Here is a 56,153-nt window from a genome sequence, read left to right on the forward strand (position 1 = left end):
AGCTTTGGCACGCCGCACACCGACCCCACGACCACAGGCCCTACGCACATCTTCAACCTGGGCCACGGCATCAGCCAGTTCACCCCGCCTGAGCATGTCACGGCGCTGGTCGAGGCGGTGCACAGCCATTCGCGGGCCCTGCGCCAAAAATGAGCAGGCCGCTTAGACCAGGGACGGCTCACCCTCAGGGGGGCTGACCGCAAGGCCGTGGCGATCAGGGCCCCGAAATGAACAGCACCACGCCTTGCACGCCCGTCTTCACGCCGGGCAATTCCACCTGCCAATCGTCCTCTTGCTTTTGTGCCGATCCGGTTTTGGAGATGCGGGCCACCAGGCGCACCTGTGCCAGCGATGACAACAAGGGTGGCGCACCCATGCCCATGCTGTCGCTCAAAGCAAAAGAAACTGGCCAGGATGTGGGCGTGCCGCGCCAGATGGCCACCGGACGGCGCGAACCTTCTTCGGCCAAGGCGTAAACGAACAAGGTCGCGCCTGCAGCGATGTGTTGTTGTAGCGCGGGCGAGACACGGACTTCGCCCTGAATGACCGGCCTGGCATCACCCGCCACAGTGGCCCCCGGCGCCTGAACACCCTCTGCACTCCCCTTGGCATCTTTGGGCAAGGTGAGCGCCAGGGCCTGCTGCAAGCCTTGCGCCGCCTCACTGTCGGCAGGCACCAACACCAAGGCACGCTGCCAAAACCCTTGCGCGTCCGCAAGCCGTTTTTCGGACAAGGCCGCGCTGCCCGCCAACACCAGGGCATTGAGGTGTTGCGGCTGCGTGCGCAACACGTCTTGAATCCACTGCCAAGGCTCTCCGGCGTAGACACCGCCTGCGGCCAAGGCTTTCATCTGGGCACGCTCGATCCACAAATCGGGCTCCGGCGACAAGGCCAACACACGCGCCAGGGCTTGCTCGGCCAAGCCGTGCGCGTTTTGGGCGGCGTGCAAACGCGCCAGAGTCAACCAAGCCTCGGCATCTTCGGGTCGGGCTTGCGTGGCTTGTTGCCAAACGCGGGTTTGCTCGGCCCATTGATCGGGCGTGTTGGCGCTGATTTGCACCCGTTGACTCAATGGCACGGGCCACCAGGTCTGCTGCGCGCCCAATTGCAGATAGCTCAAACCGCTGAGCGCCACGAGACCCAAGGCGATCCAAACCCAGCGCACAGGATCTGTCGCAGCCAGCGTGCCCGGCATGCGCGCGGCATCGGCCAGCACATGGCGCATCACTTCGTCGCGCGCAGCGGCATGCTGAGCCGCATTCAAACGGCCCTCGGCCCAGGCACTGTCCAGATCGGCCAGGTGCTGCTGATGGATGCGCCGAAGACTGGCGCTCTGGACATCTTTGCCGGAAGTCTCCTGGACACCGGCTGCGGTGTCCGTTTGCTTTTTCAGACCGCGCTGCAGGACCCAAGCGCCCAGCCCACCCAACAGCAGCAACACCCACAACAAACCCAGCCAGGGCGGCAACATCGACATCAGGACTCCAGCAATTGGCGAACGCGCTCGCGCTCGCTGTCGGTCAAGGGTGCCGGCCCGACGGGGTCGCGGCGCATCAAGCGCAGCGCCACAAGCAAAGCCAATAGCAACAGCACAAAGGGACCAAACCACAACAGCCAAGTCACGGGTTTGACCTCGGGCTTGTACAGCACAAAGTCGCCATAACGGGTGACCAAAAAGCTTCGGATGGCCTCGTCGCTTTGGCCTTGCTCAATCAGACTGCGCACTTCACGGCGCAGGTCCACCGCCAACTCGGCATTGGACGAGGCCAGCGACTCGTTTTGGCACACCAGACAGCGCAACTCGGCGGCGATGTGGTCCCAGCGCGCCTGGATTGGGGGCGACATGGGCGCATCGGTCTGCAACACCACGGGCACGGCGACACCGGGCAAAGCCGCCTGCCCGCTCGGCACGGCTGCGGCCCCACCTGCACAGCAGAGCCACAGGCTGCCCAACAAGCAATGCAGCATCCGACGCATCACCGCAAACTCCTCATCAGGGGCAGCAACTTGTGTTGCACCACGTCGGGCGTCAGGGCGCCTGCATGCTTGAAGCGGACCACACCCTCTCGGTCCACCAGATAAGTCTCGGGCAAGCCATACACGCCAAAATCCATACTCACCCGCCCATCCATGTCGAGCAGGTTCACAGCAAAAGCCTGACCGTGTTTTTGCAACCAGGCCTGGCTGCGGTCGGTGGCTTTTTGCACCGATGCTTGACTTTGAGGGTCTTGGCCTGACAACTCCGAAGCTTGCAACTCTTTGTAGTTGATGCCCAACATCTGCAGCCCAGGCTGGCGGGCCAAAGCCATCAACAAGGGGTGCTCTTCTTGACAACCTGCGCACCAAGTGGCCCACAGGTTGACCAAGGTCACTTGCCCCTGAAACTGGGCCGTGCTGAACACGCCTGGCCCGCCGACCACCGGCAGTTCGAAAGCGGGGGCAGGCCGCCCAATGAGCGGCGAGGGAATTTCTTGTGGGTTGCGCGTCAGGCCCACGGCCAAAAAGACCACCATGCCCAAAAACAGCACGAGAGGCGCATACACCCAGCGTGGCATGCGCGGGCTTGGCGCTTTGGGCCTGACCGGTGTGCTCATGAGGGGGCACCTGCCATCATTGGGGTTGGAACTTTGGGCACATGGGCTTGTCGGTAACGCCGATCCCAAGTCGCCAAAACACCCCCCAACACCATGAACACTGCACCCAACCAGATCCACGACACAAAAGGCTTGTGGTAAATCCTGAAGCTCCACTGCGGCGGCTCACCTGCCAAGGGTTCGCCCAAAGACACATAGCGGTCGCGCCACAGGTTGCGGTCAATCGCCGCCTCCGTCATGGGCATGGCGCTCGACACATAGCGGCGTTTTTCAGGGCTCAACGTGCCGACTTGCTGCTCTTGACCTGACGCTCCTTCGAAGAGCTTGAATTGGGCGCGCAAGGCCAGGTAGTTCGGCCCCAAATGGTTGTCCACACTGACCAGTTGGTAGCGCACACCCGCCACGGTGACCGCCTCACCCAGACCCAGGCGCACATCGCGCTCCACCTGAAATGATTTGACACCCGTGATGCCCAGCACCAACACGGCCACGCCCAAGTGCGCCACATGCATGCCCCACCAAGCCAAAGCCGGTGACCCAGGCAAGCGCAGGCGCTGCGCGATTTGCCAAAACCCCGACAGCGCGATCCAGCCGCCCAGCGTGCCGCCCATGACCGTGAGCCAACCACCCGCGTTGGTGGTGTTGACGCTGCCCTCCACCCCGGGTGCGCCGCCCCAAGTGGCCCAAGCACTGGCCAGCAAAAGCGCCATGGCCCCCGGCACCAGCAGCGCGCGCAGCGCCGCCCAACGCGCCACATGCCAAGGCACCACGGTCCCCGGCACCATGGCCAAAAGCAGCGGCACCATCAGGGGCACAAACACGCGGTCAAAATAGGGGGGGCCGACCGAGAGCTTGCCCAGGTTCAGCGCGTCGATGATGAGCGGGTACAAAGTGCCCAGCAACACCGCCGCCATGGCCACCACCAAGAGCACGCTGTTGAGCAGCAAGAAGGATTCACGCGAACCTGCCACCGGCTGCGAGGCATTGGCCCACTGTGGTGCGCGCCATGCAAACAAGGCCAGCGATACGCCCACCACCACGACCAAAAACAACAAGATGAAAACACCCCGACCCGGGTCGGTGGCGAAGGCGTGCACCGAGGTCAGCACACCTGAGCGCACCAGGAACGTCCCGAGCAAGCTGAGCGAAAACGCGCCAATGGCCAGCAGCACCGTCCAGGCTTTGAACTGCCCGCGCTTGTCGGTGACCATCAGCGAGTGAATGAGTGCCGTGGCCACCAGCCAGGGCATGAGCGAAGCGTTTTCCACAGGGTCCCAAAACCACCAACCGCCCCAGCCCAGCTCGTAGTACGCCCACCAGGAACCGAGTGCAATGCCCAGCGTCAGAAAGCCCCAGGCCGCCACCGTCCAAGGCCGCGCCCAACGCGCCCAAGCGGCGTCCAGCCGCCCCGACATCAGTGCCGCCATGGCAAAAGCAAAGGCCACCGACAAACCCACATAGCCCATGTACAGCATGGGCGGGTGAATGACCAAACCCGGGTCTTGCAGCAAAGGCGTCAAATCTCGCCCCTCAGCCGGGGCCGGGAACTGCCGCGCAAACGGGTTGGACAGCGTGAGGATGAAGACCAAAAAGCCCACCGACACCGCGCCCATCACGCCCAGCACCTGCGCCACCATCGCCTGCGGCAAGCGCTTGGAAAACAAAGCCACCGCCACCGACCACAGCGCCAGCATCAGCACCCACAGCAGCAGCGAGCCTTCGTGCCCCGCCCAAATGGCCGACAAACGGTAAGGTGTGGGCAGCAAGGTGTTGGAGTGGTGGGCCACGTATTTCACGCTGAAATCGTGCACATAAAACGCGTGCCACAAAGCCCCAAAGGCCAGCACGATCAGCACCAACTGGAAAACTGCCAATGGCCGGGCCAGCGCTTGCCAGCCCGATCGACGCGAGGACAAACTGCCCCACAGCGGCAGCACCGCCTGGGCCAAAGCCACCCAAGCCGCCATGATCAAGGCCAGGTGTCCTGCTTCAGGCCACATGCGATGGCTCCTGAAAAAATGCGCGTTTCATCGCATGACCGCCGCGCCCATGCGGGCCTTGGCCGCCTCGTCCAGCGCGTGCTGGGCTTCGGGTGGCATGTAGTTTTCGTCGTGCTTGGCCAGCACTTCACTGGCCACGAACAGACGGCCCGCGTCCAAGCGGCCTTGCGCCACCACGCCCTTGCCCTCTTTGAACAAATCGGGCAACAGGCCCACATAGCGCACCGGTACCTCGCGCTGCGTGTCGGTCACCACAAAGGCCACCGCCATGCCGTCGCGCTGGATGCTGCCCACCTTGACCAAGCCCCCGACCCTGAAATGGCCGTCCTTGGGTGCTTCGCCCGCTGCAACCTGCGTGGGCGTGAAAAAAAACACCAGGTTGCTCTGAAAAGCGTTGAGCACGAAATAGGCTGCGCCACACAAGAGCAACACACCCATCCCGATCCCGAGCATTCGCTTGTGGCGGCTTTTCATGTGACAGCTCCTGTCTGACCATCTTCGGCAGCGTCGGTGGCCTCGCACACCGCCTCCAGCGCCTGCTGTCGGCCCATGCGCGCGAGCCACACTTCCAACGCCAGAAGGGCTGCACTCCCGCCCAAGCTGCCCCACACATAGACGCCGTAGCCGCCCATGGCCCAAAATTCGTTCGCGCTCGACCAGATCATGCGGCACCTCTCAGAGTGCGGTGCGCCAGCACCTCAGGCAGTTGTTGAACCCAGACCGCATGGCTGTCGCGCTCCAAAATCAAGCTGCGCACACGCCACAAGGCGATGGCCATCGCGTACAACCAAACCGCCAGACTCATCAAGAGCATGCCGGTCAGCATGATGCTGGCCATGCGCGGCGACTGCGTGAGCGAAACCGAAGCCCCCTGGTGCAAGGTGTTCCACCACTTGACCGAAAAGTAAATGATGGGCACGTTGACGGCGCCCACCAGCGCCACCAAGGCGCCTGCCCGGTCGGAGCGGCGCGGGTCTTCGATGGCCGAGGTCAATGCGATGTAGCCCAAATACAAAAACAGCAAAATCAGCATCGAGGTCAGCCGCGCGTCCCACACCCAATAGGTTCCCCACATCGGCTTGCCCCACAAGGCTCCGGTCCACAGCGATAAAAACGCCAGCAAAGCACCGGTGGGCGCGAGCGCCCGCGTCATCAGGCCGGACAAACGCGTGTTGAACACCAGGCCCAACACACTCCAAAACGCCATGGCCAAGTAAATGACCATGGCCATCCAGGACACGGGCACGTGGATGTAAATGATGCGGTAGGCCTGGCCCTGCTGCGCATCGGGCGGTGCGAGCATGAAGCCCACCCACAAACCCGCGATTGCCAAGGCACTGGCCAAGAGCGCCAGCCAAGGCCACAAGCGACCGGCCAAGGGGTAAAAATGCTGCGGCGCGGCGTAGTGAAAGAGCTTCATGGATCGGTTCTCTTCATTCCAGCGCCAGACGCAAAGCGGCCGCACATGCCCAGGGACTGAAAGCGGCGCAGCCCAACAACAGCGCCAGCAAGACCGAGACATGGGCCTCTGCACCCAAGCCGCGCATCTGCGCATCGACCGCTCCCGTACCAAACACCAAGACTGGAACATACAAGGGCAGGAGCAACAGCGACTGCAGCACCCCGCCACCGCGCACGCCCAAAGTGAGGGCGGCACCGATTGCGCCCAGCAAAGACAGCACAGGCGTGCCAATCAACAGCGTCAGGGCCAGCATGGCCAAGGCTTCAGACCCCAAGCCAAACTGCACACCCAATAGGGGCGACAACAAGACCAAAGGCAGACCGGAAACCAACCAATGCGCCAACAACTTGGCCACCACCACCCATGACAACGGTGCGGCCGACAAAGCCAACTGCTCCAGGCTGCCGTCCTGGTGGTCGGCATCGAATAGGCGGCCCAAACTGAGCATGCTGGCCAGCAAGGCCGCAACCCACAGCACGCCGGGTCCAATCAAGTGCAGCGTGGCAGGCTCGGGGCCAATGGCCAGCGGAAACAAGGCGGCCACCACCACGAGAAAAAACACCGCCCCCAACCACTCCGATTTGCGCCGCAAAGCCAAGCGCAGATCGCGCCGAATCACCCCCTGAAGGGCGATCCAAGGGCTGGGCAGTACCGGCGGCAAGGCCGGGGAGAGGACAGCCTGGGCGTTCATGGCCGCTTCACCTCACGGCTCAACTGCAGCCGCGCGCCGGGGCCTTGCAGCTGCACATCGTGGTGGCTGGTCATGACCAGCGCGCCGCCTGCGTCCACATGAGACTGCAGCAAGGCGCGGGCCGTGGCCGTGGCTTGGGCGTCCAGGCCGACCAGCGGTTCGTCCAAGACCCACAGCCGCGCCGCGCTGGTGCGCAGGCGTGCCAGCGCGACGCCCTGGCGCTGGCCTTGCGACAACACGCGCACAGGCAAATGCGCACGGCTTTGCAGGCCCTGCGCGGCCAGCGACTGCATGGCTTGATCGCGGCTCAATGGCAAGCCACCCACTTGGGCGTCGAAGCAGAGGTTGTCACACGCACTCAGATCGGGCTTGAGGCCCAAGGCATGTCCGATGTAATGCAATACCGACCGATCAGGTCGCGGGTTGGACGATGCGGTGGGGCGCGTGGGGTCGGATGTGGGCCAGATCACCTGACCGCGTGCTGCCGGAGAAAGTCCGCACAGGATGCGCAACAGACTGGATTTACCGCAGCCATTACCGCCTTCGATGTGCAACCAGCTGCCTGCCGGAACGGAAAAGCTGACGCCCTCGAACAGTGTTCGGTGGGCCTTTTGGCAGGCCAGGTCCATCGCTGTGAGCACCCAAGAGGCCATGAAGGGCTTTCCGGTCGGTTGAAGACAAAGCAAAGTGTAATGTCAGATTGACACTTTGTGTAGCCAAAGACCGGACGAAGGCGGGGAAATCAGGGTAAACCTTAACTTCACAATACCCAAGGGCCGCAAAATAACCGCCCAAGGGCGGTTTTGCGGTTTGGGCAAGGCGTTGCTTGCCCAGAAAGAGCTGTAAAGATCAGCCTTTTTTGGCCCAAGCCGAGCACCAGGCTTTGGCAGACACTTGCTTGCCTGCAAACAGAGGGCAACCACCGGCTGCAGCACCCGCCTTGGCTTGGTACAAAGCACAATTGGCGCAGTTGTTGCCCGCGGCGTACTTGGGATTCTTGGCCTTGTCCACTTTGGTGGCATCGGCTTTGTAAGCCAAGCCCACAGCCTGAGGGTCTTTTTCATCCACCATGGCTTGGGCGGAAGCTTCGCTGACGGCCAAAACTGCGGTGGCGGCCGTTGCCACCTGCATCATGAATACGCGGCGGGTCGAAGTGGAATGGGCAAAACGTGGCATGGACAGCTCCAGAAAGAGATAGCCAGAAAATACTGGACAGTTCATTGTGCGCCACATCAGTCACCCTGTCACCCCAAACCCGATACCTGAGCAAATCACACAGGAAATCCCTGTGATTAAAATGTCAATCACGATGGACACAGCCGTGTCAGAATGCATTGCACTCTCGCTCTGTCTTGCAAAGGTATTGACATGTGGCAACTCATCATCGGTCTGGCCCTGTTTTTGGGCATCCACTCCCTGCAAAGCATCGCCCCCAACATGCGGCAAAGCGCCATCAAGCGCTGGGGCCCTTTGGGTTTCAAGGGCATCTACACCGCCATTTCTTTGTTGGGTCTGTATCTGCTGGTGCAAGGCTATGGCCAAGCGCGCCTAGACCCCTTGGTGCTGTGGACGCCGCCCCGCGGCATGCAGCACGCCACCTTGTTGCTGATGTGGGTGGCCATGGTGTTGCTGGCGGCCAGTTATGTGCCCGGCAACCAGATCAAGGCCAAACTGCGCCACCCCATGACCTTGTCCGTCAAAGTCTGGGCACTGGGGCATTTACTGGCGAATGGCAACCTGGCCGATGTGCTCTTGTTTGGTGCCTTCCTGGCCTGGTCGGTGCTGGTTTTTCGCGCAGCGCGCCAACGCGATCGCCTGAGTCTGCTCAGCGCACCTGAGGGCAAACCACTGGGCACGCTGTTGGCGGTGTTGGTGGGCACGGGCATTTGGGCCGCGTTCCTCATGGGCGGGTTGCACCTGTGGTTGGTGGGCGTCATGCCCTTCACACGCGCTGGCTGAGCATGGCGCGGCGCTGCCAGAAATGCCCAGCGGAGAAAGCCCTGGCAGCCCCGACAAACCGGACGCATTCGCAGCCCAAATCTGAGGTCATGTGTAAATTTAACTTGACACTTTGGCGTGTCTTTTGGATGATGGGCTGAGAACAGCTTTGCGGAACGCCCTTTATGGCATTGACCTTCCCTTTCGCGGCCATCGTTGGTCAAGATGAAATGACCCTCGCCATCCAGGTGGTGGCGGTCGACCCCTCCATTGGTGGGGTGTTGGTGCTGGGTGACCGGGGCACCGGCAAATCCACGGCCGTGCGCGCCTTGGCCGACTTGCTGCCGCCCCTCCATGTGGTCAAGGGCTGCCCCTACCGATGTGATCCTGCCAAACCTGCAGGTGCCTGCCCGGTGTGCCAAGCCCGGGACCCGAAAAGCAAAGTCGTGGCTGAGCGCCAACCGGTGGCCGTGGTCGACCTGCCTTTGGGCGCCACAGAAGACCGGGTGGTTGGCGCGCTTGACCTGGAAAAAGCCCTCTCACAAGGCGTCAAATCCTTCGCCCCCGGGTTGCTGGCCCAGGCGCACCGCGGATTTTTGTACATCGACGAGGTCAACCTGCTGGACGACCACCTGGTGGACCTCTTGATCGACGTGGCCGCCTCGGGCGAAAACCTGGTCGAACGCGAGGGCCTGAGCGTGCGCCACCCCGCCCGCTTTGTGCTGGTGGGCAGTGGCAACCCCGAAGAAGGCGAGTTGCGCCCCCAATTGCTGGACCGTTTTGGTCTCTCGGTCCAAGTGCGCACGCCGCAAGACCTGGCCCTGCGCGTGAGCATCATCAAACGCCGCGACGCCTTCGACAAAGACCCTGCCGCCTTCAAGGCGCTGTGGCACAAGGACAACCAAAAGCTGCAAAAGCGCATCCTCAAAGCGCGTGAGCTGCTCGACCAAGTGCAGGTGAGCGACGAGATGCTCATGCTGTGCGCACGCCTATGTCAACAGCTGGGCACCGACGGGCTGCGCGCTGAGCTCACCTTACTGCGCGCCACCCGCGCCTATGCCGCGCTGCAAGGCCACAGCGCCGTCAAGCCAGAGCACCTGCAAAGCATGGCCCCCTTGGCCTTGCGCCACCGCCTGCGCCGCAACCCGCTGGACGACACCGACTCGGGTGCTCGGGTGCAACGCAGCGTGCAAGAAGTGCTGGCCGCCTGACCGTGCTGCGCGCATGAACCGAGAAGTCGCACAAGCCGAACCCATGGAGCGCTGGAACGATGCGCTGACCGCCTTGCAGTTGTTGCAACTGGACCCCCACGGTTTTGGCGGCGTGCGTCTGAGCGCGCCACACGGCCCCGTGCGCGAGCGCTGGCTACATGCACTGGCCAGTCTGGGCCTCGCCCTGATCAAAGTCCCTGGCTCGGTCGACAGCGAGCGGCTGCTGGGCGGCATCGACCTGGCCCATACCTTGCAAACCGGCCAGCTGCAGATGCAAGCAGGCCTGCTGCAACAGGCCGACCAAGGCTTGGTGTGCCTGCCGATGGCCGAGCGCTTGTCGCCCGCGCTGCTGGCCCCTTTGGTGCAAGCCTTGGAACAAGGCCAGGTGCCGCCCACCCGGCACAGCACCGAGGCCACCACCACCCGATTTGGCGTGGTGGCTTTGGACGAATCTTTGCCCGATGAACCCGGTGTGGGCGTGGCCTTGGCCGAGCGCCTGGGCGTGTGGCTGGACCTGCATGAACTCTCGCCCACCGACATCCACGCGGACTGGGCCACCTGCAATGCAGCGCCCCTTGAGAGCGGCGGCGACCCGAACGTGCGCCTCAGCCCTGGCGCCTGGGCACGCGCCCGTGAACGCCTCCCGCAGGTGCAAGCGAGCGACGACCACATGCAAGCGCTGTGCGCGGCAGCGATGGGCCTGGGCATTGCTTCTCTGCGCGTACCCAGCTTGGCGCTGCGCGTGGCCTGCGGCCATGCGGCACTGAATGGACGCAGCACGCTGGACGCCGACGACCTGGGCTTTGCGGCCCGCTGCGTGCTGGCCCCGCGCGCCACACAATGGCCCTCTGAACCGTCTGCCGAACAGCCTCCCCCTGAGACCGCGCCACCCGAAAACACCACCCCGTCTGAGCCGCCCCAAGACCCCGGTAAAGCGCCCGACAACGACGCTGAATCCCAAACCGACGCCAACCAAGACCCCGGCCCACCGCCCGAGCCGAACGCCGAACCCAGCGCCGAAGACCTTCAAGAGATGATGGTCGCTGCTGCCCTGGCCTGCTTGCCGCCGCACATGCTCGACAAGCTGATGACAAGCCAGGGCGCGGCCAGCCACAACACCTCCGGGCGCAGCGGCCAGACCCGCTCAGGCTCACAACGGGGCCGCCCCCTGCCCCCTCGCCCCGGCCGCCCCGGCGGTCAAGCGCGCCTGCATGTGCTGGCCACCTTGCGTGCCGCCGCGCCCAAACAAGGGCTGCGACAAACGCACAGCACCGGCCGCGTGGCCATCCGCGCCGAAGACTTCCACATTCAGCGCTACCAACAGCGCGCCTCCAGCTGCCTGATCCTCGCGCTCGACGCTTCGGGCTCGGCTGCGTTGCAAAGATTGGCCGAAGCCAAAGGCGCCGTCGAGTTGCTGCTGCAGCAGTCTTATGCCCGGCGCGACAGTGTCTGCATCGTGGCGTTTCGGGGCGCTCAAGCCCAATTGCTGTTGCCCATGACCCGCTCGCTGGTTCGCGCCAAACGCGCCATGACCGGCCTGCCCGGTGGCGGCGGAACGCCCTTGGCCTTGGCCCTGAAAATGGCGCACGAACAAGCGGCCCAGTTGCAACGGCAAGGTGTGACACCCATTTTGGTGGTGCTCAGCGATGGCCGCGCCAACGTCACGCTGCAAGGCCTGGGTGGCCGCGCTCAGGCGCAAAGCGATGCGCAAAACTGGGGGCAGCTCTGGCGCCTCAGTGGCCACCGGGCACTTTGGATCGACACGTCCTTGCAGCCCGACGTGCAAGCGCAGCAACTGGCCACCACCATGGGTGCCAGCTACCTGCCCATGCCGCAGGTTCAGTCGCAGCGCATGGCACACGCCATCGAACGCGTACGCAGCCCCCAAGCCTAAAACGGCCATGTTTGAAAGCTTTTACCCCGGCATGGCCTGGGCCGATCACCAAGCCCAGCCCAGCATCTGGCCGCATGCGCAGCACAGCCGTTGGGTGCAAGCGGGGGGCATCCAGTGGCATGTGCAGCACATGGGCCAAGGCCCGTGCATGCTGCTGTTGCATGGCACAGGCTCGGGCAGTTTCAGCTGGCGCGGCCTGCTGCCCGAACTTGCCCCACATTTCACCGTGGTGGCACCCGACCTGCCCGGCCACGCCTTCACCAGCCGAGGGCCGCAGGGCGCACTGTCGCTGCCCGGCATGGCCGAAGGCCTGCGCGCGCTGATGTTGCAACTCAAGCTCACTCCCCAGGTGATCGTGGGCCACTCGGCAGGCGCCGCCATTGCGGCGCACATGGCGCTGCACTTTGACAGCGCTGCGCGCAGCACCTTGATCGGATTGAATCCGGCTTGGCTGCCGCTGCCCGGCGTGGCTTCATGGTTGTTCGGACCGGCGGCCAAACTGGTGGCACTCAACCCCCTGTCGGCCTGGGCCACCGCCAAACTGGCGGCCAAACCCGGGGCCGTGGCGGAGTGGCTTTTGCGCACCGGTTCGGTGCTCGATGCCCAAGGGGTCGATCTTTACACCCGTGTGCTCAGCAACTCGGGGCATGTGCACGGCGTGCTGTCGATGATGGCGGCTTGGCGGCTCAAGCCTCTGGCTGCGCGGTTGCACGAGATTCGGAACCCGGTGTTCATGCACATCGGCGCGCAAGACCTGACCGTTCCCCCGGCCTTGGCCGTCCAAGCCTGCCAGCGCCTGCCCCAAGCGCGGCAACAGTTGCAGCCCGGTCTTGGCCATTTGGCCCATGAACAAGACCCGATAGGCACAGCGCAACAAATTTTGAAATGGTGTACCCCCTGATGAAAGCAGGGGTCACGGATCGCCGTTCAGCCGCAATCAGCCGGCACGCACCAAACGCTGAACCGCACCAACGGCCTCGCGGGCATCCGTGAAAATGGCATCCGCCCCCAAGTTGTCGGGGCTGAAATCGTGGATCAAGAAGATCGGACCGCCCAAAACCACGCGGACTTTGGGGTTGCCCGAGTTGGCGCGCAGGTGGGCAATCAAGTCAGGCAGTTTTGGGAGTTGCGTCTCCAAGGCGACCGAGATGCCCACCACGTCAAACCATTCATTCGCCACGGCCCGCAGCAGTTCGGATTCGGAAGAGGAGATTTCGAGCACCACTTCGGAGCCCGCTTGGCGAAAGAAGTCGGCCACGATGGTCAAACCGAGGAAATGCTGCGAGCCCGGCGCACAGGCCAGCATGACCCGCTCGCTCGCGCCTACTGCATTTTGACCGGCAGGCGACTCGTAACCCAGCCTGTAAATCATCTGGTGCATCATCGCCAAGCCGCAGGTCACTTGGGTGAAATCGCACAGGTCTTGGTCCCACAAGGCCCCCAAATGGCGTGCGGCGGGGGTGATCAGTTCCAAAAAGATGCGGTCGTTCGCCAACCCGCGATCACTCAGCGCGTCCACGATCTGGTTCGCCTTCAAGGCATCGCCCTTCAGGCAGTGCTGCGTGAAAGCCTCGAATTCTGGTTGCTCTGAGTTCAAGATTTCATCGGTCACGGCGATGGTCTTGGCCGTGAAAAACTGCTGCACATTGAGCAGCCGCGGAATGATCTGCTCCTCGACCACGGCCAACAAGGAGTCTTTGCATTCATCCCGCAGGCTGGATGACCGCTGCAAACCATTGGATTTGTCAGGGAAACCACTGAACTCAGACATGAGCGTTCCTTGCAGCACGAGCGTGTCAACTTGGGTAAAGGTGAAAACCGGGGCGTCAATTCGCCAGCGAGATAGCTTGCCGGTCCGCTGCTGAAATGCGTTTATAAAATTTTTGACCTGGATCAACAAGCATGAGAAACCCTTGGTATGAATTCCTAAGAATTACATTTAAAGGGTCTCACCGTGTGATTTAAACGTATTTTTTGAAATTCGCAGTTCAGAAATCAGGCGGTACAACCGTACCAAAGGCCCCCAAAGTCAAGAAAGCAGCCCGAGAAATGGCACTTTGCACAGCCGCAAAGAGGGGTCAACGCAAAAAATCGACCACGGCCTGCAGCGAGACCTCTGCGGCTTCCTCGTGCGGCAAATGCCCTGCCCCCGGACTTAAAAACAGGCGGCTGCCCTCTATCGCCAGCAGGTAGTCGCGGGCGTTGCTCGATGGAATGATGGCATCGGCCTCCCCCCAAACCAGCAAAGTGGGGGCTTTGATTTGGCGCAACAGCGGCACGGGATCTTGCAAAACGGTTTGCTTCAAGCGCTCCAGCATGGCCCCACGCGCACCCGGCGCGAGCAAGAGTTCGTGGTAACGCGTGGTCAGCGCATCGCTCAAAAAGTCGGCTTGTGCGTAGGCGCTTTTCAGGTTCATGCGCAACACAAATTGGGGCAGCACATGGCGCATCCAACCCATGATCGCGGGCACTTGCGGTGGTTTGCCGTATTCAAAGCCTTCGCTGGCAAAGCCATCTGGCGCCACCAGCACCAGCCGTTCGGTGCGCTCAGGGTGTTGGGCTGCAAAGGTCCAGGCGATGCGTCCACCCATCGAATGGCCCACCAGCGTGGCGCGCGACAGGCCCAAGTCGTCCAACACATGGAGCAGCAGTTGCAGGCTGCGCGCATCGGTGTAGTCGTTGGCGGGATCGGGCGGGCTCAGGCCGCTGCCAGGCAAATCAAAGCGAATCACGCGGTGCGTTTTCATCAGGCCCGGTGACCAAGCATCCCAGGTTTGCAAGCTGGCGCCAAAGCCATGCAGAAAAACCACGGCCGGCGCCTGCCGCGGGCCGCTGTCACGCAGATGCAAATGCCATGGCCCCACTGTTCGCTCATCAGATCGGGCCTCAAGGTAGCGGGACTCCAATTCAGCGCGTGGCAAGTCAGGCGTCCACAAGCCCCAAGTCAGCAGTGCCAATACCGTCAACATCAGCATGAGTCCAAGCCTTTTCATGCGCTGCAGTCCACCTCCGTGGACCTTGCCACGGTCAAATGGCAAACATCAGCAACAACACCATTTGCAACCCGTAGACGATCATCAGACCCAGTTTGTAGGTGTCGCGCAAGGTGTCGGACAGCCGCAGCATTTTCCGATCCAGCCACCAACAGGCAGCCCCGCAAAGACCCGTCATGCACAAGAAAATCGTGGCCATCAAAGAAGACTGCATGTCCGCACTCCTGCTCAAACATCCGTTTTTGACAATCAGGTCCGCGCCAGCCCCAGCAGGTGCGCCATGTCCTTGAAGAAAATGCGCACATGAGCCATCGGGTCCTTGCGGGCCAGTTCCTTGTTCATGTAGGACTCAAAAGTCAGGCGCTGCACATCGCGGTCTTCGCAGATCTTGACGAATTTCTCGCGACGGCGGTCGTTCTGGTACCAGAAGTACTGCATCACACCCAGAATCCAAAACACGCGGCCGTGCTGCTTCATGAAGCTCTTGCGGCCTTGTTTCAGGCAAGCGCTGTTGCCGGTTTGGAGCGCCTGGTGCGCGGCTTGCGCCACACGCCGGGCGCAGTCCATGGCGTAGTAAATGCCTTCACCCGACGAGGGAGCCACCACGCCTGCGGCGTCACCGATCACCACCACGTCGCGGCCGTTGTCCCACTGGGGCAAGGGTTTGAGCGGAATGGGCGCACCCTCGCGGCGCAAAGTGGGCGCATCGGTCAGGCCTGCGATGGCGCGCAAACGTGCTGTGGCACTGCGCAATGAATAGCCCTTGTCGGCGCTGCCCATGCCCACGCTCATGGTTTTGCCGTGCGGAAAGACCCAACCGTAAAAGTCGGGCGAGACCTCGCCTTGGTAGTACACGTCACAGCGCGCCGCGTCGTAGCCGGGCTGACCCACGGGCGACTCGATGATCTCGTGGTAGGCAAAGACGTACTTGGTTTTGTGCGCATTGGGAATGGCCTGGCGCGCGACTTCAGAACGCGCACCATCGGCCCCCACCACCATGCGGGTAGAGACCTTGACCGGCTTGGCGTGCTCCAGCGCAGCGTGCTCTTTGGAGGTGACCGGGGTGAACTGCACCCACAACTGACCGCTGTCGTCATGCTCGAGCTTGTCAAAGATGGCCTGACGGCGCACGGCACCCGATTGGGCGGCGCGTTCGCGTAAAAATTCGTCAAACTCATCGCGGTCCACCATGCCCACAAAACCGTTGTCGATGGGAATGTCCACCTGGTTGTCGGCGGGCGAGATCATGCGGGCGCATCGCACCTTGGCCACCAGCAGGTGGTCGGGGATGTCGAAGTCCTTGATCAGGCGCGGCGGGATCGCGCCGCCGCAGGGTTTGGTGCGGCCTTGGCGGTCCAAGAGCAACACGCGCCAGCCTTGGCGCACCAAATCGTGGGCTGCGGTGGCCCCGGAAGGCCCGCCTCCCACCACCACAAAATCAAAATCGGTTTGGTTCATGAGCTTGACCCACCTTTCAGCATTACGGGACTGTCAAAACGCATCGGCGTGCGTGGCGCAGCTGGGCCTGGACGCAGGCGCAAAGCCACCACCGCCGACACCGCAAACATCAGCCCTTGCAAGGCAAACACGGCGGCATAGGCCGCGCGCTGTTCACCCAAGAGCGCATGGGCCAGGTCGCTGGCGGCCGTGCCGAGCAAACCGCCCAAGCCAAAGGCCGCCGCTTGCGCCGCGCCCCACAAACCCATGCGTGTGCCTTCGCGACCCGCGCCGCCCTCACCTGCCAAGCGCATCATGGTGGCGATCGCGGCGATCGAGAACGCGCCATTGGCCACCCCCAAAAACACCACATTGGCTTTGAGCGGCAAAACCTCAGGAGACACGGCCGACAGGGCAGAACTGACCAAGCCCAGGGTGGCCAGAGCAGAAAACAGACAACCGCCCACCATCCAAGCCTGCACCGAACCCAAGCGCCCGGCCATCCAACGCGACCCGGCCCCGGCGACGGCCAACATGCCGATCAAGACCCCCATGTGGTGCCAGCCCGAGAGCTGCGTGGTTTGCCCCGGCGTGAAGCCATGCACTGCGCCCGCAAAGGGCTCCAAAATCAAATCTTGTGCGTTGTAAGCCAGCATGGACATGAACACGAACACGGTGAATGTGCGTGCCGCCGGATCGGCCCACACTTCTTTGAAGGCTGCTTTGAAATCTTGCTTTTGCAACCGTTCGTTGCTTTCGTGGGTCGGCACTTCAACCGCCTGTGTCGAACCACTGCCCTTTTCAAGGCCCCACAAGCACACCGCCGTGATGATGGCGGTGACCACACTCAGTCCTGCCGAGACCTGCAACAACACCTGCGGGCTGTAAGGGTCGATCAGCTTGCCCACCACCCCCGCGGTGACGGCAAAGCCGACAATCATCATCAGCCACACCGCGGTGGCCGCGGGCGCACGGCGCTCGTCGGGCACGCGCTTGGCCATCAAGGCCAAGAGCGAGGTGCCACAAGCGCTCACGCCCAAACCAATCAGGCTGAAGGAGAACCAGGCCATCAATGCCCCGTAAAACGGCTCGGAGGCCATCCACACCGTGGCCCATGCGGCCATGAAGCCCCCTGCGCCCAGCACCAGCATTCCGCCCATCATCCAGGGCGTGCTTCGGCGGCCCTTGTCAGCACCAAAGCCCATGCGCGGGCGCACCATTTGAACCGCGTAATGCCAAGCCACCAAAAACCCCGGCAGCAAGGCCGGCAAGGCCAACTCCACCACCATGATGCGGTTGAGCGTGGAGGTGGTCACCACCACCACCGCGCCCAAACAGGCTTGAATCAGGCCCAAGCGGACGATCTGAAACCAGCCAAACATGGATGCGCTTGAGTTTGTGCTCATGAGACCCCCACGGTGTGTTGCAACAGCGCCATCTGGCGCAACCCCCAGGCACTGACCATCATGCCGCTGACAAACAGCGGCACGCCAAAGGCCGAGACATGCAGGGCACGTTCCACCGGTTGACGTAGAAATTGGGCCATCAATGGCCCTTGCAAAACGGCCAAGGCCAAAACAGCGCAGGCGTGCCATGGCAGTTGCCAATAGGCCAACAGCACAGCCACGACCGCTTGCGGCACCATCATGAACAGGCAGGCCATGCGCGCTGCGCCGTGGGCACCCAACTGCACCGGCAACGAGGCCACACCCATGCGGCGGTCGCCCTCCATGGCCTTGAAATCGTTCAGCGTCATGATGCCGTGGGCGCCCACGCTGTACAGCAAGGCCAGCGCCACCGAATGCGGACCGGGCCAAGCCCCACCGAGCATCACGGCTGTGCCTGTGAGCCAAGCCAAGCCCTCATAACTCAAAGCGCAGGCGGCGTTGCCCCACCAGCCATTGTTTTTCAGACGCACAGGGGGCGCGCTGTAGCCCCAGGACAGCGCAATGGCCAGTGCACAAGCCGCAAAACCCCATGGCCCCATGAGCGTTGCCCACAGCAATGACAAAAGCGTCCAAGCGACGGCAATGCCCAAACCCCAGCGCCCCGGCATGCGGCCTGAGGGGATGGGTCGATGGGGTTCGTTGATGGCGTCCACATGCCTGTCAAACCAATCGTTCACGGCTTGACTGCTTGCGCAGACCAAGGGACCTGTCAGCACCAAGCCCAACAGCAGCAAGCCCCAGTTCGCGGTGATTGACTGACCGGAAGCCACCGCGCCGCAGGCGAAAGCCCACATCGGGGGAAACCAGGTGATGGGCTTGAGAAGTTCGGCCACCGTGCGCAGTTCAGGCCGACGGCGTAAGGCCGCGTCCGCGTCAGCACGAGCTGCCTGGGGTGGGTTGGCCTGGGCCAGTGGCGAAGTGTCCATGCCCCCATTGTGGAGAGGCTTTTTTAAATGTCAACTAGGATTGACACTAATCGTCAACAATAATTGACAGTCTTCAGGAATTTTCTGCTTCCGCTTCAGCCACCATGCCAAAGCGACGCAATTTCACATAGAGGCTTTGGCGCGAAAGGCCCAGCATTTCCGCAGCCGAAGCGCGGTTGTTGTGTGTCAAATCCAGCGCCGCCTCGATGCACATGCGTTCGATGGTGTCCACAGTCTCGCCCACAATGTCCTTGATCGGGCGGCGGCCCACCAACTGCGACAAATCGGCAAAGGGGTTGGTCTGGCTTTGCGCCAAAGAAGCACCACCTTGCAGACGGCGGTCCATATCGCGCACAAAAAAGGCGTACATCGGCTCGGGCCGGGCCAGGTAGACGGCCGAAACTTCAACCGGCAAGGTCATCCCCGACAAAGTCCGCACCTCAGTGGCGAAGTTGCGCACGGGCAACTGCTGGCGCAAGCTGGTGTGGAGCACACCCCAGTCCACGGCACCGCGCAACAGCCAGCGCTCCAGGTTTTGGCCGACCACCTGAGACGAAGCCGTTAGCCCCAAAAGGGCCATACCCTCTTCGTTGACGCTTTTGATCGTGCCAGCGGTATCGGTGAGCAGCCACCCATCGGGAAAGCGCTCCATGGCTTCGCTCAAAACGGACGATGAGCCACCTTGTTGAACTGGCACACCCATGGTTTCGCGGGCCACCAGGCGCACCAAAAACTGTGCCCCACCCTCTTGGCGAAACACCGTGGCAGAAACCGTCCAGGCAGATGCCAAGCCCGCCACCCGCGCCGAGCACAGCTCGATGCGACCCGTGGCCAGCGCCATGCGCAGCAAAGACTGCACTTCTGCCTGACTCTCGCCTTCAAAACATTCACGCACATCGCGTCCGACCAACCTTTTGCCCGCATCCTTGAGCAGGGATTGCGCACCCACATTGGCCTCCAGCACGCGTTGGCTGGTGGCATCCACCATCAACACCGCCTCGGCCGAGGTGTCAAACAGCACGCGGTAGCGCGCCTCAATGTGGCGCAGACGCAAGTAGTCCCGCTCCATCGACTGCTGGGTTTCCACCAGTCGGCGCTGCAACTCGGCCAAGCTTTCCAAGTCGCGGCCCAAGGCGAGTAATTTGTGATGACCCAGCGGCAAGACCACATATTGCAGCGCCACTTCGTTGCCCAAGGGGCCAATGTGATTCACATGCCGCCAGCGCAAGGATTCTGCAGCGCCCTTGGACTGGAGTATGTCTTGAATTTTGGCGCGACTTTCGGTGGTGACCGTGTCAACCCACAGACGCCCGACCCAAGCCTGGCAACCCAAAGCAGCCAGGGTGTCGCGCCCAGTGGAGACGTCCTCGATCACGCCTTGCTGGTCCATCACCAAGGTGACGTCCGAGACCACACCCAGCAACAGGGATAAAATGGACGGGTCCATTGAGGGAAGCTTCATGCTGTAAACCAACTGCGTTTGAGTATCAGGAAGTTGACACTTGAATTTGTCAGACGAGTATAGGCTGATAAAAGCTCTAAAATAGTTCGGCCTTTTGATTTCAATGTTTTAATTTCCAGAAACCGCGCCATGTCAGCTCGCCTTCACAGCCGCATCCAGCATGGCTTGCGTGATGCGTGCCACCGTGGTGAGCGCGTCTTCGGCCAGCACCTCGGCGCCCAGCCCCTGCAGACGCTCAGGCGCAACATGGGCCATGGGTCCCCCCACAAACAAGCGCATCGCCAGGTTGTCTGAACCCTTGCGCAGCGCGGGCAGCGTGTCGGCAAGGGTATCCAGGTGGCGGTCGGTGCTGACCGAAATGCTCACTGCGTCAAACCATTCGGAATGGAACAAGCGCTTGAAATCGGCCATGTCCTGGGGCACCGCCATGACCACAGACCAACCGGCCCGCTTGAAAAATTCACTGAGCATAAACAAGCCCAGACTGTGCTGAGCGCCGGGCTCGGTCAGCAAGAGCAGGCTCCAACCATTTCCGGGCTGGGGCGCTTCTTGCAAAAATTCGGTGCTGAAGTCGTGCAAAAGTTGTTGCAAATGCACACAAACCAGGGTGCACCGGGCGAAATCGACTTGATCACCCACCCACCAGTCACCCGTCAATCGGGCACAAGGCGCAATGCCACGGGTGTAGATGTCGGTCAAGGACTGCCCCTGCCTTTGCCAGCCAAAGACGACCTGCCGGGCCGCATCCAATCCTTGCAGGCAGGCTTGCGCCAGAATCTGGACCTGCACCGCATCCAAGGCCATGTGGCCAGCGAAGGAGGTCCCCCCCACCAACCTCGGCCCCACGGGCGAGACGCGTTTTAAAGCTTCAGGCAACGGCAAGGTCAGCTCACGCACCTGAGGCAGGGACAAGACATTGTCGAGATTGAAGTGAGCCATAACAAACACCGATCATCAGAAAAATTCACCAGCGGCAGGCCCCAGCAGATCGGTGTGGTCGTCGCAAGAATGGCATCGAATCAGGGCACACCCGTGCCACCGCCCGACGTTGGCTTGAGTGTGGATGAATTCTGTCAACACCCATTCAGTGTAAACCCTAGTTTATAAAAATATTGTCAATTTATGTTGACACCTTGTATGAGCAGCCTTACATTCATTCCAAGTTACCCGCTCCGAGAAGGTCCTTCATGCCCACTTCTGCCCCCCAGGTTTTGTACACGCCAGCGCAACGCGCCCGGCGTGACGCGACCGCTTGGACGTTGGTGCAAGGCATTTTGGCGCCGGTGCAGTTCCTGATTTTTGGCATCAGCCTGTATCTGGTGCTGCGCAGTCTGCAGACCGGCGAGCACACCGACTGGGCCCTGGGATCGGTGGTGCTCAAAACCGTGGTGCTCTACGCCATCATGGTCACCGGCGCCATTTGGGAAAAAGTGGTGTTCGGCCAGTACCTCTTTGCCCCTGCCTTTTACTGGGAAGATGTGGTCAGCATGGGTGTGCTGGCCCTGCACACCGCCTACCTGTGGGTTTGGTGGCAAGGCCTTTGGAGTGCGACCGACCAGTTGCTGCTGGCTCTGGCCGCTTATGGCAGCTACGCCATCAACGCCGCGCAATACATCCGCAAGCTGCGCATGGCGCGGATGCAAAAACAACCCTCATCCACCTCTTTGCCCAACACGGGTGCACAGGCCAGCACATGAGCACCGTCATCCCCATCCGCGCAGAAACTTCCGCTCAAACCGCCGGCTGTACCGACGTCGTTCCTTTGGTCGAACGCGGCCAGCGCGAGGTGTTTTGCGGCCTCACCGGCATCATTTGGATGCACCGCAAGATTCAAGACGCCTTCTTTCTGGTGGTGGGCTCACGCACCTGTGCCCACCTGATCCAGTCGGCGGCCGGCGTGATGATCTTTGCCGAGCCCCGCTTTGGCACCGCCATCATCGATGAGCGCGACCTGGCCGGTTTGGCCGATGTGCACGAAGAACTCGACCGCGTGGTCGGACAGCTGCTGGCGCGCCGCCCCGATATCCGTTTGTTGTTTTTGGTCGGCTCATGCCCCTCCGAGGTCATCAAGCTTGACCTGTCACGCGCAGCGGAACGCCAAAACCAAATTCACCACCCCAAGGTGCGCGTGCTGAACTACTCGGGCAGCGGCATCGAAACCACCTTCACCCAAGGCGAAGACGCTTGCCTGGCGGCCATGGTCCCCGGCCTGCCCGCCAGCGCCGACACCACGCCTGCCTTGATGGTGGTGGGCACCCTGGCCGATGTGGTTGAAGACCAGATGCGCAGCCTGTTGGAGCGCATGGGCTTGGCCGTCAGCTTCTTTCCACCGCGCAACAGCCAAGCCATGCCGGTGGTCGGCCCGAACACCCGCTTCTTGTTGGCCCAACCCTTTTTGGCAGACACCGCCCGCGCCCTGCAGTCGCGTGGCGCGCAGCATTTGCCAGCACCCTTTCCACTCGGTGTGGAAGGCACGACCACTTGGCTGCAAGCGGCTGCCACCGAGTTTGGCGTGGCCCCTGAGGTGTTTGAACAAGCCACGGCTGCACCCCGCCTGCGCGCTGAAAAAGCCCTGGCTGTGCAGCGCCAAATGATGCAAGGCCAGCGCATCTTTTTCTTCCCCGACTCGCAGCTTGAAATCCCACTGGCACGCTTTGTCCACCGCGAACTCGGCATGGAATTGGTGGAAGTGGGCACACCCTATTTGCACCGCCAGCACATGGCCGAAGAACTCGCGCTCATTCCAGCAGGCACCCGCATCAGCGAAGGCCAAGACGTGGACTTGCAACTGGACCGCTGCATCGCCGACGCCCCCGATTTGGTGGTGTGTGGCCTGGGCTTGGCCAATCCGCTGGAAGCCCAAGGCATCACCACCAAGTGGGCCATTGAGTTGGTCTTCACCCCCATTCAGGGCTACGAACAAGCGGCCGATCTGGCCGGTTTGTTCAGCCGCCCCCTTAAGCGCCGCATGAAGCTGGCCGCTTAAAGCTCAGGAACACCCCATGCAACTGACGCTCTGGACTTACGAAGGACCGCCCCATGTGGGCGCCATGCGCGTGGCCACTGCCATGACGGATGTGCATTACGTGTTGCACGCCCCGCAAGGCGACACCTACGCCGACTTGTTGTTCACCATGATCGAGCGCCTGCCGCGCCGCCCCCCCGTCACTTACACCACCTTCCAAGCGCGTGATCTGGGTGGCGACACGGCCGAACTGTTCAAGGACGCCGCCCGCCAAGCCATGGCGCGCTTCAATCCTGCGGCCATGTTGGTAGGCTCGTCCTGCACCGCCGAGCTGATCCAGGACGATCCGGGTGGACTGGCCCAAGCCCTGAAGCTGACCATTCCTGTGGTGGCCCTGGAATTGCCCTCTTACCAGCGCAAGGAAAACTGGGGCGCGAGCGAAACCTTTTACCAACTGTGCCGCCACCTGGTGCACAAGCCTGCTACTGACAAGCCGGCCAAGGCCCGCCCCAGCTGCAACATTCTCGGCCCGAGCGCCCTGGGCTTTCGCCACCGTGACGACGTCAAGGAAATCACCCAGCTGTTGAACCAACTGGGCGTGGACGTGGCCGTGGTCGCGCCCCTGAGCGCCAGCGTGGCCGATGTGCAGAAGTTGGCCGAGGCCGACTTCAACGTGGTGCTCTACCCTGAAATTGGTTTGGCCGCAGCACAATGGTTGCAGCGCCAGTTTGACCAGCCTTACACCAAGACCGTGCCTTTGGGCAGCCACGCCACGCGCGACTTCATCGCCGAAGTTTGCACCTTGACCGGCCTGCCCCAGCCCGCACAAGACCCGACCAACGCGCACGCCCACTGGTACGCCAAGTCGGTCGACTCGACCTACCTGACCGGCAAGCGCGTCTACATTTTTGGCGATGCCACGCATGTGGTGGCCGCAGCCCGCATCGCCAGCCAGGAAATGGGCTTTGAGGTGGTGGGTCTGGGCACTTACAGCCGGGAATTTGCCCGCGAAGTGCGCGACTGTGCCAAGCGCTATGGTGTCGAGGCCTTGATCACCGACGACTACCTGGAAGTTGAAACCCAAATCAACGCGCTGCAACCCGAGCTGATTTTGGGCACACAAATGGAGCGCCACATCGCCAAGCGCCAGGGCATCCCCTGTGCTGTGATTTCGGCCCCGGTGCATGTGCAGGACTTCCCCGCCCGCTACGCGCCGCAAATGGGTTTTGAAGGGGCCAACGTGTTGTTCGACACCTGGGTGCACCCGCTGATGATGGGCCTGGAAGAGCACCTGATTGGCATGTTCCGCGAAGACTTCGAATTCCACGCTGGGGCCGCACCTTCGCATTTGGGCAGCACACGACCTGCAGCCGAACTGAGCCAGGCACCTGTTGCCGCACCAGTGTCGACACCTGTATCCGCACCTGTGCCAACGCACGCAACGGCAACCACCACAGCCAGCGTACCCACCTTGTCCAGCGACAGCGTGCGCGCTGTCGCTGCCCCAGCCCAAACCGCTTCGAACCAGGCCACCTGGAGCCCCGAAGCCGAAAAGGAACTGGGCAAGATCCCGTTCTTTGTGCGTGGCAAAGCCCGCCGTAACACCGAGCGATTTGCCCAAGACCTGGGCGTGGCGACCATCACCGTGGAGACGCTCTACGATGCCAAAGCCCATTTCAGCCGCTAAGTCCAGCAACGCCCAGGCCCCGCGCATGGGCGTGGTGCTGCTGACCATGGACAGCCACCTGGCCAGCGCCGCCGAGAGCGCCGCAGAGCGTCTGGCGCGCGACCTCCCAGGCCTGCACCTGCAAACCCACAGTGCCTCGGCTTGGCGCGACAGCGAGTCCGCCCTGGCCAATTGCCTGGCCGCCGTGGCGCAAGCGGACATCGTCATCGTCACCATGCTCTTCATGGAAGACCACTTCCTGCCGGTGCTTGACGCCTTGCAAGCACGCCGCGAACACTGCGATGCCATGGTCTGCATCATGTCAGCGCCGCAGGTGACCCAGCTCACCCGAATGGGCAAATTGGTCATGGGCCGTGAGTCGAGCGGCCTGATGGCTTTGCTGAAAAAACTGCGTCCCAGCGCCAAAAACAAAGCCACAGGTTCAGACACCGGCGCACCCTCTAGTGCTGGTGCCAAGCAAATGGCGATGCTGCGCCGCTTGCCCAAACTGCTGCGTTTCATTCCCGGCACCGCCCAAGACCTGCGTCTGTTTTTCTTGACCATGCGTTACTGGTTGGCCGGGTCCGAACACAACATCGAGCACTTGGTCAAAACCCTGGTGCACCGCTACGCACAAGGCCCCCGCGAACCGCTGCGTGCCCTGGCTCAGCCCGAAGATCCGATCGAATACCCGGAGGTGGGCCTGTACCACCCCCAAATGAAAAACCGCATCAGCGAACAACTGAGCGACTTGCCTGGTTACGGCCGCAAAGACCAACCGGCGGTGGGCTTGTTGTTGTTGCGCTCGTATTTGCTGGCAGGCAACACCGCGCATTACGACGCGGTGATTGCTTCGCTGCAAGCACGCGGTTTGCGCGTCATCCCGGCTTTTGCCAGCGGCCTGGATGCCCGTCCGGCGATGGACCGTTTCTTTAAAAACGGTGGCTCCTCCAACATCCAGTCTTTGGTGTCCCTCACCGGCTTCTCTTTGGTCGGTGGCCCCGCTTACAACGACGCCAGCGCGGCCGAAGTCGCTTTGAGCGAACTCGACGTGCCCTACATCGCTGCACACCCGCTGGAATTCCAGTCCATTGAGCAGTGGGGTGGCTCCACACGCGGCCTGCTGCCGGTAGAAAACACCATCATGGTAGCCATCCCCGAACTCGACGGCTCCATCTTGCCCATGGTCTACGGTGGCCGCCCCGGCCCTGCCGGTCAAACCTGCACCGGCTGCGACAAGCGCTGCACCTTTCCCAGCGGCCCACGCAGCCAGGACATGTTCACCTGCACCGAGCGCACCGAGATGCTCACTGCGCGGGTGGAGCGTCTGGTGCGCCTGCGCGACAAGCCCCGCGCCGATCGCAAGCTGGCCATCGTGCTGTTCAACTTCCCACCCAACGCGGGCAGCGTGGGCACTGCCGCGTATTTGTCGGTGTTCCAGTCACTGTTCAACACCTTGCAGCGTCTGTCGCTGGAAGGCTACAAAGTCGAAATGCCCGCCAGCGTGGACGACCTGCGCAAGCGCTTGCTGCAAGGCAACGCCAGCCAGTACGGCACGCAGGCCAATGTGCTGCACGCCATCGACACCGGCCACCATGTGCAAAACGAACGTTGGTTGAACGAGATCGAAGCGCAGTGGGGCCCGGCCCCCGGCAAGCACCTGACCAACGGCCAGTCGATCTTTGTGCTTGGCGCGGCCTTTGGCCAAGTGGTGGTCACGGTGCAACCAGGCTTTGGCTACGAAGGCGACCCGATGCGCCTGCTGTTTGAAACCGGCTGTGCGCCCACCCACGCTTTCAGCGCGTTTTACCGCTACCTGCGCGACGATTACGCCGCCGACGCGGTGCTGCACTTCGGCACGCACGGTGCACTCGAATTCATGCCCGGCAAACAAACTGGCCTGTCGGCCCAGTGCTGGCCCGACCGCCTGATTGGCGCGCTGCCCAATATTTACCTGTACGCTGCCAACAACCCGTCCGAAGGCGCGCTGGCCAAGCGCCGGGGTGCGGCCACGCTGGTCAGCTACCTCACGCCATCGCTGACCCATTCGGGCCTGTACAAAGAGTTGGTCAACTTGCAGCAATCCATCGAGCGCTGGCAGCAGATGGGACCGGATCAAGCGCAAGACCGCGAAAGCCTGACTGAACTCATCCACGAACAAGCACAAAGCATTGACTTGGCCACGCCGGCCACTTGGGGTGGTGACCCCACCGCCTGGATCGAACAACTGCAAAACCAATTGCTCGAACTCGAATACGCCCTGATCCCCGAAGGCCTGCACGTCATGGGCCAGGCCCCCACCCGTGAGCAGCGCCTGGGCACGCTCCAGGTGATGGCCGACGCCATGGGCTTGACCGGTGCTCAGAACCCGGCGCTCATGGCCGCCTTGGTCGACGGCGCCAGCGAAGCGCAACTGAGCGCGCAGTTCAGCACCGCCTTGACCGCTGGCGACAAAGCCCAAGCCGAGACCTTGCGCCAGCTGGTGCGCAGCAACCGCTTGCTGGGCGAAGACCATGAAATGCAAGGCCTCATGCGCGCCCTCGATGGCCGCTACCTGCAGCCTGCCCCCGGCGGCGACCTGATCCGCAACGCCAACGTGCTGCCCACCGGCCGCAACCTGCACGGCTTGGACCCTTTCCGCATGCCATCGGCCTTTGCCGTGCGCGACGGCCAGCGCCAAGCCGAGAAACTGCTGGTCCGCTACCAACAAGACCACCAAGCCCTGCCCGAGACCGTGGCCATGGTGTTGTGGGGCACCGACAACCTCAAGACCGAAGGCAGCCCGATGGCCCAAGCCCTGGCCTTGATGGGCGCCGCGCCACGCTTTGACAGCTACGGCCGTCTGGCCGGTGCGCAGCTCATTCCCTTGGCTGAGCTGGGCCGCCCCCGCATCGACGTGGTGATCACCCTCTCGGGCATCTTCCGCGACCTGCTGCCCATGCAAATCCGCCTGCTGGCCGAAGCATCCTTCCTGGCCGCCAGCGCCGAAGAGCCCGAAGAGCAGAACTTCATCCGCAAGCATGCCTTGGCCTTCTTGGCCGAGCACCCGGGCAGCGACCTCGAATGCGCGGCGCTGCGGGTGTTTGGCAATACCGAAGGCGCGTATGGCGCGAATGTGAACCACCTGATCGACAGCAGCTGCTGGGAAAACGAAAACGAGCTGGGCGACGCCTTCACCCAGCGCAAAGGCTTTGCTTATGGCCGCGAAGGCCGCCCTGTGCGCAACACCGCCGTGCTGCAAAGCGCGCTGGCCAGTGTCTCACTGACCTATCAAAACCTCGACTCGGTGGAGTTGGGCGTGACCAGCATCGACACCTACTTCGACACCTTGGGCGGCATCAGCCGCGCCGTGCTGCAGGCCAAGCACCAACGCGACGGCAACGCGGCCGAAGCCCCACCGGTGTTCATTGGCGACCAGACGCAAGGCGACGGCGTGGTGCGCAGCCTGACCGAACAAGTGGCCCTGGAAACCCGCAGCCGCATGCTCAACCCCAAGTGGCACGAAAGCATGTTGCAGCACGGCTACGAAGGCGTACGCCAGATCGAAGCGCACCTCACCAACACCATGGGCTGGTCAGCCACCACGGGCCAAGTCCAGCCCTGGGTCTACCAACAACTGGCCCAGACCTTTGTGCTGGACCCCGCCATGCGCGAGCGTATGGCCCAGCTCAACCCCACCTCATCCGCCAAATTGGCCAACCGGCTGTTGGAGGCCACCCGCCGCCAGTACTGGCAACCCGACGCCGAGACCATGACAGCCCTGCTGCGTGCGGGTGAAGAACTTGAAGACCGCCTTGAAGGCATATACGAAGGACAACCAGCATGATCGAAACCACCAGCATCCCTGTGAACAGCATCCAGAGGGTACGCGGCGCAGACGGCGAAGGCAGCGTGCAGTTCCAGATGGACCCTACGGTCAAGATTGGCACCGCCAAGGTGTTTGCGGTTTACGGTAAGGGCGGCATCGGCAAGAGCACCACGTCGTCCAACCTCTCGGTCGCCTTCAGCAAACTGGGCAAGCGCGTGCTGCAAATCGGTTGCGACCCGAAGCACGACTCCACCTTCACCCTGACCAAAAAACTCATGCCCACCGTGATCGACGCGTTGGAGACGGTGGATTTTCACGCCGAAGAATTGCGCCTCGATGACTTCGTCTTCAAAGGTTACAACGGCGTGATGTGCGTCGAAGCCGGTGGTCCACCCGCCGGCACCGGCTGCGGCGGCTACGTGGTCGGTCAGACCGTCAAGTTGCTGAAAGAACACCACCTTCTCGAAGACACCGATGTGGTGATTTTTGACGTGTTGGGCGACGTGGTGTGCGGTGGTTTTGCAGCGCCCTTACAACACGCCGACCGCGCCCTGATCGTGACCGCCAATGACTTCGACTCGATCTTTGCGATGAACCGCATCGTGCAAGCGATTGGCGCCAAGGCCAAGAACTACAACGTGCGCTTGGGCGGCGTGATCGCCAACCGCAGCGACGCCACCGACCAGATCGACAAATACAACGCGGTCACCGGCCTCAAGACCATGGCGCACTTCCCCATGCTCGACGAGATCCGCAAGAGCCGTTTGCAAAAGTGCACATTGTTCGAACTGGAGCCGACTCCGGCTGTGAAAGCCGTACAAGACGAGTACATGCGCCTGGCCGCTGCGCTGTGGTTGGGGGCAGATCCGTTGCCGTCCATCCCGATGAAAGACCGCGACATTTTTGACCTGCTGGGTTTTGACTGATCCGCACGGCAAAAAACGCACCGAAAGCAAGACATGAATACCACCGCCTACGAACAACGCCGCAGCCAGATCGAGCACTACTTCGACCGCACGGCAGCCGATGCCTGGGCCCGTCTGACGTCGAACGAGCCGGTGGGCCGCATACGCGCCACCGTGCGCGCCGGGCGCGACACCATGCGCGAGACGCTGCTGTCGTGGCTGCCACAAGACCTGCGCGGCAAACGCGTGCTGGATGCCGGTTGCGGCACCGGCGCGTTGGCCCTGCAAGCGGCACTGCGCGGAGCCGAGGTGGTGGCGATTGATTTGTCGCCCACCCTGGTCAAACTGGCCGCCGAACGCATGGCCGCTGAACACCCGACCCTGCCCGGCAGTGTGGAATTTTTGTCAGGCGACATGCTCAGCCCCGAATTGGGCCACTTTGACCATGTGGTTTGCATGGACTCGCTCATCCACTACGACAGCGACCAAATCGCTGAAGCTTTGGCCGGTTTGGCGCAACGCACGCGCGGCTCCATGGTCTTCACCTTCGCGCCGCGCACACCGCTCTTGGCCCTGATGCACAGCGCAGGCCGCTTGTTTCCGCGCAGCGACCGCTCGCCCTCACTCTCACCTGTAGCGCATGCGGACTTGCTGGCCCGCATGCAAGGCCATACCGATTTGCAGGGCTGGCAAGCCGCGCGCATGCAGCGCGTGGCCAGCGGCTTTTACACCTCGCAAGCTTGGGAGTGGACACGCTCATGAAACTGCGCGTTCCCATGCCCCGCTGGTTCACGGCCTACGGCACGCGCTTCATGCCGTTTGCCGATGCGGCCTCGCCCGAGCTGCCGATGGCGCGTCTGTTGCGCCTGTCGCTGTTTCAGGTGGTGATCGGCATGGTCACAGCGCTGCTGGTGGGCACGCTCAACCGGGTCATGATTGTGGAGCTGCAAGTACCCGCCTGGTGGGTAGCGCTGGCCGTGGCCATTCCCATGGTGTTTGCGCCTTTGCGCACCTTGATCGGCTACCGCAGCGACACCCACCCCTCGGCGCTGGGTCTGCGCCGCATTCCCTACATGTGGAGCGGCACCTTGCTGCTGTTTGGTGGCCTGTCCATCATGCCCTTTGCCTTGTTGCTGCTGTCTGAGCCTGAGAGCGCCAACCTGTGGGTGGGTCAACTTGGCGCATGCCTGGCCTTTGTGCTGGTGGGCACAGGTATCCAGGTCACGCAAACCGCGGGCATGGCGCTCGCGCACGACTTGGCCAGCGACGACAAACGCCCCCGCGTGGTGGCCTTGCTTTACAGCATGTTGCTGGTCGGCATGATCGCCAGCAGCGCAGTGTTCGGCCTGGTCCTGAGTGATTTCACGCCGCAAAAACTCATCCAGCTGGTGCAAGGTTGCGCCGTGATGGTGGCGGTGATGAACCTGACCGCCTTGTGGAAGCAAGAGGCCCGTGGCGCCAAGCGCGGACGCCGGGAGGCCGGCGGCTTTGCCCACAGCTGGCGCGAACTCATGGCCGAGCCCCAGATGCGTCGCTTTTTGTGGACCCTGGGCATTGGCACCTTCGCCTTCAATATGCAAGACATCGTGCTGGAGCCCTACGCGGCAGAAATCTTGAAGCTTGATGTGGGCTCAACCAGCGCCTTGACGGCCTTGAGTGCCGGTGGCGCTTTGCTGGCTTTCTTGTTGTCGGCCCGCTGGTTGTCGGGTGGCCTGCACGCTTGTCGCTTGGCCAGCCTGGGTGTGCTGCTGGGCTTGCCCGCTTTTGCGATGGTGATTTTTTCAGGACCGCTGGAAGCGGCCTGGATGTTCCGCATCGGCGTCGGCCTGATCGGTTTCAGCGGCGGCTTGTTTTCTGTGGGCATGCTGGTCACGGCCATGGGCATGGCCCAAGACGGCAGTCCACTCGGCAAGCTCGGAGGTTTGGTCATCGGCACCTGGGGTGCGGTGCAAGCCACCAGCGCAGGGGCGGCCATGGCCCTGGGCGGTGCTTTGCGCGACGGCGTGTCGGTGCTGGCCATGTCTGGCGCACTGGGCGAGGTGCTGGTCACGCCCATCACCGCCTACAGCTTCATCTACCACTTGGAAATGTATCTGTTGTTTGTCGTGCTGGTGGCCCTGGGCCCGATGTTGCGCGCCAGCCGCCTGGCTGCTCGAGCAGAGGCCCAAAAAACCAACACCCCCCAACCCTTTGGCTTGGCACAACTGCCAGGCTGATGCACCGATTTTTTTGAAGGAGAACAGCCATGGAAACAGGCGCAATCACACAGTACGTCGATGTGGCCCAAATCGTTTTGTACATGTTCTGGGCATTTTTTGCGGGACTTATTTTTTACCTCATTCGAGAAGGTCACCGCGAAGGCTACCCCATGGATTCGGGGCGCGAAAACGGCCCCAAAATCGAAGGATGGCCACCCGCCCCAGAACCGGTGGTCTACAAAACCGAAGACGGTCACACCCATCTGTCACCCGACCATAATCGGCCAGACGGTATTTACAGCGGCCAACCCACACACGGATGGAACGGAGCGCCGCTTGAACCCGTAGGCGACCCGCTGCTCGCAGGCGTGGGCCCTGGCGCTTGGGCCATGCGCGCAGACGTGCCCGACATGGAGCACGGTCATCCCAAAATTGTGCCCATGCGCATCGCCACCGACCACTCGGTCGCCAAGCAAGACGTTGATCCACGCGGCCTGCCCGTGTGGGGCGCTGACAAAAAGATCGCTGGCACCGTGGTCGATTTGTGGGTAGACCGCATGGAAATGCTGTTCCGCTACGCTGAAGTTCAGCTGGTGAACTCCGACAAACGGGTCTTGCTGCCCATGACCTTTGCGCGCATCAAGAAAGATGGCTCGCATGTGCAAGCGATTCTGGCCCACCAGTTTGCCAACGTACCGCAAACCAAATCCAAAGACCAGATCACGCTGCTGGAAGAGGAAAAGATCACCGCCTATTACGGCGCAGGCACCTTGTATGCGACACCTGAGCGTCAGGAACCCATCATATGAAAGCCACCCACGAACACGAGTGGGAAGCCTCCCCCGGCTTGCCCAGCGCGCTGCCCAAGGGCGAACGCGTGGTTTGGCAGGGTGCGCCCGACTGGAAACGTCTGGCCATCCACGCGTTTCATGTGCGCACAATCGCGTTGTACTTTGTACTGATGCTGGCGGTGCAGGCCATCAACCTGACGGCCCCTGACAGCGGTACTGGGATGAAACCCCTGGCAGAAGTTGACTGGAAACCTATGGTGGTTGCTGCCAGCCTGTATGTGGTGGCTCTGGCTTTGTTGTTGGGGACAGCTTGGATGTCGGCGCGCAACACGCTTTACACCCTCACCAACAAGCGTGTGGTCATGCGCATTGGCATTGTGTTAACGCTGACCTTCAACCTGCCTTTCAAACGCATCGTGGGTGCTTCGCTCAAACCTCAAGGCAAAGGCACAGGCGATATCGCGTTGGCTTTGCACCCCGAAGACCGCATCGGTTGGGCTCACCTGTGGCCGCACCAGCGCGCCTGGTACGTGACAAAGCCCCAGCCCACCTTGCGCTGCATTCCCGAGAGCCAGCAAGTCGGTGAGCAACTGCTGAACCTGTGGCGTGCAGAACGTGCAGGGCAAAGCCTGCAGCTGGGCGATGTTCCAGCCCAATCCGCGCAACCGGCAGCATCAGCCCACAACCAAGGAATGCCGGCATGAATACCTTGCCCCAACAGGACTGGTCAACACCCAACGCCTCGGCCCGAAAGGCCCAAGGCCTGAACCGCCCCATGGCCTGGATTGGCGTAATGCTGCTGGCCATACTGGTGGCCGTGGGCCTGGCCCGCTGGTCGGGGCTGGACCCACGCACACCCGATGCCCCCGTCAAGTGGCAGCGCGACCTGCAGTTTCGCGACGTGGTCGGTGGCGACATCGCCGTGCTGGACCATCACACCGGGCAACAAGTCGCCAGCTTCACAGGCGAACAAGGCTTTTTACGCAGCACCCTGCGCGCCCTGGCGCGTGAACGCCACCGCGAAAGCCTGAGCAGCGACGCCCCCTTTTTGCTGATTGGCCGCACCGACGGTCGTCTGACCCTGCAAGACCCCAGCACCGGACAACGCATTGACCTGGAGTCTTTTGGCCCTAACAACGCCGCTGTTTTTGCCAGTTTGCGTCTGGCGGGGCAAGAGACCAAACCCCAGAACAACACCCGCTGAACTTGATTGAACCCGGAGAACACCATGAACGCCACTGCTGTCCAGACCATCGAAACCGCCGAAGACGCCAACAAAAAGGCGGTGCACGACGACTTGATCAGCCCGCGTTTTTACACCACCGACTTTGCGGCCATGGACCGGATCAACATCGAGCCAGTGCGCGCCGAGTGGGACAGGATGATGGCTGAGTATGAAGGGGACAACAACCACGACCACTTCCAGCGCGACGAGGCTTTTGCCGCCGAAGTGGCTGCGGGCATGGCCAGTCTTTCACCCGAAATGCGCCAGGAATTCATGGATTTTTTGGTCAGCTCACTGACCTCAGAATTTTCTGGCTGCGTGCTTTACAACGAGATCCGCAAGAACGTCACCAACCCTGACATCAAACAGCTGATGACCTACTTGGCACGTGACGAATCGCGCCATGCGGGCTTCATCAACCTGTCGCTGCGCGACTTCAACCTGGGCATTGACCTGGGCAACTTGAAGCGCACCAAGAAGTACACCTTCTTCAAACCCAAATACATTTACTACGCCACCTACCTGTCTGAAAAGATCGGCTATGCGCGCTACATCACCATCTTCCGCCAGTTGGAAAAGCACCCCGAAAAACGCTTTCACCCCATCTTTCGCTGGTTCGATCTGTGGTGCAACGACGAGTTCCGTCACGGCGAATCGTTTGCCCTGATCATGCGCGCCAACCCCCAACTGCTCAGCGGTGCCAACAAGCTTTGGATTCGCTTTTTCTTGCTGGCCGTATACGCCACCATGTACGTGCGCGACCACACCCGCCCCATGCTGCATGAAGCCATGGGACTCGATTCGAGTGAATACGATTACCAAGTGTTCCGCATCACCACGGCCATCACCCAACAGGTCTTTCCATTGGCGCTGGACACCGACAACCCCAACTTCCGCCGTGGCCTTGAACGCCTGTTTGCCCTGTCGCAAGCCATGGAAAAAGCCAAAACGCGCGGTGGCCTGGTCGGCAAACTGCAGCAAGGCGTGTGTGCCGCAAAAGCAGCCGCGACCTTTGCCCGTCTGTTTTGCATGCCCGTGATCAAACAAGACCTGTCGCCCCAAGTCCGCATGGAACCGGCATGGTGACTGAAGTCGTCTGGGCTTGCGTTTTCACGGCCCTGTGCTGGTGGCTCGGCACGGGCGTGATTTTGTGGCTCGACCGGCTGCCTGTGCGCAGCTTCCGTTTCAGCCTCGCCGGCTGGACGGTGCTTTTGGCTTTGAGTTTTTGGGGTGTGGCCCACAGCATGCAAGAGGTCAGCGTGTTCAACGCCTACCTCGCTTTTGGGAGCGTGATCGTCATGTGGGGCTGGCACGAGTTGGCTTTCCTCACCGGCTGGATCACTGGTCCACGCAAAACCCCGCTGGACGCAGGCCTCACGGGTTGGTCGCGGTTTGTGCAGTCAGTGCAAGTCATGCTGTACCACGAGCTGACTTTGCTGGGGAATTTTGCTGTGCTGTGGTGGATGCAAGAGGGCCAGGCCAGCCATGTGGCCATTTGCACCTTTGCGCTGCTGTGGTGCATGCGCTTGTCGGCCAAACTGAATTTGTTTTTTGGCGTGCCGCAAAACGGCGCGCAATACTTACCCGAACACCTCAAGTATTTGGCCAGTTATTTCCGCACCACCACCGGCATGTCGCTGTGGTTTGTGGTTTCGATGGGTGGGGCCATGGGGACCTGGTTTTGGTTGGTGTGGCTGGCGCAACAAGGCGCTGTGGCCATCACCACCGGCTGGGTCATGCTGGCCACCTTGCTGGGGCTGGCGATCGTTGAACACATCATCATGATTTTTCCTTGGCCACTGGAGCGGCTGTGGGGCTGGGCCATGGGCCAGACCACGAAACCGGCTTTAACCACACCCCCTTAAAGACCTCCATGAACACCCTGACCCTCACCCCCGCCCTGCGCGCAGATGGCTTTGACACACCGAGCATCCCACCACGCCCCAGTGCCAGTGAGGTGAGTCGCACACCACAGCGCCCCGTGGCGGTGGTGATTGGCAGTGGCTTTGGTGGCCTGGCAGCAGCCATCCGCCTGAGCGTCATGGGCTACGAAGTCAAGGTGTTCGAAAAACTCGATGCACCCGGTGGCCGCGCCTATGTGCACCGTCAAGACGGTTTCACCTTCGATGCAGGCCCCACCATCATCACCGCACCCTTTTTGCTCGAAGAGCTGTGGGCGCTGTGCGGCAAAAGTTTTTCAGACGATGTGAAACTGGTCGCCATGGACCCGTTTTATCGGGTCCGCTTTTCAGATGGTACCTGGTTCGATTACAACGGTGACGCCGAACACATGCGTGCCGAAGTGGCCCGCTTTGAGCCTTCAGACCTGGCGGGTTACGAGCGCTTTTTGGAAGAAGCCGAGCGATGCAAGACCTTGGGGTTTGAGGGCATGGGCGACATGGCCTTTGACAAGGTCAGCGACCTGATGGCCGCCATACCCGACTTCTTGCGCATGGGCGCTTGGCGCAGCCTCTACAGCTTGGTGGCCAAACACATGCGCAACGACAAGCTGCGCATTGTGATGAGCTTTCACCCGCTGCTGATTGGCGGCAACCCCTTTGCCGTGACCTGTGCTTATGCGCTCATCAACTCGCTGGAGCGCACCTGGGGTGTGCACTCGGCCATGGGCGGCACCGGGGCCATCGTGAAAGGTCTGGTCGGCTTGCTGCAGGAGCGTGGGGTACCGGTTCGTTGCAACGCACCCGTGACGCAAATCAGGATCGAAGGCGGCCACGCCTGTGGTGTGGAACTGCAAAACGGCGAGTTCGTCGATGCAGACATCGTGGTCAGCAACGGCGACACCGCTTGGACCTACAAGAACCTGGTGGCCCCCGAGCACCGCCGTGTTTGGAGCGACCGCAAGATCGCCAATGGGAAATACTCCATGGGCCTGTTCGTTTGGTACTTCGGCACCTCCAAGCAGTACAAAGACGTGCCGCACCACATGATGGTGCTGGGACCGCGCTACAAGGGCCTGCTGCAAGACATCTTCCAAAAGCACAAATTGGCCGAGGACTTCAGCCTGTATTTGCACCGCCCCACCGCCACAGACCCCTCCATGGCACCCGAGGGCTGTGACACGTTTTATGTGCTCTCCCCAGTGCCACACCTGGACAGTGGCACCGACTGGCCTGCGTTTGCCGAGACCTACCGCGCCGCCATTGCCGAGAGCTTGGAAGCCAGCGTGTTGCCGGGTTTGCGCGAAAGCATCGTGACCAGCAAAGTCAGCACGCCACAGGATTTTCAGGACAACTTGTGGTCTTACAAAGGCGCAGGTTTTGGCTTGGAACCTCTGCTGCTGCAAAGCGCCTGGTTTCGTCCGCACAACCGCAGCGAAGATGTGCCAGGTCTGTTCGTGGTGGGTGCCAGCACGCACCCGGGTGCTGGCGTGCCCGGCGTCCTCATGTCAGCCAAAGCTTTGGAAACGGTGGTACCCCATGTCCATGTCTGAACGCAGCCCACACCTTCGCTTAGCGACATCAGCGCCCCAGCCCACAGGTGCCGTGGTCACGCCCGTCCTTGATTTCGATTCACAAGACTTGCAGGCCTGCGTGGCCATGATGCAGGGCGGCTCGAAAACTTTTTTTGCGGCCAGCCGTTTGCTGCCGCCCCGGGTGCGCACCGCCGCTATCGCGCTTTACGCTTTTTGCCGTGTAGCCGATGACTTGGTGGACGAAGCGGTGGTGGGTGATACACCGCTCGATGTGCTGCAAACGCGCCTGGACGCCATATATGCGGGCACCCCGCAAGACCATGTCGAAGACCACGCGCTGAGCCTGGTGGTGCAGCAATACAAATTGCCACGCCACTTGCTGGACGCGCTGATCGAAGGATTTGCCTGGGATGCCGCTGGCCAAAGTTACGACAGCATTGAAGACCTGCACACTTATGCTGCCCGTGTGGCCGGCAGTGTGGGCGCCATGATGAGCTGGATCATGGGGCCGCAAAGCATGGACACTCTGGCTCGCGCCTGCGAACTGGGCGTGGCCATGCAACTGACCAACATCGCCCGCGACGTGGGACACGACGCCAGCATCGGTCGGCTGTATCTGCCACGCCGCTGGTTGATAGAAGCTGGTGTGCAGCCCGAAGCCTGGATGGCCAACCCCGCCTTCACGCCCGGCATCGCCGAAGTGATCAGCCGCCTGCTGGACGAAGCCGACCGCCTTTACAAACAAGCACATTCGGGCATTGCCGCCCTGCCCCCCGACTGCCGCGCGGCCATTTGTGCGGCCAGCATGATCTATTCCGAGATTGGCCACCAACTGCGCCGCGAAGGCCTGGACTCGGTGAACAAACGCACCGTGGTCAGCACCACGCGAAAGCTCATGCTGCTGGCCAGCGCTTGGACCCAGACGCACTGGATTCGCACCTCCGCCAACAACCCCGCTCCCCTGGCGGCCATCATGCACCTGGTGCAAGGCTGCCGTGATGCCACCCAGCAGACAGCCCCTCCAACCTATTTTCCTAACCGTGCCATGCCCCAACGGGTGGCCTGGATGCTGGATTTGTTTGAACGGCGAGAAAACGAGCGCCTTGACCGCAACGCCCTGCAACACACGCCATGAGAGTCCACAGCCGCAACATCTTGGTGCGCCTGTTGTATGTGAGCCGTGCGGTGGGCCCACAAACCACCACGGTGACCACCTCCATCTTGGCGCAAGCGCATGCACACAACCCGAGCCAAGCCATCACCGGCGTATTGTGCCAAGGCCAGGGGTTTTTCATTCAGGTCATCGAGGGTGAACGCAGCCGCGTGAATGCGCTGTATGGCCGCATCTGCGCCGACAACCGGCACAAAGACGTGGAGATGCTGCACTACGAAGAAATCCATGAACGCCGTTTTGGCCAATGGTCCATGGCGCTCGTGCATTTGTCAGTGGATGATCCCATGGTCAAACTGCAGCACCCCGACTTCGACCCCTATTCGGCCTCTGGCCTGCAAGTGATGCAACAAATGCTGAACTTGCTTGAATCAGGTCAGCCGATTCGGATGCCTGTGGCTTGAGCAACAGGCCATGAGCAGACAAGTTTAAGAATTGCAAAGACACAAAAAAACCGCTGTGCAGCGGTTTTTTTGTGGGTTCAACTGGGGCGCATCATTTGCGTGGACCTTTTGGGCGATTAAACCAATTGGCCAGCATGAACAGGCCAAAAACCGCGAACATGATGATGAGTATGTGTTTGATTTCCATGGTTTTTCCTTAGGTTGAGGGTGATGGGTCCAAAAGGATGGGATTTATTATGCAGACTTGAGCGGTGGCCGTACAGGGCCAGACGCTGGGCGGATCAAAGGCGCCATGGCCCACAGGGTCAGGATCAGCAACAGGATTTCGAGGGCATACACCACCGAATACCCCATGAACGAATTGCTGCCCAAGGCCACACCATCACGCACCAAGCCGCCCAGTGCCATGCCCACACCAGCGGCAGTGGCCTGCACGGCGCCCCAGGCACCCATTGCCAAACCCACATGCTCTGGTAACGCCGTTTTCATGGTGGCCGTCAAGGTTCCGTGGGCAAATAAACCCCCACCCAACCCGATCATGAAAATCCCCACGGCAAACAAGGGGGCAGAGGCCAAGGGACCCGCAGCAATCACGGCCACAAAGGCGGGCAGTCCAAACCAGGCGCCCCAGCTGGCCATGCGGTAAGCATCAGCCCCCCGACCCAGCACACGCGAAGCCCAAACGAAACCGATCAACCCGCCCAAAGCCAGGTTGGCCGTGAGCAAGGTGGTGGTGGACACACTCAGACCCAAAATTTCTCCGCCATACGGCTCCAGCAAAACGTCTTCCATTGTGAACGCCATGGTGCCTAAGCCCACAGCGAGCAAACGCCGCAGGGTGTTTGGGCCTTGGCAAAACAGTTGCCAAGCTTGGCCAAAGGTGTGCTCGATGGGTGTGCCGGGTTTGCGCATGCGGCTGCGCGGCTCCTGCTTCCACAAGGCGATAACATTCAACACCAGCGTCATCACCGCCACGGCCTGCACCACACGTATCAGTTGCCCCGGGCTGTAGTCGCGCAGCAGGTGGCCCAGCATCAAGGCGCTGCCGATCATGCCGACCAACTGCATCACGTACATCAGTCCCACCACCTGAGGCTGACGCTCGTGTGGGGCCAAGTCGGTGGCCAGCGCGAGGCCTGCGGTTTGCACCGTGTGCATGCCAATGCCCACCAGGACAAAGGCACCCGCAGCACCCAGCAGGCCCACCCAGGTCGGCGCTTGGCTGGCCTGACCGGCCCCAGCGAGGACCAACAGCGCAAAGGGCATGATGGAAAATCCACCAAACTGCAGCAAACTGCCCATCCAGATGTAGGGCACACGCCGCCAACCCAGTTGCGAGCGGTGGTTGTCCGAGCGAAAACCGATCAGCGCCCGCATCGGCGCAATCAACAAAGGCAGTGCCACCATCAGCGACACCAGCGTAGCTGGCACTTGCAGCTCCACGATCATCACGCGGTTGAGGGTGCCCACCAGCATGACCATGGCCATGCCGACAGAAATTTGAAACAACGACAAACGCAGCAAACGGGACAGCGGCAAGTCGTCACTGGCAGCGTCGGCAAACGGCATAAATCTCGGGCCCAGATTGGCCAGAGAATTCACCAAAGGAGAACTTTTTTTGTTCATCGCGAAAAGACCAGGCGCATGCGCGCCTGGCCGTTCGGGCTTGCACCCTTTACTTCTTCACCGCAGCATCGGCCGCAGCTGGCGCTGAAGCCACCACTTTGGTGCCACCGTTGAGGAAGTTCTTCACCCAGGTGGTGTTGACCGTCAGGGCCAGGTGCACGCTGAATGACGCAACGGCCACAGCAGCAATGAACACTGGAATCCCAACCGAAGGCTTCACCACACACCACATTTTCGAGTAGATCATGATGATTTTCCTTTACTTGAGCCAGGGTGAATAAATATAGGCCAGCAGATGGGCAAATGCGGCAATCATGCCGAAAATCTGCGTGCCCTGGATAAGATTGCGGTGAATCTCTTCCGATTCGGCCTCGGTCAGTCCCGTTGGCCAGACTTTGTCTGAATTAGACATCGTTTTCTCCTTGCAGAAGACGTGCACGGCCCGCACGAGGGCTATTCTTGGCCACCATGGCCAGGAATGGGGTAGCCTTGAAATGGTGTTCAAGGTTGTTCATCTCAAGCCCGCCTTGGCATGCGCCAGGGCAGCATGGCTTGAACCACCGGTGACACCAAACGGGGCACCGACAGGGTTTCATGAAAGGCGAGCAAGGGCTCACCGGCGTAATCAAATTGCAGCAAGGCACGCTGGTAAAAAGGCGTGTCCTCGAGTTGCTCTTGCACCCGAACACCTTGGGTGCTGCGCATGCGGCGCTCAATGCGCCAGCCGGTCTTGGGCAGACGCTGGACTAGGGGGGTGTCGATGGACTCCACCGCACCTTGGGGCGTGAAGCGCAGCGAGAGCACACGGTCTTCGGCACCGGGTGCTTGCATGTCATAAAACACCACGGTGCTGCCATCGCGCATGCGAGCCCTGGACCAGTCCCAAGTGTGAAAACCCCGGTCGACAGGCTCATCGCCCTCGTTCGAATCCAGGTAAGCGTTGCCTTGCCATTTCAAGTCGGGCGCGTCCAATGCCACCTCGATGCGCGAGGACGGGGCCAAGGGTCCCCAATGGTGGTGGCCAGCCGCATCCAATGGCGTGGAATAGCCAAACAGTTGCTGCGGCCAAAGCTTGATGCGGCCCCGGATGCCGCGCGGGATGGGCACACACACTTCATCGATGTCGATGGTGAGGCAATCGCCATCCCAACTCAATTGGCTCGGGCCGATGGTGAACTCACGGACACTGCGAGCACAGTGGCGCTGACCGCGTTCGGTCATGGCCCAGCGGCCCTGGCCTTTGCTGTAGATGGCCACATTCAGGGCGCAGTGGTTGTCTGCCTTGGCGGTACCCCCCTTGCGCGCCCAAGCGTAGTAAGGAGAAAAAACACTGCCGACAAATGCAATGAGGGTGATGCCGTGTTGTCCGTCGTCGCTCATGGCGTCGACATACCACCAAAGGTAGCCCCCATCGGGAACGTGCTGGTCGAAGCGAGGCTCGCCATCACGGCCTCGGCCGCCCTCTGGCCTGAAAGGGCCGCCATCGGAACGCCCGGTCCCGGATGCACGCTGCCCCCCGCCAAATAGAGGCCCGACAGGGGTGTGGTGGAGCCAGGTCGGCTGAAGATGCTCGTCCACCCGTGCGTCGCCTGCCCGTACAGCGCCCCGCCACTGGCCGGAAATCGCCGATGAAAGTCCTGCGGGCTCGTGCGGATGCTGTTGGCCGTTGTGGGCTCCAGGTTCAGACCCAGCTGGCGCAGATGCTGAAAGGTGTGGTTTTGGCATTGCTCTAAGGCCTCCTCGGTGATGCCGTCGCCGTCACCGCAAGCGGGGGCGTTCACCAAACAAAAAATGCGCTCGGCCTGGCCGGGCATGACGGCTGAAGGTTGGTCTTGCGCGCAGACATAAACCGTGGGCCTTTCAGGCAGGCGCTGGCGTTCAAAGATGTCTTCGAATTCACTGGCATAACTGCTGTGAAAAAAAACGTTGTGTCGGTCGAGTGCTACGCCTTGCGTGGGGGAGTACATCGACCACGTCAGCGCCGAGAGCGAACGCGGCGGCGCGGATGAAGTGACAGCGCGACGCACGCCCTCGCCCAGCAAACCGCTGCGCAGCGCACCGGTATCGCCATTGAAGATCACCCGATCGGCTGGCAAGAATTCACCCGACTGCAAATGCACCCCGTATACCCGGCCCTGCCGGTGCTCGATGCGCTGGCAAGTGCTGTGGTAGCGAAACACGGCCCCTCGGCGACTGCCAACCCGCTCAAGAGCATGCGCCATGGCGACCATGCCGCCTTCCACCGACCAGACACCGTCCATCTCAACTTGGGCGATCAGCATCAAGGTGGCCGGCGATTGCCATGGCGATGAGCCGCAATAGGTGGCGTAACGTGCAAAGAGCTGGCGCAAACGCGGATCCGAAAACTGTTGGCCGAGTTGATCCCACAGGCTGCGCATGGGCCCCAGTTGTGCCAGCACACCCAAGCCTTTGAACCCCAAATCGCCCATGAAGCCGCCCATGCTGGGGCGTTGGGCACGGATCATCGGCCCTTCCAATGTGGCGTAAAGTTGGCGCGTGGTTTTGCAAAAATCGCGAAAACGACGCGCTTCATCTCCCCCGGACCATGCGGCAATGGCCGCTTCGCTTTCATTGGCGTTGGCAGACAAATCGAGCTGGCTCCCATCGGGCCAGAAGTGCCGCGCCAGCACCTGCAGGGGCGTGATGCGCATCTCGGCCTCCACGCTGGTGCCCACGCTGCGCAGCAATGCATCGAACACCCAACGCATGGTGAACACGGTGGGGCCGCTGTCGATGGCCACGCCTGCCACTTCGCGGCTGTGCACTTTGCCGCCGGGCGCACTGGCAGACTCAACCACCGTAACGTTTACCCCCTGGTGCGCCAGTGTGATGGCACTGCTCAAGCCGCCCATGCCCGCACCAATGATGACCACCTTGTGCTCAGACATGGCTGATCTCTGGGGTTGTCACACTCAGATCGGCTGTGGATGCTGAAGCCAAGTCAGCTTCACGCGAAGGAGGTTTTCTTTGAAACTGAAAAGGCTGGCCTTGCCAGACTCCGGCCATCTGCAGCACTTGCATGCGCACAAACAAAGACTCTGAAAAAAACTGGTGCTTGTAGGCTGCGGCGCTGGCCACCTGGTGCGCGCCTTGGCGTGCATAGTTCAACATGGCCGCTGTGTCTTGCCACAAACTGAAGGTGCATTGGCGCACCAAAGGCGCTTCGCCCAAGCCCATGGCCAAGAGACATCCGGGGGACTTGTCCAGATCGGCTTGGGCCGCAGGGGCATAGCGCCAAAATGCCATGGCCTTGGTGGGGATGATGCTGGCACGCGTCAAAACAGCAAATGGGGCTGCAGGCTGCGCAGTCATGGAGGCCTGAACTAGGCTTTGATCACCCATGGCTTCAGAACTGCTGGTTTGCCAGATTTGTTTGTCCCAATGGCCCCTTGCCGATTGCACCGTCAAAACACCTGTCCAACACTCGCGGGCACGTTCTCGGTACGCTTGAACCGCTGGGCTTTCCAAAAATTTCTGCGCCAAATCAAGATGACTGAAGGTGCAGATCAAGCCTTGGTGCGTGGCACTGGGACGCAAGCTGAAGCCCCCGCCGTGACCACTGCCCATGACCTTGGCCATGGTCAGGCCCGGCACATCCTTGTAGGGCGTGGCCCCAGCCACCAATCGAAGCCAACCCCAGCCTTGGTGCTTTCGCAAGAAATCGACCAACACCACCACGACCACCCCGGACAGGGGATCGTGAAGTGGTTCAATGGCGTCCATGACGGGATGTCCAGCAAATGGGGCGGCGGCTGGTGATGGACTACTTGGCCGCGACTTTGGACGCTGTCAAAGCGGGCTTGAGCAACTCAGGAAAGTCCTTGGCCATGGGGGCACCGTTCAGTGGTTTGTAAGCGCCCTGGTGGCAGGTTGCACAATTGGCTTTGGCAACATCACCCAATGGGCCCTTGCGGTGCGCCGGGAAAACTTCGGTCAATGGCTCCATATAAGTCAGATTCAAATCACGCGCCATGCGGATGCCGTGCCAAGCAGTGACCCGCTGAGGCGGACTGTTTTCCCAGGTTTGGAAAGACTGCGTGTTGTGGCAATAAGTGCAATTGACACCCAATGACGTAGACATGTGCACCATCAGTCCATGGGTCCATTCGGCCTGTTTGATGGATTGGCGATTTCCAGAAGGAAGGGCCGTGGGACCTGCCAGACGAATATTTTTGCTTTCCAGCAAAAATGGTGTGAATGGGTCATTGGGAAGTGAGGACAGATTGACCACCGGTGAGGGCTCGTTCTGCCCAGCCTTGTCGCCCATGAAATTGGAGCCTTGAGGCTGATGATCCGCCTTGAACCATATTTCACTCGGAACTGGCTGTCCTCTGTGGCAGGTGTAGCAAGTCACGCCCGTTTGCGCCACATGAGGCTGCCACTCGGCATTGATGTGCTGCGTCATCTCCGTCATGCGACGGGCCACCACCTTGGTGTATTTGCTGTCATCCGCAAAATTGGCGACGTTATGGCAATAAGCACACCCTTCATTGGGGGCAACCCAATTGGTCATGGAAACCATGAGCCGAGTGAATTGACCAACGCTCAAGTCACCCAAGACCTTTACATTTTTATAAACCTCCGATGCCTTGGGGCCTCCTGCATCCGCAGCAGGGATCACATCTGGAGGCTGGTTTTTTTCAGTCTTAATTTCAAGCAGCCTTGGGTTGTAAACCTGGGCCATTCCAGTGCCCCTGTAGCCACTTTGTACGGATTCAGGAACAGGTCGCTCACAACCTGTAAGCAACAAACCCATCAACAAAAAGCCCATCAACTTGAACAAAAAGCCTGTGGTCGGCGAATCAGAGCGGACATGTGTGTTCATAAGGTTTTTCATGGCTTGCCTCCAATGCTGAGCGAGGGGTCGGGCAGCGCAGGGTAAATATCAGGATAAGGCGGGACAACGCCATGCTTCATGGCCCACAGGTACCAGTTGTCCACCACAGTACCGGTCAACAAGATGCCGATACCACCTGTGATGGGGCACAGCACAGCGAACCACCAAGCCCAACGGTGAATCGATTCCATGGTCGCGTTGAAACCCATGGTCCAGCGCCAGAACAAGGCAGCGCGCTCAGAGGCCGTGCCACGGTCGGTGATTTGCTCGATTTCACGTTCACCGCCATACCGGGTTACGGCCAAAATGGTGGCACCGTGCATGGCGAACAGCAGGGCTGAGCCGTACAAGAACACGATGGAGAGCGCATGGAAAGGGTTGTAGAACAGGTTGCCGTAACGGAGCGAAAACGCCGTGGTCCAATCCAGATGAGAGAAGATGCCGTAAGGCACTGCCTCACTCCAAGAACCCATCAGAATGGGCCGGAACAAACCCAACACCAAAAACAACCAAATGGCCGCAGCAAAAGCCCAAGCGATGTGCAGTCCCATACCCAGCTCAATGGCACGCCGGTAAGTCCGCGCCCACCAGAGCAAGATAGATGCAGTGAGGAAAAGACCAACAATCAAAAACCAGCCGCCCTGATTGAGGGGAGGCAAACTCAAGCCATAGCTCGGTGGTGGTGGCTCCAGTGAGAGCCAGAACAACTGGCGAACAAACTGAATCGGATCGTAGTTGACCGAGGCCAACATGTTCATACCAATCAGGGTGAAGGCGATAAGGCCACAAAACAATGAGGCCAAACCCAGACCACCCAAATAAATGGGCCCCAACTGGGCGTTGCCGATCTTACCGATCCAATAAACAAGAAATGGACGGCCGCTTCGGGGACTGTTTCCATGCCCAAGCTTGACCCCCTCGTGAACAGGTCCTACGGCTTGTACCGTTGTGAACAGATTTTGATATTCAGCCATTGCTGTACTCCTATGCAATGTTTTTAATTGAAGGCGAGAGGGTCAAACCCATTCAAACGGGCCACTGCGACCAGATGGGCAGGTTCAACCACCAACCCCACCACTCTGGCCAGCCACGCGTCCAGAACGGTCCACTGAGCACAATGCACAGCGCGCTGAACAAGACAGCCGCCAGCGCCAAGAAAAGACCGACTCTGTGGATACCCAATGTGCCCACCGAATAACCGATGAAATCCCGGAAAAAGGTGTCCTCATGCTCTGGGGTTTTGACCACTTGTCCAGGCTGCGGATTGGTAGAAGAAAGCACCAGACCACCGTGCAGCGATAAGGCGAACACACTGGCAAAGAAGAAACTCACGGCGATCATGTGCGCCGGGTTGTAATGAAAATGCAGGTACTGGTAGCCCACATTGGAGACCCAGTCCAGGTGGCTGAAGATGCCGTACGGAAAACCGTGACCCCATGCCCCCATGAGCACGGGGCGAATCACCACCAGGGTGAAATAAGCAAAGATGGCCACGCCGAAAGCCACGGGCACGTGAAAGCCCATGCCCAGTTTGCGGCAGATCTCGACCTCGCGCATCATCCACGAGCCAAATGCGCCGAGTGCACACACTGTGATGAGCTGCCACAGGCCGCCCTCCATCAGGGGCGCAAAGCGCAAGCCATACGACAAATCAGGCGGTGCGATGCTGATCTGCCAAATGTTCCAGGTCGGGCCTTGTGAGGCACCCCACAAAATGAGCGCTGTGCCCAGGAACGAAAAGAAAAGGGTTGTGACGCCGAAAAAACCGACGTAAAACGGTCCGACCCAAAAGTCGAACAAATCACCACCCAGCAGGGTACCACCGCGAACACGGTACTTTTTCTCAAAATTTAGCATGGCCATGGTTGGGTCCTCCTGCCTTCAGTGGATGAACAGGTGCTGCATTGAACGGGGCTCAATGGCAGCACCTGGACGGCAAGTCCTGGATCAGGACTTGGGGGCGGCCAGCGATGCCACCGAAGCGGGCAGCGGCGAGTTTTGCGCCGATGCTGCTACAGGCTTTTTCGCGCCGTCGAGCCAGTTGAATTTGTTGGTGCTGAGCAAGATGAGGTGAATCATCGCGGCCAGGCCAAACAAGAAAATACCCTGCAGCACCATGGCACGCAAAGGGTCGTAAAGTCGCCAAATTCTCCACATGGTGAATCTCCTAAATGATGTGGGACATGAAGGTGTACACCGCAGCTTTCACGCCCTGACTCATGCTCTTGGCATCTTCAGCACCAGGCAGCAGATCCCGCCAGTGAACGCCGACCAGCTTGGCCAGAACGACGAGCACGAACAGACATCCGAATCCGATAAGGAAAATGGACCAATAGGCTGGGGACTCATCCGCACGCGAATGGTCCTCATGGAGGTGGGTTGTGTTTTGCATGACAGTGACTCCGTCAATCTATGGTTAAAAAAACAGGCTCTGAATCAGAACCAGGGACGCCACGCCCAGACCAGGATGTGGGCCAGAACAGCTACAGCTGTAAAGCCCACGGTACCTTGCATCCAGTAATGGTGGAACTCCTGGGCTTCCTCATCGGTGAGTCCGGAAATTGATGTCTTGGTGGACATGTTTTGCTCCTTTTAAAGAGGCCTTGCGACCCGGGTTGCGCACAGCCCGCGCAGATGGGCATCCGCAGCCAAAGGCCACGACATCGGATCAGCGGCGCCGCATGGAGCGGCACCTGCTGGTGTATTGGTTGGGGTGCGACTCATGCCGCTACCCCCAGGCCCAGTTCGCGGCTGGCCGCGTTAACATGGGCTTCGGTCACTTCGTTCTGGCCTTGTGACTGGGACAGCTGCTCGGCTTGGTCTCGCAAGCGCTTGGCCGCAGAAATTTGCACCAGCACGGGCTGGCTTTGCACGACATCGCGCAGGCGCTGCTGGGCCTCGTCTTGCCAGCTGGCATTCGGCGCCACCACGCCGCGCGCATGTGTTGCTGGGGCCTTGTCCATCTCGGTGCCTAAAGGCAGGATGTGGAACAGCGCATCAAACAGCGCGTTGCACACCTCTTGAATCACATAGCTGGCACCGCTGTAACCCATGAAAGGCGTGCCCGTATGGCGGCGGATGATGGCGCCGGGGAAAGAAGCCGGAATGAAGGCTGCACGCATCGGGCTTCCGCCTGAAATTTCGCTCAGGTACATGCGCTCGTTGTAGCTGCCAAACATGATGAGTGGGGTCTGGGTCTTGACCAGTTCGCGCACAGCAGCGTTGTCGGTCTTGTTGCCTGCGGTGCGCGACACACTGAACCGGCAGGGCAAGCCCATTTCATGTTCGAGGAAGTTTTTCAGGCCCCTCGAATAGGTCTCGCCAGCCACCACAGCAAAACTGGCGGTCGCGAAAAAGTCTTGTGTGACCGAGCGCCACAGGTCCCACATGGGCTTCAAGGTGGTGTGCTTTTCACGTTCGATGAAAGGCTCGGGGTCCAAGTGCAGTAACTCGCCCAATTTGCGCAAAAAGTTGGTCGTGCTGTGCAAACCAATGGGCGCTTGCAAATAAGGGCGCTCCAGCGCCTCGCACAGCATGCGGCCAAACTCGCGGTACATGCAAATGTTCACATCGGCCTCGACCAAGCGCGAGACATCGGCCAAGTGACTTCCCAGCGGGAAAACCATATTCACATCGGCACCGATGCCTTGCACCAGTCGGCGGATTTCTGCCAAGTCGCTGGCACTGTTGAAGGTGCCGTAGCAAGGGCCGATGATGTTGACGCGGGGCTTTTCGCCCACAGGACGGTCTTCAAAGGGTTTGCGCGCAGGCACTTTGCGCAGACCATATTCGCTCCACAGCCAGTACATGGCGCGGTTGGCGCATTGCCATTGGTCTTCGTCGATGGTGCGCGGCAAAAAGCGGGCGATGTTGGTGCCTTCTGGCGTGACGCCGCCGCCGATCATCTCGGCAATGGAACCTGTGACCACCACCGCGGGCAGTTCGGGGTCGAGTGTGGCGTGTGCGCGCTTCATGGCGCCTTCTGTGCCTTCGCGGCCCAGTTGCTCTTCAGCCAAACCTGTCACCACAATCGGCAACTCGTGAGGCGGCAATGCATCGGTGTAATGCAGCACCGAAGTCACAGGCAAGTTTTCGCAGCCCACCGGGCCGTCGATGACCACTTGCAAACCCTTGATGGCGGTGAACACATACACCGCACCCCAATAACCACCTGCGCGGTCGTGGTCCAGGATCAGGGGCGACTTGGGCTTGGCCACACTGCTGGGTGGAGGATTGATTTGGTTCATGAACCCATCTCCTCGGCTTTGCGCTTTTTCATCAGCTTTTCGATCTGACGGCGGGTTTCAGCTTTGAACTCGGGGCGGTCTTTAGGCACCGACTCCCAAACACCGGCGGCATGGCCTGCCCCCACATCGCCGAAGAAGTCTTTCATGGCATCGAAGCGGGCCTGGTTGCCCATGGCCGCTTGCACCACCTGCACCAGTGAACCGGCACCGGCCACACCCATGAGGGGGCGCGCAGAAATCAAGTTGGTGAAGTACAGCGAGGGCACACTGTTTTGCTTGGCAATCTGCACCACCGGTGTGGTGCCGATGGCCAGCTGCGGCCGGTATTCGTACATGGCGTTGAGGTCTTGCTCAAGCGAGGCGCGCATTTGCACCTGCACGCCTTTGGCTTTGAGCCATTCGATATCGTGCGCGTTCCACTCGGTCGCGGGACAGGCCGAGCCCACGTATCGCAGATCAGCGCCGCATTCGATGAGCAAGCGCCCCACCAACAATTCGGAGCCTTCGTAACCACTCAAAGTGATACGGCCCGAAATCGGCTTTTGCATCAACAGGCCACGCATTTGCGTGAGTGCCTGGTTACGCGCAAGATCGATCTGCGACTGGGCAATGCCTGCAGCCTGGCCGATGTGTTGCAACCAGTCTTGTGTGCCTTCGAGGCCCACCGGAGCTGAGCCCACCACAGGGCGGCCTGCGGCTTTGAATTCACGCACACTGGCGGTGTAGAACGGATGAATCGCAGCGGCCACGCTGCAGTCGAGCGCAGCATACAACTCGCGCCATTCGCGGGTGGGCACAACGGGTCCTGCAGCTAAGCCCATGGGGGCCAACATTTGACCAATGATCACCGGATCGGCCGGGAACATTTCACCCAACAAGGCCACCGTGGGCAAGTCGCCACGTCCTGCACGGGGTGCGGCCACCGGGCCGCTCATGATTTCTTCGCGGGCGTATTTGAGCATCGCGCCGGCCAGCACATCCTTGGCTTCGGCATGGGTGGGCACGCCAAAACCGGGCACATCGATACCGATGATGCGCACGCCGTTGATCTCTTTGGGCAACAACTGCAAAGGCACGCCACTGGCTGTCGGCACGCACAGGTTGATGATGATGATGGTGTCCACTTTGTCCGGATCGGCCTCGGCGTGCACCGCATCTCGAATGTCTTCAAACAGCTTGCCCGTGACCAGCGACTCGGAGTTGAAGGGCACGTAACCCACGCTGCGGCGGGCGCCGTAAAAGTGCGAGGTGAACGTCAGGCCATACACGCAACAAGCCGAGCCCGACAAAATGGTGGCGGTGCGCTTCATGCGCAGGCCCACGCGCAACGAGCCAAAAGCCGGGCACATGCTTTGCGGCTGATCGTGCGGACCGGCATCGGGCTGGCGTGGGTAATCTCGTGCGTACTGGTCGAGCACTTCAGATTTACCCGCTTCTTTGGCGGCAGCCACCATGGCTTCGGTGCCGGCGTGGCAGCCCATGCCGTCGCCTTGCAGGCCTGCCGGGTTCGCAGCTTGAGGGCTGGGATGGATCGGGATGGTACGTGTCATGGTTGTTACCTGTGGTGTGTCAGCGGCTGCGTTCAAGCAGCGTCGTAGACGACTTCCAGCGAAGGCTTGATGTCTTCGTTCTTGCCCACCATGTCGAACACGGTGGCAGGCTCGAGCACCACGTTGCGGCCAACCACGTCGGCGCTGAACAAGCCCAGCAACTGGTCTTGTGTTTGGGGTTTTGGTCGCATGGGGGGCGCTTCGGCCACGTTTTTAGCCAGCTCGGCAAACAACGGACCCCACTCGCCGTCGGGGCGGCCGATGATTTCATAGCTGGCGCTCTTGCGGCGGATGTCTTCGTTGGCCGGGATCGCGGCCAGCACAGGAATGCCGGCGTTGGAGGCAAAGGCCTGGGCTTCGCCCGTGCCGTCGTCTTTGTTGATGACCATGCCGGCCACACCGACGTTGCCGCCCAGCTTGCGGAAATACTCCACGGCCGAGCAAACGTTGTTGGCCACGTACAGCGACTGCAAGTCGTTGCTGGCCACCACGATGACCTTTTGGCACATGTCGCGGGCAATCGGCAGGCCGAAACCACCGCACACCACGTCGCCCAAGAAGTCGAGCAGCACGTAGTCAAAGCCCCAATCGTGGAAGCCTAATTTTTCGAGCGTTTCAAAGCCGTGAATGATGCCGCGGCCGCCGCAACCGCGACCGACTTCGGGGCCACCGAGTTCCATGGCGAACACGCCATCGCGCTTGAAGCACACATCGCCAATGCTGACGGCCTGGCCGGAGAGCTTCAGGCGCGATGAGGTCTCGATGATGGTGGGGCAAGCCTTGCCGCCAAACAGCAAACTGGTGGTATCGCTCTTGGGGTCGCATCCAATCAACAGCACTTTTTTGCCTTGCTGCGCCATCATGTAAGACAGGTTGGCCAGCGTGAAACTTTTGCCAATGCCGCCTTTGCCATAGATGGCAATGATTTGGGTCTCTTTGGTCACTTCACTGGTGCTGACGGCATCGGGTTCAACGTCGGCCTCGCGGCGCAGCACTTCGACAAATTTGATGGGCTGTGTGGTTGCGGTATCGGTGTTCATGAGGAGGCACTCCAATCAAGGATCATCTTGAGACAGCTCGCATCTCCGAAGGCGGTCTCGTAGGCAGAACCAGCATCGGTCGATGGCTGGGTGTGTGTGATCAAACCGTCAAGTGACAAGCGGCCGGTGTTGACCAGCTCGTTGACAGCCAACAAATCGGGGCGCTTCCACTCGGCGGCGATGCGCATGCGCGCTTCGCGCATGAAGGCCGGAGCGTAGGCAAATGAAAGGTCTTGTTTGTAAAAACCGGCCAGCACCAGCTCGCCACCGGGGCGCAGGCGCTGGATCAGGCCATTGAGCAAGCTGCCGTCGCCGCTCACGTCGTAAATGGTTCGGTAGTCGCGGCGCGCGTCGTCTTGTGGATGCACCACGGTGTAACCTTCTGCCCCGGCAGAGCGCTCGCGCTGGGTTTCCCACACCGTGGGGGCCGGAAGGCCTGCAGCCACGGTCAGACGGGCCAACAAGCGCCCCATGACACCGTGGCCCACGATGAGCTCGGGGGCTTCAAAGGGCTCTTGCAGACCCCCGCCTGAGACAGCGTGGTAGGCCGTGGCGGCCAAGGCCAAAAGCACCGATTGCGCGCCCCGATGCTCGGCGACAGGCACCACTTTTTGCTCGTTCACGACCAAACGCGAAGCAGCACCACCAAACAAACTCTTGACCCCAGTGAAGCAATTGGCTCCCGGCACGAACACGCGCTGACCGGCTTGCACACCGGTGTCTGAAGCGCTGCGCACCACGCGGCCCACCGTCTCGTAACCAGGCACCAAGGGGTAACCCATGCCCGGAAAAGGAGGCATGCTGCCGTCCCAGAGCATGCGCTCGGTGCCGGTGCTGATGCCGCTGAATTCGACGGCCACTTCCAGCTGACCCGCCTGCAATGGCGGCAAGTCCAAGGCCTGCAAGGACAGGCTCCTGGGGTTGTTGAAGACAACGGCTTGGGATTTCATGGTTGTATTTTTTGCTTTACAGTAAGTTATGTCAAATTTAATTGACACATTAACTGAAAACCGAGGGTAAACACTGAGATTTGCGCCCCAAAAGGATGCGGGCATGGATGGGCATGGCGTTAGGCACCAGTTCCACGTGCGTAAAACCCGCCTCTTGCATCATGGTTTGCAGCTCTTGCGGGGTACGCAGACGCCCAGCACCCATGGCCAGCAGGTAAAAGTGGAAATAGGCATCGGCAGAAGCTTCGGGCTGACCGGCTTCCTCGTCCGGCTGAGCCATGGGCTCGGCCAAGAGCAACACGCCGCCCACCGGCAAGGCGGCATGGGCTTTTTGCAAAATCTGACGCACCACCGCATCGGGGTGGTCGTGCGCCACGCGCACCAGGGTGATCAGGTCGGCACCTTCGGGCAAGGGATCGTCCAGAAAGCTGCCAGGGTGCAAGCTGACACGAGGGGTCAAACCCTTGGCCTGCAGACCCTCGCGGGCCAGTTCCAGCACGGGCGGCAGATCAAACATCTTGAACTGCAGATGCGGTGCATGCGCAGCCAACTCACTCACAAAACGTCCTTTGCCCGCGCCCACGTCCAGAACGCAGCGGTGCTCGGCAAAAAAGTAGGAGGTCAAAATTTCTTGCACCACAAAGCCCTGTGAAGCGGCCATCAGCTGCGAATAACGGGTGAACTTGTCCACCTCCGCTGCAGGCATGACCACAGGCGGTTTTTCATGGGCGTAAGGCCAGTACTCGGCCATGCCACCGCTCCAGGCGTTGCTCAAAAACTGCAGCGGGTCCTGCATGTCTTGGTAAAGCAGATGGTTGTGCTCGATCATTTGGGCGATGCCCTCATGCTGTGCCAATGGCACCCCCAAAGGACCCAAGCCAAAACGGCCATGGCTGCGGTGCTCCAGCAGGCCCAGCGCCACGGCCGACAGCAGCAAGCGCTGCAGCACGGCCGGGGCCAAACCCGTGCGGCGCGACAAATCGGTCAAGTCAGCGGGTGCCTGGTGCAGGGCGCGAAACAGGTCCAGCCGGACGCAACCCAGCAACACTTGGCTGTGCACAAAACCCGCCATCAAATCGAACAATTGACGGGTGCGGCGGCGTGTCAGCCAGCGCGTGATGGGATTGCCCAAGGACCAACGGTACAAACCGGGGTGTGCGTACCAGCGCTCCAATCGGGCCTGCCAGGCGTCCTTGAAGGCCGCGTCCGAAGGGTGGGCCTGCACAGCGGCCAGATCCAGAGGTTGGGACATGCGGTTTCCTTTGTGTCTTACAAACTGCTCGCTCAGTGCGGGGCACTGATGCGGGCCGTGGCCACCGCCGGATGGGTTTTGAAATAGCCTTCGCACAAGGACTTGGGCACCAAGCGTTCGGCTTCCAACTGCACCAGTTGTCGCAACATGTCTCGGCAAGAACAGGCCGGAATCGACGACGCAGCCTGCTCGATCAAATGGTCAAAGTGGGCGATCGCCCCATCCAGACCCAGTGCTTGAGCCGAGCTGGGACGGGCATGCAAAGCGTCTTGGCCGCTGGGCTTGCCCAAAGTCGCCGCATCAGCGATGACGTCGCGGATGTCGTCGGCCACTTGGTAAGCCTCGCCCAAAAAGCTGCCCAAAGGTGCCCAAGGCTCGGGCTCATATCCGCAGCTGAGTGCGCCCGCACAAGTGGCCGAAACGAACAAGGCCCCGGTCTTGGCGCGTTGGTATTGACCCAAGTCGGCACTGGTTTCGCACTCCCAGGCTTGCCCAGCCACAATGCCATTTGGCAAGCCCACGCCGGCCGTCATGTTGTCCATCAACTGGATCAGCCGGTCCGGCCGCTGCACGCCGGCTTGCAGCAACACACGGTAGGCCATGACGATCAGGCCATCACCGGCCAGCAGCGCCAGCGGCTCGCTGAAAGCCTTGTGCACCGTGGGCAGGCCACGCCGGGTGTCGGCGTTGTCAAATGCAGGCATGTCGTCGTGCACCAAAGAAGCGCAGTGCATCAATTCGAGTGCCACCCCAGCCGCATTGGTCAGCTGGGGTGCATCGTCACCACACGCGGTGGCCACAGCCATGCACAGCTGCGGGCGGATTCGGGCACCGCCTGAAAATACCGCATGCCGCATGGCTGCGACCAACCGGGGCGGTGCACCCACACCTGCGGCCAATTCAAAATGGGTGCTCAGGGCTTGCTCAGCGCGTATCAACAGACTCATGGGACCTCCGATCGAGAAGTCCTGTCAACTCAAGCTGACAGGCATAAGTGTCAATATAACCTGATAATCAAGGCTGTCAATAATTAATGACACATTGCCGAGTAGAAGGGGGAAATCATGGGAATTTGGTTGGAACTGGGTATTTTTGGCTTGGTGTTCGTGTTCGCGTTTTGGCAAATGCGCGACGTGCGCAAGGCCCAGGAACAAACGCGCCAGCAGAGGGCGCGAGAAAAAGCGGCTCAAGAGGCCGCTGAACAAACCACAGTGAAAGCGAACGATGAAAAGCCGTGATGCACATCGCACCAGAAGGCTTGACCTGGCGCCAAGATGGGTCTCAGCTCCGACAAGCCATCACACGCTCACCTGATGACCAGTTACCTGGGCAAAGCCATCCAAGTCATGGGCGTGAAGGTGTCTCCAGAATTGGTGGCGGGGCTCAGCACCCCAGTGGTGGTGTTCTTTTGCTGGCGCATGGCGCAAAAAATCCACCGCAGCCTTCATGGCGCCTGAGGTATGGTGACTTGACCGCAGGCGAGTACGATTCCATAGAGCCTAATGCACCTGTCGGAATAAGCATCAAACAACGCTTCGATGTCTGGCAATACAGGTGTCAAGCACTTCTGAATGGTCTTTTTGCCACCAATTTTCCGTGGAAAAAATTTCAACCTCGCTGAAGCCCTGAAATCCTTGCGCCTCCACCCAACTGCGAATTTTGGGGATGTCGATTACCCCATCGCCCATCATGCCGCGGTCATTGAGCAAATCACGGGTAGGTGTCAGCCAATCGCAAACGTGGAAAGCCAGCAGCCTGCTTTGACCCGCACGTTCAATTTGTTGCTGCAGTTTAGGGTCCCACCAGACATGGTAAACATCCACCGCAACACCCAAGGCTCCAGATTGACCAGGGTCTAACTGGTCACAGACATCCAATGCTTGCTCCAGTGTATTGATGCAAGCCCTGTCGGCCGCGTACATGGGATGCAGGGGTTCAATGGCCAAGGGCATGTGGCAGGACTTGGCATAGAACAACAGTTTTTCAATGCCTTCCAACACTTGATCGC

Annotated in this window: 59 protein-coding genes (1 of these 59 running past the window's edge); 22 read left to right on the forward strand and 37 right to left on the reverse strand. The window is 60.9% G+C overall.

The window, feature by feature from the left end; genetic code table 11:
* A partial coding sequence (locus Q0O19_RS01060; RefSeq protein ID WP_295519325.1) for a uroporphyrinogen decarboxylase family protein occupies nt 1-153 on the forward strand: 153 nt, incomplete at its 5' end.
* Between the two features lie 61 nt (nt 154-214).
* On the opposite strand, the gene ccmI is transcribed toward Q0O19_RS01060, so the two are convergent.
* From ccmI to Q0O19_RS01110, 10 genes are all read right to left on the reverse strand, one after another.
* On the reverse strand, nt 215-1,477 hold the full coding sequence (ccmI, locus tag Q0O19_RS01065; protein ID WP_295519168.1) for a c-type cytochrome biogenesis protein CcmI: 1,263 nt from the start codon (nt 1,475-1,477) through the stop codon (nt 215-217).
* On the reverse strand, nt 1,477-1,977 hold the full coding sequence (locus tag Q0O19_RS01070; RefSeq protein ID WP_295519328.1) for a cytochrome c-type biogenesis protein: 501 nt from the start codon (nt 1,975-1,977) through the stop codon (nt 1,477-1,479). The genes ccmI and Q0O19_RS01070 overlap by 1 nt, the downstream gene beginning before the upstream one ends.
* Nucleotides 1,977-2,594: a DsbE family thiol:disulfide interchange protein gene (locus tag Q0O19_RS01075; protein WP_295519169.1), complete on the reverse strand. Its 618-nt coding sequence runs from the start codon at nt 2,592-2,594 to the stop codon at nt 1,977-1,979. The genes Q0O19_RS01070 and Q0O19_RS01075 overlap by 1 nt, the downstream gene beginning before the upstream one ends.
* Complete coding sequence (locus Q0O19_RS01080; protein WP_295519171.1) at nt 2,591-4,594, reverse strand: heme lyase CcmF/NrfE family subunit; 2,004 nt, start codon at nt 4,592-4,594, stop codon at nt 2,591-2,593. The genes Q0O19_RS01075 and Q0O19_RS01080 overlap by 4 nt, the downstream gene beginning before the upstream one ends.
* A gap of 27 nt (nt 4,595-4,621) precedes the next feature.
* Nucleotides 4,622-5,068, reverse strand: coding sequence for a cytochrome c maturation protein CcmE (gene ccmE, locus Q0O19_RS01085; protein WP_295519174.1), 447 nt, complete (start codon nt 5,066-5,068; stop codon nt 4,622-4,624).
* Nucleotides 5,065-5,259, reverse strand: coding sequence for a heme exporter protein CcmD (gene ccmD, locus Q0O19_RS01090; protein ID WP_295519176.1), 195 nt, complete (start codon nt 5,257-5,259; stop codon nt 5,065-5,067). The genes ccmE and ccmD overlap by 4 nt, the downstream gene beginning before the upstream one ends.
* A complete protein-coding gene (ccmC, locus tag Q0O19_RS01095) occupies nt 5,256-6,014 on the reverse strand; it encodes a heme ABC transporter permease CcmC (protein WP_295519179.1) in 759 nt (252 codons plus the stop codon). The genes ccmD and ccmC overlap by 4 nt, the downstream gene beginning before the upstream one ends.
* Nucleotides 6,015-6,027: 13 nt before the next feature.
* Entirely contained in the window at nt 6,028-6,747 is a 720-nt protein-coding gene (gene ccmB / locus Q0O19_RS01100) for a heme exporter protein CcmB (protein ID WP_295519181.1), read from the reverse strand.
* Nucleotides 6,744-7,400, reverse strand: coding sequence for a cytochrome c biogenesis heme-transporting ATPase CcmA (gene ccmA, locus Q0O19_RS01105; protein ID WP_295519183.1), 657 nt, complete (start codon nt 7,398-7,400; stop codon nt 6,744-6,746). Before ccmA ends, ccmB begins: the two co-directional genes overlap by 4 nt.
* Nucleotides 7,401-7,596: 196 nt before the next feature.
* Nucleotides 7,597-7,881, reverse strand: coding sequence for a high-potential iron-sulfur protein (locus Q0O19_RS01110; RefSeq protein WP_295519331.1), 285 nt, complete (start codon nt 7,879-7,881; stop codon nt 7,597-7,599).
* Nucleotides 7,882-8,115: 234 nt separating this feature from the next.
* Between Q0O19_RS01110 and Q0O19_RS01115 the strand changes: the two genes are divergently transcribed.
* From Q0O19_RS01115 to bchO, 4 genes are all read left to right on the forward strand, one after another.
* Nucleotides 8,116-8,706, forward strand: a complete 591-nt coding sequence (locus Q0O19_RS01115) for an NnrU family protein (protein ID WP_295519186.1) — start codon at nt 8,116-8,118, stop codon at nt 8,704-8,706.
* 164 nt (nt 8,707-8,870) lie between these two features.
* Entirely contained in the window at nt 8,871-9,896 is a 1,026-nt protein-coding gene (gene bchI / locus Q0O19_RS01120) for a magnesium chelatase ATPase subunit I (protein WP_295519189.1), read from the forward strand.
* Nucleotides 9,897-9,909: 13 nt separating this feature from the next.
* Entirely contained in the window at nt 9,910-11,790 is a 1,881-nt protein-coding gene (locus tag Q0O19_RS01125; RefSeq protein ID WP_295519192.1) for a magnesium chelatase subunit D, read from the forward strand.
* Nucleotides 11,791-11,797: 7 nt separating this feature from the next.
* Entirely contained in the window at nt 11,798-12,691 is an 894-nt protein-coding gene (bchO, locus tag Q0O19_RS01130) for an alpha/beta fold hydrolase BchO (RefSeq protein WP_295519194.1), read from the forward strand.
* A 36-nt stretch (nt 12,692-12,727) separates the two neighbouring features.
* Here the strand turns inward: bchO and Q0O19_RS01135 are convergent, their stop codons facing one another.
* The 8 genes from Q0O19_RS01135 to Q0O19_RS01170 form a co-directional block, all read right to left on the reverse strand.
* Entirely contained in the window at nt 12,728-13,561 is an 834-nt protein-coding gene (locus tag Q0O19_RS01135; RefSeq protein WP_295519196.1) for a B12-binding domain-containing protein, read from the reverse strand.
* 307 nt (nt 13,562-13,868) lie between these two features.
* The gene (locus Q0O19_RS01140) at nt 13,869-14,783 is read right to left on the reverse strand and encodes an alpha/beta fold hydrolase (protein ID WP_295519199.1); all 915 of its coding nucleotides are present in this window, start codon (nt 14,781-14,783) and stop codon (nt 13,869-13,871) included.
* A gap of 34 nt (nt 14,784-14,817) precedes the next feature.
* Nucleotides 14,818-14,997, reverse strand: a complete 180-nt coding sequence (locus Q0O19_RS01145) for a hypothetical protein (protein WP_295519202.1) — start codon at nt 14,995-14,997, stop codon at nt 14,818-14,820.
* A gap of 35 nt (nt 14,998-15,032) precedes the next feature.
* Entirely contained in the window at nt 15,033-16,241 is a 1,209-nt protein-coding gene (locus Q0O19_RS01150) for a geranylgeranyl diphosphate reductase (RefSeq protein ID WP_295519205.1), read from the reverse strand.
* Nucleotides 16,238-17,626, reverse strand: a complete 1,389-nt coding sequence (locus Q0O19_RS01155; RefSeq protein WP_295519208.1) for a BCD family MFS transporter — start codon at nt 17,624-17,626, stop codon at nt 16,238-16,240. The genes Q0O19_RS01150 and Q0O19_RS01155 overlap by 4 nt, the downstream gene beginning before the upstream one ends.
* Nucleotides 17,623-18,594: a chlorophyll synthase ChlG gene (gene chlG / locus Q0O19_RS01160; RefSeq protein WP_295519210.1), complete on the reverse strand. Its 972-nt coding sequence runs from the start codon at nt 18,592-18,594 to the stop codon at nt 17,623-17,625. The genes Q0O19_RS01155 and chlG overlap by 4 nt, the downstream gene beginning before the upstream one ends.
* Nucleotides 18,595-18,667: 73 nt before the next feature.
* A complete protein-coding gene (ppsR, locus tag Q0O19_RS01165; RefSeq protein WP_295519212.1) occupies nt 18,668-20,056 on the reverse strand; it encodes a transcriptional regulator PpsR in 1,389 nt (462 codons plus the stop codon).
* Between the two features lie 132 nt (nt 20,057-20,188).
* Nucleotides 20,189-20,995, reverse strand: a complete 807-nt coding sequence (locus Q0O19_RS01170) for a B12-binding domain-containing protein (RefSeq protein WP_295519215.1) — start codon at nt 20,993-20,995, stop codon at nt 20,189-20,191.
* A 248-nt stretch (nt 20,996-21,243) separates the two neighbouring features.
* Here Q0O19_RS01170 and bchF point away from each other — a divergent pair, with 248 nt between their 5' ends.
* The 15 genes from bchF to Q0O19_RS01245 are packed head-to-tail and all read left to right on the forward strand — an operon-like array spanning nt 21,244 to nt 38,622.
* Nucleotides 21,244-21,753 (forward strand): 2-vinyl bacteriochlorophyllide hydratase, encoded by a 510-nt coding sequence (gene bchF, locus Q0O19_RS01175; RefSeq protein WP_295519218.1) that lies wholly within the window; start codon nt 21,244-21,246, stop codon nt 21,751-21,753.
* A complete protein-coding gene (locus Q0O19_RS01180) occupies nt 21,750-23,042 on the forward strand; it encodes a ferredoxin:protochlorophyllide reductase (ATP-dependent) subunit N (protein ID WP_295519221.1) in 1,293 nt (430 codons plus the stop codon). Before bchF ends, Q0O19_RS01180 begins: the two co-directional genes overlap by 4 nt.
* Before the next feature lie 16 nt (nt 23,043-23,058).
* On the forward strand, nt 23,059-24,708 hold the full coding sequence (gene bchB / locus Q0O19_RS01185) for a ferredoxin:protochlorophyllide reductase (ATP-dependent) subunit B (RefSeq protein ID WP_295519229.1): 1,650 nt from the start codon (nt 23,059-23,061) through the stop codon (nt 24,706-24,708).
* Nucleotides 24,683-28,513, forward strand: coding sequence for a magnesium chelatase subunit H (locus Q0O19_RS01190; protein ID WP_295519232.1), 3,831 nt, complete (start codon nt 24,683-24,685; stop codon nt 28,511-28,513). Before bchB ends, Q0O19_RS01190 begins: the two co-directional genes overlap by 26 nt.
* Nucleotides 28,510-29,421 (forward strand): ferredoxin:protochlorophyllide reductase (ATP-dependent) iron-sulfur ATP-binding protein, encoded by a 912-nt coding sequence (bchL, locus tag Q0O19_RS01195; protein WP_019429120.1) that lies wholly within the window; start codon nt 28,510-28,512, stop codon nt 29,419-29,421. Before Q0O19_RS01190 ends, bchL begins: the two co-directional genes overlap by 4 nt.
* 33 nt (nt 29,422-29,454) lie before the next feature.
* Nucleotides 29,455-30,162, forward strand: coding sequence for a magnesium protoporphyrin IX methyltransferase (gene bchM, locus Q0O19_RS01200; RefSeq protein ID WP_295519236.1), 708 nt, complete (start codon nt 29,455-29,457; stop codon nt 30,160-30,162).
* On the forward strand, nt 30,159-31,616 hold the full coding sequence (locus tag Q0O19_RS01205) for a BCD family MFS transporter (protein WP_295519238.1): 1,458 nt from the start codon (nt 30,159-30,161) through the stop codon (nt 31,614-31,616). Before bchM ends, Q0O19_RS01205 begins: the two co-directional genes overlap by 4 nt.
* Nucleotides 31,617-31,645: 29 nt before the next feature.
* Nucleotides 31,646-32,407 (forward strand): photosynthetic reaction center subunit H, encoded by a 762-nt coding sequence (puhA, locus tag Q0O19_RS01210; protein WP_295519241.1) that lies wholly within the window; start codon nt 31,646-31,648, stop codon nt 32,405-32,407.
* On the forward strand, nt 32,404-33,093 hold the full coding sequence (puhB, locus tag Q0O19_RS01215) for a photosynthetic complex putative assembly protein PuhB (protein ID WP_295519243.1): 690 nt from the start codon (nt 32,404-32,406) through the stop codon (nt 33,091-33,093). Before puhA ends, puhB begins: the two co-directional genes overlap by 4 nt.
* Nucleotides 33,090-33,593: a photosynthetic complex assembly protein PuhC gene (gene puhC, locus Q0O19_RS01220; RefSeq protein WP_295519245.1), complete on the forward strand. Its 504-nt coding sequence runs from the start codon at nt 33,090-33,092 to the stop codon at nt 33,591-33,593. Before puhB ends, puhC begins: the two co-directional genes overlap by 4 nt.
* A gap of 24 nt (nt 33,594-33,617) precedes the next feature.
* Nucleotides 33,618-34,700 (forward strand): magnesium-protoporphyrin IX monomethyl ester (oxidative) cyclase, encoded by a 1,083-nt coding sequence (acsF, locus tag Q0O19_RS01225; RefSeq protein WP_295519249.1) that lies wholly within the window; start codon nt 33,618-33,620, stop codon nt 34,698-34,700.
* Nucleotides 34,694-35,479 (forward strand): putative photosynthetic complex assembly protein PuhE, encoded by a 786-nt coding sequence (puhE, locus tag Q0O19_RS01230; protein WP_295519251.1) that lies wholly within the window; start codon nt 34,694-34,696, stop codon nt 35,477-35,479. Before acsF ends, puhE begins: the two co-directional genes overlap by 7 nt.
* A gap of 8 nt (nt 35,480-35,487) precedes the next feature.
* Nucleotides 35,488-37,065 carry a phytoene desaturase gene (locus Q0O19_RS01235; protein WP_295519253.1) on the forward strand — a complete coding sequence of 526 codons (1,578 nt, stop codon included), beginning with the start codon at nt 35,488-35,490 and terminating at the stop codon, nt 37,063-37,065.
* Entirely contained in the window at nt 37,052-38,182 is a 1,131-nt protein-coding gene (locus Q0O19_RS01240) for a phytoene/squalene synthase family protein (protein WP_295519255.1), read from the forward strand. The genes Q0O19_RS01235 and Q0O19_RS01240 overlap by 14 nt, the downstream gene beginning before the upstream one ends.
* Nucleotides 38,179-38,622 (forward strand): BLUF domain-containing protein, encoded by a 444-nt coding sequence (locus tag Q0O19_RS01245; protein WP_295519257.1) that lies wholly within the window; start codon nt 38,179-38,181, stop codon nt 38,620-38,622. The genes Q0O19_RS01240 and Q0O19_RS01245 overlap by 4 nt, the downstream gene beginning before the upstream one ends.
* Nucleotides 38,623-38,856: 234 nt before the next feature.
* On the opposite strand, the gene Q0O19_RS01250 is transcribed toward Q0O19_RS01245, so the two are convergent.
* The 18 genes from Q0O19_RS01250 to Q0O19_RS01335 form a co-directional block, all read right to left on the reverse strand.
* Nucleotides 38,857-40,191 (reverse strand): PucC family protein, encoded by a 1,335-nt coding sequence (locus tag Q0O19_RS01250; protein ID WP_295519259.1) that lies wholly within the window; start codon nt 40,189-40,191, stop codon nt 38,857-38,859.
* Between the two features lie 106 nt (nt 40,192-40,297).
* Nucleotides 40,298-40,495 carry a light-harvesting protein gene (locus tag Q0O19_RS01255; protein WP_295519261.1) on the reverse strand — a complete coding sequence of 66 codons (198 nt, stop codon included), beginning with the start codon at nt 40,493-40,495 and terminating at the stop codon, nt 40,298-40,300.
* 12 nt (nt 40,496-40,507) lie between these two features.
* Nucleotides 40,508-40,660: a light-harvesting antenna LH1, beta subunit gene (gene pufB, locus Q0O19_RS01260; RefSeq protein ID WP_019429105.1), complete on the reverse strand. Its 153-nt coding sequence runs from the start codon at nt 40,658-40,660 to the stop codon at nt 40,508-40,510.
* A 104-nt stretch (nt 40,661-40,764) separates the two neighbouring features.
* Entirely contained in the window at nt 40,765-41,628 is an 864-nt protein-coding gene (locus Q0O19_RS01265; protein WP_295519262.1) for a carotenoid 1,2-hydratase, read from the reverse strand.
* Nucleotides 41,625-43,157 (reverse strand): 1-hydroxycarotenoid 3,4-desaturase CrtD, encoded by a 1,533-nt coding sequence (crtD, locus tag Q0O19_RS01270; RefSeq protein WP_295519264.1) that lies wholly within the window; start codon nt 43,155-43,157, stop codon nt 41,625-41,627. The genes Q0O19_RS01265 and crtD overlap by 4 nt, the downstream gene beginning before the upstream one ends.
* A complete protein-coding gene (locus Q0O19_RS01275; protein WP_295519267.1) occupies nt 43,150-43,992 on the reverse strand; it encodes a hypothetical protein in 843 nt (280 codons plus the stop codon). Before Q0O19_RS01275 ends, crtD begins: the two co-directional genes overlap by 8 nt.
* 40 nt (nt 43,993-44,032) lie before the next feature.
* Entirely contained in the window at nt 44,033-45,106 is a 1,074-nt protein-coding gene (gene pufC, locus Q0O19_RS01280) for a photosynthetic reaction center cytochrome PufC (protein WP_366939015.1), read from the reverse strand.
* Nucleotides 45,103-46,080, reverse strand: a complete 978-nt coding sequence (gene pufM / locus Q0O19_RS01285; protein WP_295519270.1) for a photosynthetic reaction center subunit M — start codon at nt 46,078-46,080, stop codon at nt 45,103-45,105. Before pufM ends, pufC begins: the two co-directional genes overlap by 4 nt.
* Nucleotides 46,081-46,132: 52 nt before the next feature.
* Nucleotides 46,133-46,969 (reverse strand): photosynthetic reaction center subunit L, encoded by an 837-nt coding sequence (gene pufL, locus Q0O19_RS01290; RefSeq protein ID WP_295519272.1) that lies wholly within the window; start codon nt 46,967-46,969, stop codon nt 46,133-46,135.
* Nucleotides 46,970-47,053: 84 nt separating this feature from the next.
* Nucleotides 47,054-47,263 carry a light-harvesting antenna LH1, alpha subunit gene (gene pufA, locus Q0O19_RS01295; RefSeq protein WP_295519275.1) on the reverse strand — a complete coding sequence of 70 codons (210 nt, stop codon included), beginning with the start codon at nt 47,261-47,263 and terminating at the stop codon, nt 47,054-47,056.
* A gap of 10 nt (nt 47,264-47,273) precedes the next feature.
* Complete coding sequence (locus tag Q0O19_RS01300; RefSeq protein ID WP_255417795.1) at nt 47,274-47,402, reverse strand: hypothetical protein; 129 nt, start codon at nt 47,400-47,402, stop codon at nt 47,274-47,276.
* A 140-nt stretch (nt 47,403-47,542) separates the two neighbouring features.
* Nucleotides 47,543-47,686, reverse strand: a complete 144-nt coding sequence (pufB, locus tag Q0O19_RS01305; protein ID WP_019425952.1) for a light-harvesting antenna LH1, beta subunit — start codon at nt 47,684-47,686, stop codon at nt 47,543-47,545.
* Nucleotides 47,687-47,826: 140 nt separating this feature from the next.
* On the reverse strand, nt 47,827-49,353 hold the full coding sequence (gene bchZ / locus Q0O19_RS01310; protein WP_295519282.1) for a chlorophyllide a reductase subunit Z: 1,527 nt from the start codon (nt 49,351-49,353) through the stop codon (nt 47,827-47,829).
* Entirely contained in the window at nt 49,350-50,903 is a 1,554-nt protein-coding gene (gene bchY / locus Q0O19_RS01315) for a chlorophyllide a reductase subunit Y (protein ID WP_295519286.1), read from the reverse strand. Before bchY ends, bchZ begins: the two co-directional genes overlap by 4 nt.
* Before the next feature lie 32 nt (nt 50,904-50,935).
* Complete coding sequence (locus Q0O19_RS01320) at nt 50,936-51,943, reverse strand: chlorophyllide a reductase iron protein subunit X (RefSeq protein WP_295519288.1); 1,008 nt, start codon at nt 51,941-51,943, stop codon at nt 50,936-50,938.
* Complete coding sequence (bchC, locus tag Q0O19_RS01325) at nt 51,940-52,893, reverse strand: chlorophyll synthesis pathway protein BchC (protein WP_295519291.1); 954 nt, start codon at nt 52,891-52,893, stop codon at nt 51,940-51,942. The genes Q0O19_RS01320 and bchC overlap by 4 nt, the downstream gene beginning before the upstream one ends.
* A gap of 49 nt (nt 52,894-52,942) precedes the next feature.
* Complete coding sequence (locus Q0O19_RS01330; protein WP_295519294.1) at nt 52,943-54,145, reverse strand: methyltransferase; 1,203 nt, start codon at nt 54,143-54,145, stop codon at nt 52,943-52,945.
* A 32-nt stretch (nt 54,146-54,177) separates the two neighbouring features.
* On the reverse strand, nt 54,178-55,092 hold the full coding sequence (locus Q0O19_RS01335) for a polyprenyl synthetase family protein (RefSeq protein ID WP_295519297.1): 915 nt from the start codon (nt 55,090-55,092) through the stop codon (nt 54,178-54,180).
* 117 nt (nt 55,093-55,209) lie between these two features.
* On the opposite strand from Q0O19_RS01335, the gene Q0O19_RS01340 reads away from it, so the two are divergent.
* Together Q0O19_RS01340 and Q0O19_RS01345 are read left to right on the forward strand one after the other, a co-directional pair.
* On the forward strand, nt 55,210-55,383 hold the full coding sequence (locus tag Q0O19_RS01340) for a hypothetical protein (protein WP_295519299.1): 174 nt from the start codon (nt 55,210-55,212) through the stop codon (nt 55,381-55,383).
* A 75-nt stretch (nt 55,384-55,458) separates the two neighbouring features.
* Nucleotides 55,459-55,602 carry a hypothetical protein gene (locus Q0O19_RS01345; RefSeq protein WP_295519302.1) on the forward strand — a complete coding sequence of 48 codons (144 nt, stop codon included), beginning with the start codon at nt 55,459-55,461 and terminating at the stop codon, nt 55,600-55,602.
* Between the two features lie 66 nt (nt 55,603-55,668).
* Here the strand turns inward: Q0O19_RS01345 and Q0O19_RS01350 are convergent, their stop codons facing one another.
* Nucleotides 55,669-56,153: the 3' portion of a sugar phosphate isomerase/epimerase gene (locus tag Q0O19_RS01350; protein ID WP_295519305.1), read on the reverse strand. It continues 394 nt past the right edge of the window; the window shows 485 of its 879 coding nt (coding positions 395-879); the start codon falls outside the window, past its right edge; the stop codon is at nt 55,669-55,671.

Source organism: Limnohabitans sp. Rim8 (assembly GCF_945869175.1).
GTDB lineage: Bacteria > Pseudomonadota > Gammaproteobacteria > Burkholderiales > Burkholderiaceae_C > Limnohabitans_A.

Coding starts and splice junctions, on each gene's coding strand:
- bchB (WP_295519229.1), top strand. CDS start 23,059: ATGCAACTGACGCTCTGGACTTACGAAGGACCGCCCCATGTGGGCGCC.
- Q0O19_RS01140 (WP_295519199.1), bottom strand. CDS start 14,783: ATGAAAAGGCTTGGACTCATGCTGATGTTGACGGTATTGGCACTGCTG.
- bchZ (WP_295519282.1), bottom strand. CDS start 49,353: ATGAACCAAATCAATCCTCCACCCAGCAGTGTGGCCAAGCCCAAGTCG.
- pufB (WP_019425952.1), bottom strand. CDS start 47,686: ATGTCCACCAAGACATCAATTTCCGGACTCACCGATGAGGAAGCCCAG.
- bchF (WP_295519218.1), top strand. CDS start 21,244: ATGCCCACTTCTGCCCCCCAGGTTTTGTACACGCCAGCGCAACGCGCC.
- pufL (WP_295519272.1), bottom strand. CDS start 46,969: ATGGCCATGCTAAATTTTGAGAAAAAGTACCGTGTTCGCGGTGGTACC.
- puhA (WP_295519241.1), top strand. CDS start 31,646: ATGGAAACAGGCGCAATCACACAGTACGTCGATGTGGCCCAAATCGTT.
- ccmB (WP_295519181.1), bottom strand. CDS start 6,747: ATGAACGCCCAGGCTGTCCTCTCCCCGGCCTTGCCGCCGGTACTGCCC.
- Q0O19_RS01240 (WP_295519255.1), top strand. CDS start 37,052: ATGTCCATGTCTGAACGCAGCCCACACCTTCGCTTAGCGACATCAGCG.
- acsF (WP_295519249.1), top strand. CDS start 33,618: ATGAACGCCACTGCTGTCCAGACCATCGAAACCGCCGAAGACGCCAAC.
- bchO (WP_295519194.1), top strand. CDS start 11,798: ATGTTTGAAAGCTTTTACCCCGGCATGGCCTGGGCCGATCACCAAGCC.
- Q0O19_RS01265 (WP_295519262.1), bottom strand. CDS start 41,628: ATGAGCGACGACGGACAACACGGCATCACCCTCATTGCATTTGTCGGC.
- Q0O19_RS01145 (WP_295519202.1), bottom strand. CDS start 14,997: ATGCAGTCTTCTTTGATGGCCACGATTTTCTTGTGCATGACGGGTCTT.
- ccmD (WP_295519176.1), bottom strand. CDS start 5,259: ATGATCTGGTCGAGCGCGAACGAATTTTGGGCCATGGGCGGCTACGGC.
- Q0O19_RS01150 (WP_295519205.1), bottom strand. CDS start 16,241: ATGAACCAAACCGATTTTGATTTTGTGGTGGTGGGAGGCGGGCCTTCC.
- puhE (WP_295519251.1), top strand. CDS start 34,694: ATGGTGACTGAAGTCGTCTGGGCTTGCGTTTTCACGGCCCTGTGCTGG.
- Q0O19_RS01275 (WP_295519267.1), bottom strand. CDS start 43,992: ATGGACGCCATTGAACCACTTCACGATCCCCTGTCCGGGGTGGTCGTG.
- ccmE (WP_295519174.1), bottom strand. CDS start 5,068: ATGAAAAGCCGCCACAAGCGAATGCTCGGGATCGGGATGGGTGTGTTG.
- Q0O19_RS01125 (WP_295519192.1), top strand. CDS start 9,910: ATGAACCGAGAAGTCGCACAAGCCGAACCCATGGAGCGCTGGAACGAT.
- Q0O19_RS01115 (WP_295519186.1), top strand. CDS start 8,116: ATGTGGCAACTCATCATCGGTCTGGCCCTGTTTTTGGGCATCCACTCC.
- Q0O19_RS01070 (WP_295519328.1), bottom strand. CDS start 1,977: ATGCGTCGGATGCTGCATTGCTTGTTGGGCAGCCTGTGGCTCTGCTGT.
- bchC (WP_295519291.1), bottom strand. CDS start 52,893: ATGAAATCCCAAGCCGTTGTCTTCAACAACCCCAGGAGCCTGTCCTTG.
- puhB (WP_295519243.1), top strand. CDS start 32,404: ATGAAAGCCACCCACGAACACGAGTGGGAAGCCTCCCCCGGCTTGCCC.
- Q0O19_RS01180 (WP_295519221.1), top strand. CDS start 21,750: ATGAGCACCGTCATCCCCATCCGCGCAGAAACTTCCGCTCAAACCGCC.
- Q0O19_RS01345 (WP_295519302.1), top strand. CDS start 55,459: ATGACCAGTTACCTGGGCAAAGCCATCCAAGTCATGGGCGTGAAGGTG.
- pufA (WP_295519275.1), bottom strand. CDS start 47,263: ATGTGGAGAATTTGGCGACTTTACGACCCTTTGCGTGCCATGGTGCTG.
- bchY (WP_295519286.1), bottom strand. CDS start 50,903: ATGACACGTACCATCCCGATCCATCCCAGCCCTCAAGCTGCGAACCCG.
- Q0O19_RS01255 (WP_295519261.1), bottom strand. CDS start 40,495: ATGATCTACTCGAAAATGTGGTGTGTGGTGAAGCCTTCGGTTGGGATT.
- Q0O19_RS01170 (WP_295519215.1), bottom strand. CDS start 20,995: ATGGCTCACTTCAATCTCGACAATGTCTTGTCCCTGCCTCAGGTGCGT.
- Q0O19_RS01075 (WP_295519169.1), bottom strand. CDS start 2,594: ATGAGCACACCGGTCAGGCCCAAAGCGCCAAGCCCGCGCATGCCACGC.
- Q0O19_RS01320 (WP_295519288.1), bottom strand. CDS start 51,943: ATGAACACCGATACCGCAACCACACAGCCCATCAAATTTGTCGAAGTG.
- Q0O19_RS01110 (WP_295519331.1), bottom strand. CDS start 7,881: ATGATGCAGGTGGCAACGGCCGCCACCGCAGTTTTGGCCGTCAGCGAA.
- Q0O19_RS01135 (WP_295519196.1), bottom strand. CDS start 13,561: ATGTCTGAGTTCAGTGGTTTCCCTGACAAATCCAATGGTTTGCAGCGG.
- Q0O19_RS01190 (WP_295519232.1), top strand. CDS start 24,683: ATGCCAAAGCCCATTTCAGCCGCTAAGTCCAGCAACGCCCAGGCCCCG.
- ppsR (WP_295519212.1), bottom strand. CDS start 20,056: ATGAAGCTTCCCTCAATGGACCCGTCCATTTTATCCCTGTTGCTGGGT.
- pufC (WP_366939015.1), bottom strand. CDS start 45,106: ATGAAAAACCTTATGAACACACATGTCCGCTCTGATTCGCCGACCACA.
- pufM (WP_295519270.1), bottom strand. CDS start 46,080: ATGGCTGAATATCAAAATCTGTTCACAACGGTACAAGCCGTAGGACCT.
- bchL (WP_019429120.1), top strand. CDS start 28,510: ATGATCGAAACCACCAGCATCCCTGTGAACAGCATCCAGAGGGTACGC.
- Q0O19_RS01340 (WP_295519299.1), top strand. CDS start 55,210: ATGGGAATTTGGTTGGAACTGGGTATTTTTGGCTTGGTGTTCGTGTTC.
- Q0O19_RS01250 (WP_295519259.1), bottom strand. CDS start 40,191: ATGCCGTTTGCCGACGCTGCCAGTGACGACTTGCCGCTGTCCCGTTTG.
- bchI (WP_295519189.1), top strand. CDS start 8,871: ATGGCATTGACCTTCCCTTTCGCGGCCATCGTTGGTCAAGATGAAATG.
- puhC (WP_295519245.1), top strand. CDS start 33,090: ATGAATACCTTGCCCCAACAGGACTGGTCAACACCCAACGCCTCGGCC.
- Q0O19_RS01235 (WP_295519253.1), top strand. CDS start 35,488: ATGAACACCCTGACCCTCACCCCCGCCCTGCGCGCAGATGGCTTTGAC.
- chlG (WP_295519210.1), bottom strand. CDS start 18,594: ATGGACACTTCGCCACTGGCCCAGGCCAACCCACCCCAGGCAGCTCGT.
- ccmA (WP_295519183.1), bottom strand. CDS start 7,400: ATGGCCTCTTGGGTGCTCACAGCGATGGACCTGGCCTGCCAAAAGGCC.
- Q0O19_RS01245 (WP_295519257.1), top strand. CDS start 38,179: ATGAGAGTCCACAGCCGCAACATCTTGGTGCGCCTGTTGTATGTGAGC.
- Q0O19_RS01330 (WP_295519294.1), bottom strand. CDS start 54,145: ATGTCCCAACCTCTGGATCTGGCCGCTGTGCAGGCCCACCCTTCGGAC.
- ccmC (WP_295519179.1), bottom strand. CDS start 6,014: ATGAAGCTCTTTCACTACGCCGCGCCGCAGCATTTTTACCCCTTGGCC.
- crtD (WP_295519264.1), bottom strand. CDS start 43,157: ATGTCTGAGCACAAGGTGGTCATCATTGGTGCGGGCATGGGCGGCTTG.
- Q0O19_RS01205 (WP_295519238.1), top strand. CDS start 30,159: ATGAAACTGCGCGTTCCCATGCCCCGCTGGTTCACGGCCTACGGCACG.
- ccmI (WP_295519168.1), bottom strand. CDS start 1,477: ATGTCGATGTTGCCGCCCTGGCTGGGTTTGTTGTGGGTGTTGCTGCTG.
- Q0O19_RS01155 (WP_295519208.1), bottom strand. CDS start 17,626: ATGAGCACAAACTCAAGCGCATCCATGTTTGGCTGGTTTCAGATCGTC.
- Q0O19_RS01080 (WP_295519171.1), bottom strand. CDS start 4,594: ATGTGGCCTGAAGCAGGACACCTGGCCTTGATCATGGCGGCTTGGGTG.
- bchM (WP_295519236.1), top strand. CDS start 29,455: ATGAATACCACCGCCTACGAACAACGCCGCAGCCAGATCGAGCACTAC.
- pufB (WP_019429105.1), bottom strand. CDS start 40,660: ATGTCTAATTCAGACAAAGTCTGGCCAACGGGACTGACCGAGGCCGAA.
- Q0O19_RS01335 (WP_295519297.1), bottom strand. CDS start 55,092: ATGAGTCTGTTGATACGCGCTGAGCAAGCCCTGAGCACCCATTTTGAA.